Source organism: Pseudomonas sp. GL-R-19 (assembly GCF_019956375.1).
Taxonomy (GTDB): domain Bacteria; phylum Pseudomonadota; class Gammaproteobacteria; order Pseudomonadales; family Pseudomonadaceae; genus Aquipseudomonas.
The window spans coordinates 1-55008 of record NZ_JAHBDJ010000036.1; the positions used below are offsets into that span (position 1 = coordinate 1).

The window sequence follows — 55008 nt, forward strand, 5'->3', positions numbered from 1 at the left end:
GGGCATGACACGGCGACCATCATCAACGGCATGCTCAATGATCATTCGTTGAAGGTGGATACCGTGTGAGCTGAAAGCCTGAATGGAAAAACCCGCCATTCCTGTGTAAGGGATGGCGGGTTTTTTATAGCACGAGATAAAGAGGAGTCTCCGACCAACGGTCACAAAACCTGTAATTTCTGACAGTAGTCAGTCCTCAGTAACTGCCTTTAAATCGAGTCAACGATCAGTCAAGTCGAGTTTTCAATTTCCTCTGCACTGCGCTTCGAACAGACGCCGGATCACTCTGGATTGGGCGTTGGGTCGCTACGTGGGCTAAATGCCCGATACTGAAAGGAGCTTTGAAATGACCATCCTAGAAAAGCTGTCCGCCAAAGAGCAAAGACTGCTCAGTTACAGGAAAAAACCACGTAGCGTTCCTCTGGAGGATTTGAAACCACCCTCACTGGAAACGATCCTGTTGCTGCCAGAAAAGGCCGATGACCCGGGTAATCAACTTCACTCCAGAGATCAAGGTCTTGAGATGAAGTTGACGCTCTCACGGTTTCCGACATCAAACTATCCGGACAAATCAGATATCACCGTACAAGCACTGTTCAATGACGATCCGGTTGGGAACGAGCTGAGTGGGACTACGCCGCTGGATGACGCGTGGTTCGAGCAAACACTGACGGTACCAGCAGGAAAAACGGCCACTGAGGGCGAGCACAGGGTGCAATATCGGATCAAGTATCGGCTGAACGAAGACGATTCGTTGCCGCTGATCATCCGGGTAGACAAGACTCCTCCCTCTCCTGCCACCCAGGCCATCGTTCCTGACAGGATCAAAACCGAGGGCATTACTGCGGAGTACTTTGACGAGGAAGGCGTCGACTATGTGCTGGTGGGTTATCTAGCGACCTACCCAGTTGCAAAAATCGGAGATGTCGTTGAGTTCATGGTCAAGGAAGTCGGGAAACCGGACGATCAGGCAACGCTCATCGAGCGCATTGAGCGACTGGACCTTGCGGTTCCATTGAGCACGCAAAAACTGACCAAATCCTTGATCGGGATTGAGCAAGGAGAAATCGAGTTATTTGTTTACGTGACCGATCGCAAGGGAAACAAAAGCCTTGCTTCACCGAAGCTGAAAGTTGATGTGTCACTTTTCCCTGCACCGGCCGGGGAATCGGAGACCGTTCCACTGCATGATGATGACAACATCATTTTGTTCGAGGATGCACGTGATCCAGTGCGCGCCATTCTCAACTATACGAACTTCAAGGACAAAGATCAGTGGCGGTTGGTCGTTGATCAGCAAACGCCAGCACTGGAACCTGATGTTGATGCTGTTCCGTTCTCCCATGCATTTACTTACCGCTATCTTTACAATGGTAACGATGGTCCGAAGGATGTTGATTTTGAATGGCAAGTAAGGCGCGGCAATAAGCTTTACCCCGAGACACCTCATAGCCGGAAGCTGAAAATCGACCTGAGAAAGCCTGGAGAACAACCCGATCCGGATAACCCCGGTAATCCTGGCTCGCCTGATCCAAAACTGCCGCTGATAACAGTACAGGGTGTAGATAGATCACGACCAAATTACCTGATCAAAGTGGACGGAGAAATAGGCGCGATCGCTTTCGTAAAAATCTATAAAGGACACAAGAAAGACGATGTCGCACAGCTTATTTATCACGGAGTTGAAGTAGAAGACGCCGATGGTGGCATTGTCAGGCTGGATGGCAGCGAAACCGACGATACGGTTCTGCAATTCAGGATCCCCGGCGCTTATATAGCGGGCAGTGGAAACAATAAGAAAACACGTGTCGAGTACATAGTCAGTCATGATCAAAATACCACGGTGGCACGGTCGAACACGCAACATGTCGAGGTATATGTAAACGAGATTCCCATGCCGCAGCCTGACTTTGCCATTACTGGCGATGCTGGCGATGGTCCGGAATTGTATTGCGGGTCGTTAAAGCACAATGCAGATTTGGGCACGATGGCCGTTGAAGTCAAGTTCCCGGCAAAAGCAGATCTGGCAAATACAAAAATTACCTTTCATGTCCAGGGGTACGAAAACACCAACGATGGAAATGGCAATGCGCCGGGGCTGGTGATACCCGAGGCTGCGGACTCCGTGGAAAAAGAGCCGACTGCGGCCGAGGCCTCGGCAGGTTTTAGTGTGTTTTTCGCTTATCACGTCTTCGAAAAAATCAAGAACGGTTGGTGTGAGGTCAGTTGCACTGCCGTTCAGCAGGGCTATATCACACCGTCCGGCCCTAGGTTGTTCCGGGTGGGCATGGAGCGTCCGGGTGGCGATTTCTGCTCTATTCCATGATTGTAAAAAACAAGAGGCGCTTCGGCGCCTCTTGTTTTTCATGACGTTATTCGCTGTGTTGAAAACCAGTTCAGAGGAGGAGATTTTTCAAATGCGATTGGAGATTAATCCTACATTTTTTTGTAGGAAGTGACGCTATCTTGCGGCCCCTTCACAGTCCTCCAGTCGGTTTTTTTCGGTGAGGACGGATTGATCAACAGGACATGAGCATGACAACTGACAACGTAACGGTACGCCCACCTTTTATTTCAGCTTCCAACGGAATGCTGGCATTAGTGCCGGCGTTTTTTTTGATGAGCTCCTCAGCGTTCGCTGCCGTGCTCGTCGACAACGGATCCACTCTGGATATCGATTCGACTGTTGAATCCAACAGCTATTCGGTGAGAAACAACAGCACGCTGAACATGACCGATGCGACAACCCGAAGCGTTACTGTCCAGACCGGTTCGACCTTGAACATCAATGGCGCGACCGTCACCGGCAACCCGGGTCAGGCGGGGATAACCATCAACACCAGCCGCGCAACCATTGACCGGGCGACGGTCAGCAGTGACAACATTGCATTGCTGGTCAATCGCACGCCACAAGGAACGTCTGGCTCGACAGTGACCGCGGCCAACAGCGTATTCAGTGGTGGTCTCGCCGGTGCCGCGGTGACAGGTTTCAGTACCCTCGCACTGATCAACTCCGAAGTTACCGGAACAGACGCAGACAGCTTTGGCCTGATCGTGGCGGGTGGCTCCGTCAACGCATCTGCCAAAACGAGTATCAACGGTGAAGCCGCAGGTGTGCGATTTGAAACCGATCCACCCGTGGGCACTGCGTCGCTGGTGCTGGACGACTCGAGCGTCGTGGGCCGCAACGGGCCGGCGATTCAAGTGGACGACGGTGTCGACGCCAGTATCGAAGTGTTGAACGGCTCCACATTGACCGGCGGTAACGGCAATCTGCTGGAAGTGCTGGGCGCCTCCACGGCCGCCATGAGAGTGGCTGGCAGCGTCTTGCAAGGCAACGTGCAAGTCACCGACAACAGCACCGCCAACCTGACGTTCGATCGAGGTCAGATGACCGGCGATGTAGTGGTCGAAGACGGTTCGACCGCCAATGTCACCCTGCAAAACGGCTCGCAGTTCACCGGTCGCCTGGATAACGTCACGGGCGTCACGCTCAGTCAATCGAACTGGACCATGACCGGTAATGACACCATTGGCACCCTGACCATGGATCGTGGCGTGGTTGACTTCGGTGATGCCGCGGGCGCATTCCGTCAACTGAACATTGGCACCCTCGAGGGCAGTGGCACGTTTGCCATGAAGGGCGATTTTGCGACCGGAACCGGTGATTTTCTCAATGTGACCGGCGCAGCCAATGGTCAATTCGGGCTGGACGTCGCGGCTTCGGGCACGGATGTGGTGGCCACGCAACAACTGGCACTGGTGCGCACCGCCAGCGGCGATGCGCAGTTTTCGCTGATCGGCGACCGCGTGGATCTGGGCACCTGGTCCTACGATCTGGCGAGTGCCGTCGATGGCAATGGCGGAACAGAGTGGTTCCTCGACCCCACCACGAAAACGGTCAGCCCCGGTGCCCAGACGGCGTTGGCGCTGTTCCGCACCGCCACGACCATTTCCTATGGCGAGCTGAAATCACTGGAAAACCGCATGGGCGATTTGCAATCGGACGGCAATTTGCATGGCGTTTGGGTACGGCCCTACGGCAACAAATACAACGTCGGCGAGGGGGCGGGCGTGGCCTATCAACAGCGGCAACAGGGCGTTTCCCTGGGCGCCGATACACGCCTGGGCAACGGTCCCTGGAGTGTCGGGGTGCTGGCCGGTTACAGCCAGTCGGACATTAATCTCAAAGGCGGAAGCAGCGCAACGGTCGATAGTTTTTACGCCGGTCCATACGTTGGCTGGCAGGATCCGGATAGCGACATCTACGTCGATGGCGCGCTGAAGTTCAACCATTTCCGCAACGACTCGAAAGTCCGTTTGAGCGACGGAACCCGCGCCAAAGGCGATTACAGCAACTCGGCTGTCAGCGCACTGGTGGAAGTCGGCCGCAACATCCGGCTGGCGGATGACTGGCGGGTCAAACCTTCCGCCCAGTTGTCGGCGGCGGTCATCGAGGGCGCGAGTTATGACCTCGACAATGGCATGGACGCCGACGGCGACCGGACGCGTTCATTGCGTGCCAAGTTGGGTGTCGCTGCCGGTCGTGACTTCAACATCGCCGGCGGCACCGTCGTGCAGCCATACGGGCGTGTCGCGATGGTTCATGAGTTTGCCAACAACGACAACGTGCATGTCAACGGCAACGAGCTCAACAGCGATTTGTCGGGTAGCGGTTTTGAAGTGGGTGGTGGCGTGTCGGTTTCCATGGCGTCCAATGTACGGGTGAGTGCAGACCTCGACTACGGTAAGGGGGAAAATTACGAGCAGCCATGGTCGGCGACACTGGGGGTGAGTTACGGATTTTAATGGCTTGGTGTAGGGGAACGAAAAAAACCGCGTTAAGCGGTTTTTTTCGTTTGGCTGGTTCTACTGATAAAAAGCCTGTGGAGTAATCAGGTAACTACCCTGATCGTTTAGTGGTATACCCGCCTTTGAGGAATAGGCTGGCCGTTGGAGTCATTGACGCTTTCAATGACGGGTTTGAGGTCCTACTCCTCGATGGTAATCGTCCACGGATTGGACTCGGCATTGTCACCATAGTCTGCGATTGCAATAAATTTATAAGTGATTCCGTTGTCCAGGTTCTGAACAAGTTTGACCCATCTACCCTTATCGTCGGTCGGTTCCGGCTTCGAGTCGGTGACATCATTGATCTGTAGCTTGATCTGCGCTGACGGGGCCGCATCACCCCTGACAATTACAAAGTTGTATGGGGTGCTACCGTTGTCCGCGATCAGGCCGTCCGAATCGTACACGCGGGTATTGCGCGGCCTGATGATGGATTCCACGTTGAAGGTGCGCGGTTGCGTGGAGATTTCGCCATCGCCATACAGCGCCTCGACGGTCAGGCTGTAGGAATCCAGTGTCACATCCAATTCAATTTCCCATAACCCGTTGTCATCCTGGGCGGTCGCCGTTGCGCCGTCGATTCGCGCATTGTTATTGCGCAGTTGCACCTCTTCGCCAGGCCTGGCATAGCCACTGACGGTCACCTTGTCCTCGTAGGTCGTGCCACCATTGACGATTGTTCCCTTGGAGTCTTTGACGTCATCCAGGCTCAACTCGACGTCCTGCGCCACGATAAACGTGTACGCAGGGTCGGTCACTTCGCTGGGTGCCCGGGCGGTAAGGCGGTAGGTATTGGGCGTCACATCGATAACGATCTGCCAGGCGCCATCGACCCCGGCGGTTGCGGTGGCACCGTCGATCAGGGCTCCGTCATTGAGCAACTGGACTTCCTCACCCGGGCGAGCGAACCCATTGACCGTCACTTTGTCCTCAAAGGTTGTGCCACCATCAGGGATCAGACCCTTGGAATCGGCGACCTCATCAAGACTCAAAGCCCCATCAACTACGACCTTGAAGGCGAACACACCGGATTCTTTGTCATTGGCTGCCTTGATCTTGATGCTGTAATCGCCAGCCGTGAGTCCAACAAGGGTGAGATTGAACACCCCTACATCATCCACAGTGACTTTCTGGTCTGTGGGTGTGTCGCCGTTGAACGCTTCGACTTCCATATTGGGAGGTGCGTAGCCGGAGAATTCCAGTGAGTCGCCGTTGTAGGTATCGCCATTTTCAATCTGGCCATCCTTGCCAATGACTGTGTCGATGATCGGCGTCTCGGTCGCCAGAACGAAAATGTACTGTGAGGAGAAGTCTTGAGGCGGGTCTCTTTCGATAGCATTAAGGCTGTAACGCTTGAATCCCTGTTGAAAGTCGATTTTTTTCGTCCAAGATCCTGTACTACCGCTGGTCACATTATTGATAACGTTAAAGCGATCGCGAATATTGAGCGCACTATTAGCGCCGGCGGTACCCTTCAAATCCAGGACCGAGTCAAAAGTTATGCTGTTTTTACCAACGGGAATACCGCTGCTATCCAGGATTTGATCGAAGGTTACTGTCGCGGTTGTTTCACTCTGTGCGTCTGGCGAGAGTATCGGGGTATTTGGTGGCTTAGCGGTCATGATGATGACTCCGAGTGTTGAAAGGTGAGGGTGCCGGAGTGATTTAAAACCTGCTCTGATTGCTTGCCTACTGTCATAAATAACAGGTTTAAGTCGGTTTCCGATCAATGGTAGAGGTTGTATTGGCAGTGGGGATGTCTGGCTACATTGGCTTTGGCGGACCGATCAACCGCCCCTTCGCGCCGATGAACCGCCGCTTGTCGGTCTGTTCGTCGATGCTGCGAATGTACGCCCCATCGATTTTCAGGTAAGCCAAGTCCAGTTGAAGTTGGTGGCGTTACAAGGATGGAAGGTGTTGTCTTATTGCGATTTATTCTAATTTAACTGGTATTTTTGACAGTAGCGCTTATATGCATGTTTTTTTAGAGTGGTGTTTCTTCTTTGAATACATTGCTTTTTAAGAGGTGGCATCATGACGGCGACAACAGCTTTATCGGGAACTCAAAGTTCTCCTTGGGAACAGGCAAGTTTTTTCATGAATGGCGAGCAAGTGTCGTGGAGCTCGCCGGGTATCGGACTTCGTCGTGGGCAGTCAAATGAATTAATAGTCAAAGCGCCCTGGCTGAACGGAACTCAAATCAATCTGGGATTGGTGAATGACAACGGACTGGTCATCGGCGCCGAGCCTGCCTTCGGTGATTGGGTGTCGGTAAAGGACGGTGAGGCAAGTTGGAGACTGACGCCGGAGAATTTAAGCGGGCGTGTCAGGCTGGTGTTCTTGACCCGGGAGTTTGATCAGGTTCATGAGTTTCCGTGTTGGGTACTGTCGGCCAACTTGTCCGATGAAGGGTACGCTACATTGGGCGGCACCCTTATACCAATACCTGTAGGCCCGAAAGAGTTTTGGCCGGGTGTAGGCAAACACCTCAATTTTCGAGCTAACCCTGGGAGCCCCATTGCAGGCTTTCCACTGATGCTGAACTTTACATTCAAAGAAACCGGGTTACCCCACCCGCTGACCAGCAGCCCCCCCATATTGACCGAAACCACTGATCATCAATGGTATCTGACCGGCATAGCGGACACTAGAGAGATAGAGTTCAATCTCGTCATAACGGGTCAAGGGATGACGCCGATTGAGGCATCGGATTGCATCAGGCGCTCCTCAAACCTTTTGGACTACGCCACGATCAAGCTCAATGGAGTGGCTGTTCCTGCTGACGGAGCACGGTTCAAGGGCGGTGTATCAGAAACACTGAGTGTTGTTGCTAAACCGGGCAGCCCATCACTGGATTCAATGTATCTATCCTGGGAAAAAGGCGGTGGAAATCTTAATGGAAATTACTTTAAGAGCGATCCTGCCTTCAATTTTCCAACCGGCGGTATGACTTGGAATATAACCTGCCCTGCCCAACCGCGTGGTGAGTTTGCGTTGAAGATTGGAAGAGTTTTTGGTTCCACAAAGACCAGCTTTCGTTGTTTTCTGGAGCCAGAAACCATGTAGTTGACGCGTTTTGGGATGGCTCCGTTGATAGGGTCATCCCCAAATACTTCACATCGGCTGCGGCGATCCGATCAAGCGCCCCGTTACGCCAAACACCCCCAGCGCCCTGATCACCTCCAACTCCCCTTGGGTTTCTACTTGCTCCGCAATCAACGGCAAATCGATGCTGTTGGTCGTCCGGTAAACCGCCTCGATGAACAGCCGCTTGTCAGGCTGCTCGTCGATGTTGCGAATGTACGCCCCATCGATTTTCAGGTACGCCAAACCCAATTGGGTGAGATTGCCGATCTGGCTGAAGCGCCCACCAAAGTGTTGCAGGCCGATTCGATAACCGGTACTCAGCAGGCTGTGGCTCAAACGCTGCAGTTCAACGGGGGACGGCAGTTGGCGTTCATCGATTTCCAGGGTCAGTAGCGGCGCCAGGTCCGGAAGTGAGTCGAGCAGGTCGAGGATCGTTCGCCATTGCTCCGGGTCGCGCAGGGTGCTGCCGGACAGACTCAGTGCCAAGGGTCTGCGGTTGACCACCAGTTCGTCCAGCGTGGCTTCGAGCATTGCCAGGTCGAACCGTACTGACCAGCCGAGACGCTCGATCCACGGCAGGAAGTGCCCGGCGGCAATCGCCTCGCCCTGTGGGTCGAGCAGGCGTGCGAGCACTTTGTGATGCAGCACCTGGCGGGTGTCGGCGCATTGCACGACGGGCTGGAAGTACAGCTGCATTTTGCCTTCGCTCAAGGCATCGTCGATCCAGGTGCGCCAGTCGTGCTGGGAGTGATTTGGCGCGGTGTCGCGGTGACTCAAATGCACCCAGGGGCGCTCGGGATGCTGCCGGGACTCGGTCAGAGCCTGGTCAAGGCGCAGGAGTACAGTGCTGATCGGCTCACCGGGGCGATAGGCGACAACGCCCAGATGGGCGACGGGCATGCAATCGCTGGCGCCGGTCAGGCGCAGGTTCTCCAGGCTAATGCTGACATCGGAGGCCAGGCGTGCGGCATTTTCAGCGTCCAGACCCGGTGTCAGCAAGCTGAATTCACCGCCACGATTGCGTGCCGCCAGCCAGGTGCGACGCTCCGGCAACTGAGTCAGGCGCTTGAGCAACTCGCCCACGGCACTGATCAGCGCATCAGTCCGTTGACCGCCCAGGCGCTGGTTGAGGCCGTTCAGGTCGTTGATCCGCAACATCAACAGATGGCCATCGCGGCTCTGTTCACACACGCGCAAATGGTCGGCCAGTTGTTCGTCGAGCAGGCGCCGGTTGGCCAGGCCGGTGAGGCTGTCCAGACAGGATTCGGCCCGCAGTTTTTCGCTGCGTGCGGCTTCTTCGGCGAACAGCGCCTTGAGCTTCTCGACCATCTGGTTCATCGCCAGCACCACCCGTTTCAACTCCGGTGTGCGCGGCAGTTTCGGCAGGCTGAGAAACTCGCGTTTGCTGATGGCTTCAGCCTGTCGGACCATGCTGTCGAGTGGGCGCAATTGCCGGCGCAGCATCCATCCTCCAATCACCGCACTGAACAGCCCGCACAACAGCAACCAGATCAGGCTGCCGAGGGTGCTGTCCCAGAGCCTGGCCAGGGCAAATTGCGGATTGCTCAGCACTTCGACCCGTGCCAGCTGTTCCCAACCGCGCATGATCAAGGCGTCCCCTCCTTCCGGGCGCAGGTCGACCAGGCTGACGAACCAGTCAGGCGTACTGTCGATTTTCGTCGGTGCACTGCGCTCCACCAGGGTTTGCTGATCCTTGAGCCTGATGACGCGGATGCTTCTGAAGTAGCCACTGTCGAAAATCGAGCTGACCATCAGCTCCATCATGGCCGGATCATCGACCTGTGCGGTCAGTGACAGCCCCAGCGCAGTGGCTGCGTCCTGGGCGTGGGCGCGCAGTTGACTGAGGGTTTGCTCGCGGGAGCTTTCCAGGCTGGCAAAAAAACTACCGCTGAAACCCACCAACAGGAACAGGCAGATGGCCAGGAACAGCTGTTTACGCAGTGTCATGCATCGCTCCTTGCCATGGTGGTCAGCCGTCCCCGATGTCGAAGCCTTCGGCCTGCATCTTTTTCAACACGTCCTGCCAGCGCGACAGCTTTTTCGGGTCGCTGTTACGCTGGCCGCCGTTCTTGCCCGGCAGGTACAGGCCTTCGGCATTGAAGGCGTACACCGGTAGCAGGTCTTTGCGTTGGGACGCGGGGCGGATATCGCCGATCAGGTTGTCCAGTACCAGCGGGTCGGTCGCGGGGGTGCTGTAGAACGTCAGCACCATATGCGCCTGGTTCTGGCTCAGGGCCTTGACGTAGGTGATGCGCAGTTTTTCGCTGGGAATGCCGAGTCGGCGCAGGCTGAAGTATTTCGCCAGTGCATAGTCTTCGCAGTCGGCGGCGCCCTTGATCAGGGCTTCGACGGGGGTGGCCCAATAATCGGTCTGTTGCCAGATGCGCGTGTCGTCCTGAAAGTTCAGCTGCTGATTGAAGAAGCGGTTCACCGCGCTGAGTTGCTCAGGTTCGGGCGCGCTGCGTGTGCTCTGCAGCATTTGACTCCACGCTTCGATCCGGCCTCGCGCCGGTCTCGGCGGGCCGTAGCGTTGTACAACGGTTTGCAGAATCCGTGAAAAATCCCAGTCGGCCCGGACCCCGTTGAATGCAGTCAGTAGCAAACCAGCCAGCAGCATCCAGCCGCCGAGCCGAAGTCGGAGCGCTGGCCATCCTGGACTACGCAGACTGCGGGCCATGTCTGGCTGCTCGAGTGTAGGTTTGTGGAGTTTAGGTGGAGTTTTTGCGGGGGGAGGGCAGGTCGTCGGTCGAAGGGCGCTCAATGAGCTTTTTGTGGCGAGGGTCCCGGGAGACCTCAGGATTTGCGCAGGGTTTTCTGCTTGAGGATGTAGAAGGTCACCAGCACCGCACTGGTCAACATGAACCCCCGTGCCCAGGGCAGCGGCACCAGGTAGCAGGAGAACAGGATGCTCGCCCACATCAGGCCAATGGCGTAGACCTTGCCCCTGAGCGGAATGCCGTTGCCATCAAGGTAGTCGCGAATCCACGGGCCGAGCCGTGGATGCTCAACCAGCCACCGATAGAAGCGCGGCGAACTGCGGGCAAAGCAGGCGGCCGCCAGCAGCAGGAAAGGGGTGGTGGGCAATACCGGCAGGAAAATCCCGATCACCCCCAGCGCCACGCTCAGCCAGCCGATGGCCAGCAGCACGTAGCGCAACATCAGGGGGCGGTTGCCTATGGGGTTGTCCATAGGCGCAACCTTAGTGGTGACGGGGCTTGAGAATCGCCGGTTTTTCGTCTGGAGCGTTGCACAGCAGGTACAGTGCGGTCAGGGCTTCCGGGATCTGCACGATCATGTCGTCCATCAGGTTGGCATCTTTGGCGATGTCTTCGAACTCCGGCTGCTCGTCGAACAGACCCGAGCCGACCATGATCGGCAGCAGCATTTCGCTGACTTCGTCTTCGGCGCTTTCGAACCAGGCCGCTTCGCGCAGGAACACGCCTTCCATGAAGCCGATGCACCAGCCGCGCAGGTCGGAATCATCCGGGTCGTCGCCCAGGTCGAGGTCGCACGGCAGTTCGAACTCTTCATCGGAGGCCAGTTGGCGAGCGATGTGGGCCTTGAGACCAATCAGGGTGGCTTCGATCTCTTCGCGCTGGGCTTCGCTGCTGTAGTGCGGCTCCTCGGCGAAGAGGGCATCGATCCACTCACGATCAGGAACGACTTCGGAACAGATCGACAGCGCGGTGAGGTAGCCGTGGGCGGCCACGTAGTCCAGCGCCTCGTCATGCAGTTCATCGGCGTCGAGGAAGACTTGCAGGCGGGTTAGTTGCTCAGCGAAGGACATTAAAGGACTACCTTGGGGAATGTTCGATGCGGGAATTCTAGGCCTTCTTGAGCGCTTGGGCCAGCCGCACGGCATATTTGCCCATGGTCCCTTCCCGTAGGAGCTGCCGAAGGCTGCGATCTTTTGATTTTTCTTTTTAAAGACAAGATCAAAAGATCGCAGCCTTCGGCAGCTCCTACCGGGTCAGGTTTGACTTATCAGCGGTGCCCTCTGCCGGACGGGGCTCGGGTATACTCGCGCGTTTTGTGATGCCCTGCTGGCTTCACGGCTGAGATGTGAAGCGTCATGCAATGCGCACTTACGATTTGTCGGTGCAGCGTCGCGGGTTCTGAACCAGCCTTGCAGGGATGTTTCGGTGATTTTTGGAGTTTCTATGCTCGAACAGGCTCAACGCGTCCTCAAGGACATCTTCGGCTACGACAGTTTCCGTGGTCGCCAGGGTGCAATCATTGAGCGCGTGGCCAGCGGCGGCGATGCCCTGGTCCTGATGCCTACCGGGGGCGGCAAATCCCTGTGCTTCCAGGTTCCGGCACTGTTGCGCGAAGGCTTGGCGGTGGTGGTCTCGCCGCTGATCGCACTGATGGACGATCAGGTCGCCACCCTCGAAGAGCTGGGCGTGGCCGCCGCCGCGTTGAACTCCACCCTCAGCGCGGAGCAGCAGCGCGACCTCGCCGCCCGCATCCGCCGTGGTGAAGTGAAAATGCTCTATCTGGCACCGGAACGTCTGGTCCAGCCGCGCATGCTGTCATTTCTGCAGGGGCTGAACATCGCTTTGTTCGCCATCGACGAAGCACACTGCGTGTCGCAATGGGGCCACGATTTCCGTCCGGAATACCTGCAACTGGGCCAGTTGGCGCAAATGTTCCCCGACGTGCCGCGCATCGCCCTGACCGCCACGGCCGACAAGCGCACCCGGGAAGAAATCGTCACCCGTTTGCATTTGCAGAATGCCGAGCGCTTTCTGTCGAGTTTCGACCGGCCGAACATCTTTTATCGCATCGTGCCCAAGGAACAGCCGCGCAAACAGTTGCTGGCGTTCCTCGCCGAGCGGCGCAGCGATGCAGGCATTGTCTATTGCCTTTCACGCAAGAAAGTCGATGAAGTAGCGGTGTTCCTCAGTGAACAAGGCTTCCCGGCACTGCCGTACCACGCCGGCCTGCCCAATGACACGCGGGCCCACCACCAGAAACGCTTCCTCAATGAGGAAGGCCTGATCATGGTCGCCACCGTGGCGTTCGGCATGGGCATCGACAAGCCCAACGTGCGTTTTGTCGCGCATCTCGATTTGCCGAAATCCCTCGAAGCCTACTATCAGGAAACCGGTCGTGGCGGCCGTGACGGCCTGCCGGCGGATGCCTGGATGGCCTACGGCCTGCAAGACGTGGTGATGCTCAAGCAGATGCTGCAGAACTCCGAAGGCGACGAGCGCCACAAGCGCCTGGAGCAGCACAAGCTCGACGCCATGCTCTCGCTCTGCGAAGAAACCCGCTGCCGTCGGCAAACGCTGCTGGCCTACTTCGACGAAGACATGCCCGAGCCTTGCGGTCATTGCGACAACTGCGTCGACGGCGTGCAGACCTGGGATGCCACCGAGCCTGCGCGCCAGGCGCTGTCGGCGATCTACCGCACCGGTCAGCGCTACGGGGTCGGGCACCTGGTGGATGTACTGCTCGGCAAGGACAACGAAAAGGTCCGCAACTTCGGCCATCAGCATCTGTCGGTGTTTGGTGTCGGCAAGGCGAGGGCCGAAGGCGAGTGGCGCTCCCTGTTCCGCCAACTGGTGGCTCGCGGTCTGGCCGATGTCGACCATGAGGGCTATGGCGGTCTGCGTCTGAGCGATACGTGTCGGCCGCTACTCAAGGGTGAAGTGACCCTGGAGCTGCGCCGCGACCTCAAGGCGCAAACCGCGGCGAAAAGCAGCAAGAGCCAGGCGAGCCAACTGGTCCGCGGCGAGGAGCGCGAAAAGTGGGAAGCCTTGCGCGCCTTGCGGCGCAAGCTCGCCGAAGAACATGGCGTGCCGCCGTACGTCATCTTCCCCGATTCGACCTTGCTGGAAATGCTGCGCAGCCAGCCGGCCTCGCTGGCGGAAATGGCCACGGTCAGCGGCGTCGGCGCGCGTAAGCTGGAGCGCTATGGCGAGGCCTTCCTCGAGGTGCTTGGCGGCCAGGTCGAGGCACCGAAAGCGGTGGCCGACGTGCGTCACGAACTGATCACGCTGGCGCGGGCCGGGATGACGCCGGTACAGATCGCCGGTCAGTTGCAGTGCTCGGAAAAGAACGTCTACACCATGCTGGCCGAAGCGATCGGCAAGCAGCAGTTGTCGTTGGAACAGGCGCTGGATCTGCCCGAAGACCTGATGGGTGAAGTGCAGGACGCCTTCCTCGACGGGGAGGGCGAGTTGCCGCCGGTTTCCGAGATCGCTGCGCTGTTCGTGGGCCGGGTACCGGAAGGGGTCTTGTACTGCGTTCGGGCTGCCTTGCAGTCGGAGTTCGAGATTTGAGACATCCTGTTGCTGATTTAACGATTCACTACAGATCAAGCCTTGCCTCCAGTCGAGGCTCATGCTTAGCTGACTAATAATTAGTTTTTATTTATTTCAGTCTAATCTTGAGTGTTTTATGCCGTTAACCGATCAACACCGCTTTGGCATGCAATTGGCCCAGATGTCCCGCGGCTGGCGTGCCGAACTGGACCGCCGACTGGCGGGCATGGGCTTGTCCCAGGCGCGCTGGCTGGTGCTGCTGCACCTGGCACGTTTCGATGAAGCACCGACTCAGCGAGAACTGGCACAAAGCGTCGGCGTCGAAGGCCCGACCCTGGCCCGTTTACTCGACAGCCTGGAAAGCCAGGGCCTGGTGCAACGCCAGTCCGTGCTGGAAGACCGTCGGGCAAAGAAAATCGTGCTCTGCGCGCCGGCGCGTCCCCTGATCGAACAAATTGAAACCATTGCCACGCAATTGCGTCACGAACTGTTCGAAGGCGTCGATGAAGCGGACTTGAAGGTGTGCATGCGGGTTCACGGGCACATCCTGGGCAACCTTGAAAAATCTTGAGGCATAACCGAACGCCAGGTTTTTGAGAGACCGCATTGGGCAGACTATAAGAACTACTCGGCAATATCGTGTTCGTAACGGATGTACGAACGCGTACGGGTAGTTTCTGTAGATCTCAAGGATGCTCATGCTCAAATGTTGGCGATTGGTTTTACGCGGTGGTTTTCAGTGGTTGCTGGCTGGGGCCGCTGTCACTTATTCGGCATGGGCGCCCGCGCTGGGCCTGGGTGAAATCACCCTGCATTCGGCGCTGAATCAACCGCTGCGTGCCGATATCGCACTGGTGGATGCGGCTGGCCTGGAGGAGCACGAACTGTCGGTGAGCCTGGCAACGGCAGACGAGTTCAGCCGTGCCGGGGTCGACCGGGCATTTTTCCTCAACAACCTGACGTTCACCCCGGTCCTGCGCGGTAATCGCAGCGTGATCCAGGTGACCTCCGGCAAACCGGTCAGTGAACCGTTCCTGAATTTCCTCGTGCAGCTCAATCAGCCTAATGGGCGATTGCTGCGTGAGTACACGGTACTGATCGATCCGCCGGGTGCGCCAGGGGTTGTTCCCGCAGCCGATGAACCGGTTTTCCGGTCCCCAGCGTCCGCATTCCCCCGTGTCCAACCGGGCATGGCGCCGTCACCCGTGACAAAGACGACGCCAGAACCGGACGTCGCCGTGGTTGATCCCGCTGTCGAACAACTGGCCGCCAGCACCCTGCTAAACCACCAGTTGCAAACCACTGTCGATGAGCTCAACAAGAAGCTTCAAGGCCAGGATGAGCTGATCGCTGGCCAGAAAAAACAGTTGGCCGAACTGCAAACCCAACTGGCGGAACTCGAGAAGGTAAAGGCGCAACCCGTTGCTTCCGACGCAGTGGCGCCAGCCCCCGCTATTGCCGAAAACCCCGGGATTGGCTGGCTACCGATTGCCGGTATGTCGGCACTTATGGCATTGCTGGCGCTGGGCTGGTTTGTTCGCCGTCAGCAGCATCGAGCCACAACATCAGAGGCTCTGCCGTCGCAGCGTGAACCGCTGGCTGAGCTCTCTACCGAGCCAGTGATGTGGCCCCCCGTCATGCAACCGTCTACTGTGCTTCGCGACGGGGTGCCGGCCAACGATAAGCTTGAACGGGTCGATAGCCGTCATTCCATCCCGGTCGCTGTCGCGGTGGCGGTGGTTGCGGATTTGGCGATGTCTGGCGAATCCGCCGCTGACGATGAGTACCGGCTCAACCTGGAGGAGCTGTCCATGGTGTCGAGTTGGGACGTGATCGACCCAAACGGGAACCAGCAGTCGGCTGCTCTGACCATGATCGAGCCTGGGTTCGAATTGGAGGCGCAACCCGCTTCGCCGTCTCGGCAGCCTCCGGTCGGGCTATCATAGCGGCGTCGTCAAACTCTGGAGTCACGTCCCATCATGACCGTCAGCAAACCGGAAATCGTCATCACCTATTGCACGCAATGCCAGTGGCTGTTGCGTGCGGCCTGGCTGGCCCAGGAGCTGCTCAGCACCTTTGGTGATGACCTGGGCAAAGTCTCCCTGGTGCCGGGCACTGGCGGGGTCTTTCATATTTACTGTGACGCCGTGCAGATCTGGGAGCGTAAGGCGGACGGTGGCTTTCCTGAGGCCAAAGTGCTCAAGCAGCGGGTCCGTGACCAGATCGACCCGGACCGCGACCTGGGGCACAACGACCGCACTCAGTGAGACGCAGCCTCGGCTGTGACGGCTTTCTTGCTTGTGCCAGTCGAGAACCTGCTGGACACCACAATCGCCACAATGATCAGCGCGCCCCCCAGCAACATGCGCAGGGTCGGGTTTTCGTTGAACAGCAACCAAGCGACGGTGATGCCGTAGACCGGCTCCAGGGCGAACACCACGGCGGCGGTGCGTGCCTTGATCACCGCGAGGCTGGCGACGAACAGGCTGTGGGCGACACCGGTACAGAACACACCGAGCAGGCCGATCCACAGCCAGTCGATGGCACGCACTTCGCTCAATTGAGGCGCCGCCACCGGCAGCAGGCACAGGGCAACCACCACGTTCTGGCACAGCGCTGCCTGCACGGGCGGGACGCGCCCGGAGCTGGCACGGTTGGTCAGCGACAACAGGGCGAACAACAACCCGGAAGCCACGGCCCACAGCAGACCGGTGGTGGCGCCGCTGGCCAGGTCAAAATCAGGCGTGACCAGCACCAGCCCGACACTCACCAGCAGCACCAGCACGATCTCATTGGTGCGAATGCGCTCGCGGAAGATCAGCCCTTCGAGGATCACGGTAAAGGCCGGGAAACTGGCGAAGCCGAGCGTCGCAATCGCCACGCCTGCGACTTTCACCGCAATGAAGAAACTCACCCAGTGCCCGGCCAGCAACAAGCCGCTGAGCAGCAGTCGACGCCAGTCCACGGCCTCGAGTTTCTGCCAGCGCGTCTGGCTGGCGAACCGTGCAAAAAACGCCAGCGCAAGCACGGCAAAAGCGGCGCGGCCGAAAACGATGATCACCGGTGACGCGGCGGCCAGTTTGCCGAACACGCCGGTCAGACCGAACATCAATGCGCCGATATGCAGGGCGCCAAGGGCGGTACGGGGAGTCATTGAAATCCTTAACAGTAAAATCATGTAGGAGCCTTCGGCAGCTCCTACATTGAACCGTGCGGCCCCGCTGTGTCTGTCGGCAGACTAGCGTTTTTTGTCGCCAGCCTCGCGCCGCAATTTCCCGGGCGATGCCCCGAACTCGCGCAATACCGCCGCCGCAAAGGCACTCTGGGAGCTGTAGCCGACTCGGCTGGCAATCTCGCCGATGGGCAGCGCCGAGTTGCGCAGCAAGCCCACCGCTATGTGCAGGCGTCGGCTGCGGATGTAGTCCATCGGCGTCTGCCCGCATTCGGCCACGAACCGCGCATGTAAACGGGCACTGGAAAGGCCTGCCACCCGGGCCAGATCGGCCACTTGCAGCGGGTACGCCGCGTACTGATCGATGTGCGCGTTCAGCGCGGCATAGGGCAGGCGCCGGCCGCCGACGGCCTCGGGCCTGGCGCTGTTGAGACTGGCCAGTAGCAGCACCGCGCCTTGTTGTGCAATCAGCGGATCATCGACCGGACTGCTCGCCAGCCAACTGACCAATTGGCTTTGCCCGGCATCCAGTGACAGTCGGCCGGCGTTGTCGAGCAAGCGTCGGCTGGACTCGGCGTGATCGCCCAACGACTGGACAACCCATTGTTCGCCGGGCACGTCCAGCACCAGGCAGCGGCTGCCATTGGGGCTGCCACACGCATGATGTGCGCCCGACGGTATCACCACGAAACTCTGCTGCACCACCTGGCTGCCACGACCGTCCACCTCGAAATTCAGCGCGCCCGAAAGCCCGAACACCAATTGCGCGTGGTCATGGCTGTGGACGATCAGGTCATGGCTGTATTGGCGAAGCGTGAGGATCGGTCTCATCGCAGGTCTCCCGGTTCAGGGCGTCAGTCTACACCGAGCGGACCTGCAAGCGCTGTCACAGGACTGACTTGACGCTGTCATGGACGATTAACCGGGCCGGGGCAGACTTGGCAAAACTTGCCAGAGGGTTGCCCATGACCAGCGCCGAGCTCGCCAAACCCACCCGTAAGCAACGCGTACGGACTTTATGGATTTCCGACGTGCATTTGGGCACCCGGGATTGCCAGGCGGAACACCTGTCGCAGTTTCTCAAGAGTTACCACGCGGACAGAATCTACCTGGTCGGCGACATCATCGACGGCTGGAAGCTGCGCGGCGGTATGTACTGGCCACAAGCGCATACCAATGTGATCCGGCGCCTGTTGACCATGAGCAAGCGTGGCACCGAGGTGATCTACGTCACCGGCAACCACGACGAATTCCTGCGCCGCTATTCGAAGCTGATTCTGGGCAATATCCAGTTGGTGGACGAAGCCGTGCATGTCACCGCCGACGGCCGGCATCTGCTGGTGATCCATGGCGACCAGTTCGATGTGATCACCCGTTACCATCGCTGGCTGGCCTTTCTCGGTGACTCGGCCTACGAATTCACTCTGACCCTCAACCGCTGGCTCAATCATTGGCGCGCGCGATATGGCTACGGCTACTGGTCACTGTCGGCCTACCTCAAGCACAAGGTGAAAACCGCGGTCAGCTTCATCAGCGACTTCGAAGAAGCCATCGCCCATGAGTGCGTCAAACGCGAGCTGCACGGCGTGGTGTGCGGGCACATTCACCATGCCGAGATTCGCAAGGTCGGCGAAGTGGACTACCTCAATTGCGGCGACTGGGTGGAGTCGTGCACGGCGCTGATCGAGCATTGGGATGGTTCGATCGAGTTGTATCGCCTGGCGGATGCCCAGGCGCGCGAGGCGCAGTTGAAGACGGCCAGGGTCACCGAGTTGGCCTGAAAGTCACTGTGCCTGTGTGGGCCTCATCGCGAGCAGGCTCGCTCCTACAGTAGATTTTTGCTGAATACAGAATCTGCTCGCGCCGCAAAACCCTGTAGGAGCGAGCTTGCTCGCGATGGACCGCGAAGCGGTCCCGCTGGATCTGTCAGACCGGCGCGTGCTCTTCCATCGCCGCCTTGTAGATCGAACTCCTGGGGTGCGCAAACAACCGCTCCATCATCGGTTCGAAAAAGCTCAATGGCAGCGTGTCGTACGCCGGGTCAAACGCCGCTGCATCGTACCTGGCACAGAACTCGACGGTCGCCTGGTACTGCGGATGCTCCTGGAATTGTTCACGCAGATGCCGATCCATGCCCAGGTGATGGAAGAAGTAGTAACCCTGGAAAATCCCGTGCTTTTCCACCATCCACAAGTTCTCGGCGCTGACGAACGGCTTGAGAATCGCCGCCGCGATATCCGGGTGATTGTAGGAGCCCAGGGTGTCGCCGATGTCATGGAGCAGGGCACAGACCACGTACTCTTCGTCGCGACCATCGCGCCAGGCGCGGGTGGCGGTTTGCAGGGAGTGGGTCAGGCGGTCCACCGGGAACCCGCCGAAATCACCCTCCAGCAGCTCCAAGTGCGTCACAATCCTTGTTGGTAATTGTCGCGCGTAGGCACTGAAGTCCGCAGCGATGATCGCCCAGTCTTCCTGCGTACCGTCCTTCATGTGGGTGAAGCGGGCATTGGCATTCATAGGCAACTCTCTTGTGACGGATGTCAGCTAGAACGGAACGCGTCCCAGAACCATGTCCCGGTACATGACAAAATCGCCGAGCAGGCTATAAAAGGGGTGTTGGAACGTTGCCGGGCGGTTCTTCTCGAAGAAGAAATGCCCGACCCAGGCAAAGCTGTAACCCGCCACAGGCATGGCCCACAACAGCATCCATGCGCCGCGACCAATGGTCAGCGTCAGAATCAAGATAACCAGGGTCGTGCCGATAAAGTGTAAACGGCGGCAGGTACTGTTGCTGTGCTCACTGAGGTAGTAAGGATAGAACTCTGCGAAGCTGTTGAATCGTTTGACGTTTTCCACGACAGCGATCTCTGTGGTTATTTTTCCTGCTACAAGTTGTTCTGCGGGTAGCTTATTTGAGTCTAGAGTGATCAATGGCATCAGCCAGTGACAATAGGCGCCACTTTAGTATCCTTCGGTCAAGAGCCGTAGCATTCGGCCACCATGTAAGAAAACGCCATGAGCGAACGAACGACTTCTGCAAGCTGGGCGATGGGGATTGTCAAAGCGCTGGAGATGGACGGCCTGGATTGCCGGGTTCTGTTCAAGCAGCTGGGGCTCGACTACGCAGCACTGGATGATCCGGACGCACGCTTCCCGCAAGACTCCATGACACGGCTGTGGCAGCGTGCGGTCGAGCTGTCCGGCAATCCGGCCATCGGCCTGAACATGGGCAAGGTGGTGCGACCGGCGCAGTTTCATGTGGCCGGTTACGCCTTGATGTCCAGCCAGACTCTCGCCGAAGGCTTTCAGCGTCTGGTGCGCTATCAGCGCATCATCGCCGAAAGTGCCGACCTGAGTTTCAAGCTGCTGGAAGAAGGCTATGCGCTGATTCTGGCGGTACATGGCGACCATCTGCCGCCGACCCGGCAAAGCGCTGAAGCTTCACTGGCCTGTGCCTTGGCGCTGTGCGGCTGGTTGACCGGGCGTACGTTGCAACCACGCAAAGTGTTGCTGCAAGGCGCCGAGCCGGTCAACCTTGAACCCTATAAACAAGCCTTCCACGCGCCGCTGCTGTTCAACGCGCCTTACGATGCGCTGATTTTCGAACGCGCGGACATGGAGGCGCCACTGCCGACGGCCAACGAGGCGATGGCCTTGCTGCATGACCGCTTTGCTGGCGAGTACCTGACGCGCTTTTCCGAAAACCGCGTGACCCACCAGGCGCGGCAGGTGTTGTGTCGCCTGTTGCCCCAGGGCGAGCCCAAGCGCGACACCGTGGCGCAGACGCTGCATCTGTCCCAGCGCACCTTGCAACGGCGTTTGCAGGAAGAGGGCACGAGTTTTCAGGTGCTGCTGGACGATACCCGGCGTGAACTGGCCGAGCAGTACCTGGCGCAACCGAGCATGACCTTGCTGGAAATCGCCTACTTGCTGGGTTTCGCCGATCCGAGCAACTTCTTCCGCGCGTTCCGCCGCTGGTTCGATGCCACACCCGGCGAGTACCGGATGCGGCTGATGCAAATATCTGAAGCGGTCAATGACGCCAAAATGCCGGAATACACAGCACAAACACCGTAATGATCTCCAGTCGGCCCAGCAGCATGCCGAACGACAGAATCCACTTGGCGGCATCCGGCAGGGTGGCGAAGTTGCCTGCCGGGCCGATGGTTTCGCCGAGCCCCGGGCCGACACCGGACACGGTACTGGCCGCGCCGGTGAGGGCAGTCATCCAGTCCACGCCGAGCAGCGACAGCAGCAGCGCAATCACGCAGATGGTGATTGCGAAGAAAAACGAAAAGGTCAGGATCGAACGCACGATTTCTTCGTCAAGGCGGTGACCGTTGTACTTCTGCTTGATTACCGCCCGCGGGTGAATCAGTTGGTTAAGGTTGGCCTTGAGCAGGATATAGGCCACCTGGAAGCGGAAAATCTTGATACCGCCCGCGGTCGAGCCGGAGCAACCGCCGACAAACCCCAGATAGAAGAACAGCATCAGCGAGAAATTGCCCCACAGGCTGTAGTCCCCCAGTGCGAAACCGGTCGTCGTCACCACCGACGTCACGTTCAGCGCCACATGCCGCAGTGCTTCCAGCCAATGCAGTTGGGTAGTCCACCAATACCAGGTGCCGAGCACCAGCCAGGTCACCAGCAGCATGCCGAGCAGGCCTTGAACCTGTTCATCCTTGATCAGCGCCCGACGGTTACCACGCAACATGGCGACATACAGGGTGAACGGCAGGGCACCGAGAATCATGATGACGATCGCGACCCAATGCACCGCAGGCTCCGGCCACTTGGCCAAGGACTGGTCGGAGGTGGAGAAGCCGCCGGTGGAAATCGCCGACATCGCGTGGTTGACCGCATCGAACGGGCTCATTCCGGCCCACCAGAACGCCAGGCTGCCGACAATGGTAATGCCGACGTACGCTGCCACGATCAGGCGCGCCACCATGTGCGAGCGAGGCATGACTTTTTCCGAGCGGTCCGACGATTCGGTCTGGAACAGCCGCATGCCACCGATACGCAAGAGCGGCAGGATCGCCACCGCCATGCCGATGAAGCCGATGCCGCCGAGCCAGTGCAGCAACGAGCGCCACATCAGGATGCCGGGGGACATGCTGTCCAGGCCGCTGAGTACGGTTGCGCCGGTGGCGGTGATGCCGGACATGCTTTCGAAGAATGAATCGGTGTAACTGATGTGCTGGGTCAGCAGGAACGGCAGCGCGGCAAAGATGCACACCACCAGCCAGCTGCTGACGGTCAGCAGGTACATGTCCCGGGGGCGCAGGTGAATGTGCTCGGGGCGCCCAGGAATCACCAGCGCCAAACCGGCGACAAAGGTGATCATGCTGGCCCAGAGGAAAGACGGCAGGTCGCTGGTGCGGTCGAAAATGACCAGCGTGGCCATGGGCACGACCATGGAGATCGCCAGCGTGATCAGGAAGATGCCGATGATGAAACCAATGATCCGTAAGGTCGGCAACGCCATGAGGTCCGCTCGGCTGATAGTGGAAAGGGCGCCATTCTACCCGCGAGGCAGGGCATGTAAACCGGCACTGCTGCCGCAGTTGCCGCTAGAATAGCCGCACAAATTTTTCAGGAGGTAGCCGATGCAGGCTCTCGACGCTTTGCTCAACCGTGTTTCCGTTCCACGACTGATTGACCCTGCACCCACTGCCGAGCAGCGCGAAGTGCTGTTTGGCGCCGCCATGCGCGCCCCGGATCACGGTCACTTGCAGCCGTGGCGCTTCCTGACGGTGGAAGGCGCGGCGCGCGAGCAAATGGGCGAGTTGCTGGCCGAAGCGGCGAAACTTTCGGACAGCGAAGTCAGCGAAGCGGCCATCGACAAGGCGCGCAATGGTCCGCTGCGGGCACCGCTGGTGGTAGTGGTGATTGCGCGGTTGCAGGATCACGTCAAGTATCCGAAGTCCGAGCAGTTGCTGGCCGCGGGCTGTGCGGCCCACGGGATTTTGCTCGCGGCGTATGCGCAGGGCATTGGTGCGGTGTGGCGTACCGGTGACCTGGCTTACTCGCCGCATGTGGCCAAGGGGCTTGGCTTGACGGAGGGGGAACAGGTGATTGCTTTCCTGTACCTTGGCACGCCGCAGAAAGAACCGCGAGTGGCCGAGAAGGTCGATCTGACCGAGTTTGTCAGCGCCTGGCCGGGTAAAGCCTGAAAATCAACAGATCGCAGCCTCATCACTACTTTAAGGCTGAACGACAGCCCCCGGCACCAACGGCAATTCCAGGCTGGCAATGAACCCGCCCTCCGGGTGATTGGCCAGCACCAGGCTGCCACCATGGCGCTCCGCCGCACGGCGGGCGATGGCCAGGCCCAGGCCGTGTCCAGCCGCGGTCTGCCCCGGTGCCCGATAGAACGGCTCACCGAGCTGGCTCAAGTATTCGGCACTGACCCCGGGCCCGTGATCGCGCACGGTCACGACGATTCGCTCACCCTGGCGCAGCGCCTGCATTTCGATCGGCAGGCCACCCACCGGATTGAAGCGCTGGGCGTTGCGCAGCAAGTTGTCGACGGCCCGTTCGATCATGGTCGGCCAGCCCTTCAGATTCAGTTGCGACTCGGCTTCAAGGTGGACGAGCTGCTCGGGTGAACCGAGTTGCGCATCCTTTTGCAGGGTATAAAGCAAGGCGTTCAGATCCACCTCTTCCGCACCGGCGTTATCGGAGTCGACCCGCGCCAGCACCAGGATTTCGCTGATCAGCGCCTCCAGTCGGTCGCACTCACGGATCAGGCGCGGCCAGAGCTGCTCCCGTTCTTGCGCAGTGGCCCGTTCGGCCAGCGCCAGTGCGATACGCAGGCGGGCGAGGGGCGAACGCAGTTCGTGGGACACATCCCGCAGCAGTTGCCGCTGACTGCCAATCAGGCTTTGCAGGCGTGCGCCCATGCGGTTGAAGTCGTTGGCCAGCACGCCGAATTCATCGCGGCGGTTAGCCAGTTTCACCAGGCTGTTTTGTTGATAGGTGGTTTGGCCAAGGTCATGCACCGCGCCACGCAGACGGCTGAGCGGGCGGGTGATGGAAAAGGTCACCAGCAGGCTGAACAGGGTCAGCACCACCAGGGCGATCCCCAGCGCACTGAGTGGCCAGAGCAGGCTCTCGCGGTGCCAGGCGTCCAGTTCCGGGTGCGGAATGCGGTAGATGAACAGGTAGGTGTCACCGGTTTTTTCGCTGGTGAACTCATCGGTCAGACGCCGCCATGGCAAGCGCCGGTCATTATCGTTCTGTCGCGCCTCAAAGGCTGCCGCACGTCTCGGGAAGGTGCCGCGCACCACAGGGTCACCACTTTCGTTGAGCACCTGAACGTCGATGTGATACTGGCGTTTGCGTTGCTGGAGAATGTCCTGGGCGGCGTCTTCGCCCTGGCTTTCGTAGGTTTGCGTCCACTCTTCGGCCAGTGTGTTGAGTCCCGGATGGCGGCTGAGAATCCAGGCGTCCTGGTTGAGCATGTGCCCGAGCAGGATGGAGAGCCCGGCAACCAGTGCGATGGCCAGCCAGAAGCTGGCCAGAATACGCCAGAACAATGAACGCACGGAAAATCCTCAAGCAAACACAAAACTCTATGTAGGAGCGAGCTTGCTCGCGATGGACGTCAACGATAACGCGCGGCATCAGGCAGCACGTGTTGTCTATTCGTTTTTCGCGAGCAAGCTCGCTCCTACAGTAAAAACATCAGACCCAACGGTGTTTAGCCATTGGGTCCGGGGTTAGCGCATTATTGCGCCTTTTGCGGTTGTTGCGCTTTCCAGGCTTTGAACTCGGCCCACTCGGCGCGGCGTTCGGCCTGTTTTTTCTGGATCTCGTCGAATTTTTTCTGTTGATCCGGCTTCAGCAAGACGCGCACGTCCGCTTCAGCTTTCTTGTGGTTAGCGGCCATCTCGTCTTTCATGGCTTTCTGGTCGGCTGGCGAGAGTTTCTCCAGGTACTTCTCGACCAGTTGCTTACGCTCGTGCATCTGCTCGCCCATGATCTTGCGGATCTGCTCGCGCTGTTCGCGGCTCAGGTCCAGTTCACTGTACGGGCCTTTGCCGTGCATGCCGTGCATCTGACCGCCGTGGCGCGAACCGTCCATCGGCCCATCCATCGGGCCGGTGCCTTCAGGCATGGCCATGGCCATGGTCGGCAGGGCAGCTGCGAACATCAGAGCGATAAGAGTCTTGCGCATGGTGTATCTCCTTGTCTCGTTCCCGGTACGTTCCGGATGAGTGCAGATTACGCAGATCAAGGTCAGCGGCGGTCAGCGGAGGGTAAAGCTTTGGTAAACATGATTTTCGGCTGACCCGACAAAACTTCCGATTCCCCTACATGGACCGCATGTCGTCAGCAAGAGGCGGGCGCGTTGGGATCAGAGGCTGTAGTAGTAGCCGCGGCTGCGCAGGGCGACGATGCGCGGTCGGCCATCGGGGTGCGGGCCGATTTTCTTGCGCAGGTTGCTGACGTGCATGTCCAGGCTGCGGTCGTACAGGGTCAGCTTGCGACCGAGAGCGATTTGCGCCAGTTCCTGTTTGTCCAGGGGCTCGCCGGGTTGCTTGAGCAGGGCTTCCAGCAGGCGGCTTTCGGAGACGGTGAGGGTGAACTCTTGCTCGTCGATGCTGACCACGCCGCGCACCGGGCTGAAACACAGGTCGCCCAGTTCCATCTGGCTGGACACCGCTGCCGGGTGGCTACGACGCAGCACAGCGCGCAGGCGGGCGGTCAGTTCCCGTGGATCGCAGGGTTTGGCCAGGTAATCATCGGCGCCGAGTTCCAGGCCGAGGATACGGTCAAGGGGCTCGCCCCGGGCCGAGAGCATCAGCACCGGCAGATCCGGGTGATCGCTGCGCAACTGCTTGAGCAGTTCCAGGCCGCTGCCATCGGGCAACATCACATCCAGCACCACGGCCGCCGGGGCGGTTTCGGCCAGTGCACGACGCGCGCTCTGGCCGTCGTGACAGGCACGTACCTGAAACCCTTCCTGGCTCAGCCAACTGCTCAGGAGCTCGCACAGTTCCTGGTCATCATCAATAAGTAACAGCTCGCTCATGACTCACTCAATTTAGCCATTGTCGACGTTTTCGACTTGCTCCACTGGCGAAGATACCGCAGAGCAGAGCCAATAGCGCTACCCCGGCGCCAATGACAAACCATTGTTGCTGGTCGGTCAGCAGGCGTGGCAGCGGACTGCTGGCCTGGGCTTCCTTGAGTTGCAGCTTCAAGCGCTGGTTCTCCTGGCGCAACCGGGCCAGCAACGGGCCTTCGCGTTCGCCATCGGCAGTTTGCAATTGTTTGTTCAGATCTTCCCGTTGCCGTTCGCTTTCTTTCAAGCGTTGTTGCAACTCGGTGATCTGGCCGCCGGCGCTCAAGGAAAGCGGCGTCGAATTGCCACTCTCGACACTTTCCTCACCGTGGGCGGGCGCCCCGATCGACAACGTGACCAACATCAGACACAACGGACCTTTGCGCATCGCGACTCCTGATTCCAATACGGGCATTGGGCAGGTTATCGGCCGGCAAACGAGAATAATGAGCGATTGAGAGCGCGATGAACCGACAAGGTTCATCGCGTGGGGGTAATTGCGAGAAGAACGTTACGGCAGGACTTGCTTGAACGGCTTGACCAGAACGTTGGCGTAGACGCCTGCGGCGATGTACGGATCGGCGTCGGCCCAGGCCTGGGCGGCGCTCAGGGAATCGAATTCGGCGACGATCAGGCTGCCAGTGAAACCCGCCGCGCCCGGATCATTGCTGTCGACCGCCGGATTTGGGCCGGCCAGAACGATGCGGCCTTCGCCCTTGAGTACTTGCAGGCGCTCGAGGTGTGCAGGCCGTGCGGCCAGGCGGGCTTCCAGGGAGTTGGCGACGTCTGTGGCAATGATTGCGTAAAGCATGTCAGTCCTCGGTTTTTGGCGTAGTGGTATCGGCATCGTGCAGATGGCGGGACAGGTAGATGCCCTGGCCGACCAGGAACAGCAAAGTCATGCCCAGGCTGCCGAAGACCTTGAAGTCGACCCAGTAGCTCTGGAAGGTGAACGCGACAAACAGGTTGGCGGCACCGCAAAACAGGAAGAAGGCGATCCAGGCAATGTTCAGGCGCGTCCAGACCGGCTCCGGCAAGGTCAGCGCGTGGCCCATGATGCGCTTGATCAGCAGGCTGTCACCGACGAAGTGGCTGCCGATGAACGCCAGGGCGAACAGCCAGTTGACCACCGGGGCTTTCCACTTCAGGAACGTCTCGCTGTGGAAGGCGAGCGTGAGGCTGCCGAAGACCAGGCAGGCGATCAGGGTCAGCCACTGGCTCTTCTCCAGCTTGCGCTGCTTGATGAACAGTGTGCCGTAGACTACCAGGGAACTGACGATCAGCATCGCGGTGGCGCTGTAAATACCGCCTACAGTGAGCTCATGACCGGCGATGTCGACGACCCGTGGGTCGATTTTGAACACGATGAAAAACAGCAGGAGCGGGATGAAATCGATGAATTGTTTCACAGTGGCAGCCAGAAGCAGGATGTGGCGGCATAATAACAAACATATGGGCGCGCGATAGCGCCAGCTGATTTGAGGTTACAAAGCCCTGTGAATGTTGATTTGCACTGCCATAGCACGGCCTCCGATGGCGCCCTGGCGCCTGCGGTTCTGGTGGCGCGGGCGTTCGAGAAAGGCGTGCGAGTCCTGGCCCTGACCGATCACGACACCCTTGAAGGCCTTGACGAGGCCCGCCACGCGGCCACCGCGCTGGGGATGCAACTGGTCAATGGCGTCGAATTGTCCTGCACCTGGGGCGGCGCGACCATTCATGTATTGGGCTACGGTTTTGATGTGAACGCCGCGCCGTTGGTCGAGGCGATCGCCAGATTGCATGATGGCCGCTGGCTGCGCTCCGAGGAAATCAGCCGCAAACTGGCGCTCAAAGGTATGCCGGGGGCGCTGGAAGGCGCCCGCCAGATCCAGCAGGAGCTGGGCGACAGCGGTAACGCGCCGGCCCGCCCGCATTTCGCCGACTGGATGGTGCGTGAAGGTTTCGTCAAGGATCGCGCCGAGGCGTTCCGTAAATGGCTGGGTGCCGGCAAACTGGGCGACGTCAAGCAACACTGGCCGACCCTGGAGGAAACCGTCGAAACCCTGCGCGCAGCCAAAGCCTGGGTGAGCCTGGCACACCCCTGGCACTACGAATTCACCCGAAGCAAGCGTCGCCGCCTGATTGCCGACTATATTCAAGCAGGGGGCCACGCCATCGAAGTGGTCAATGGTTACCAGCCTGCCGAGCAAGTGGGCAGCCTGGCCATTCTGGCCCGCGAGTTCGGTCTGCTGGTCAGCGCCGGCAGTGATTTTCATGGCCCTGGAGGCTGGTCGGAGATCGGTGAATACCGGCCACTTCCGGAGGATCTGCCACCACTATGGTGTCGATTCAAACATGACCCAGTTATTGCCGCCGTCTGAACAGGTAGAGAATGTGAGTCAATTTTTCCAGATTCATCCGGAAAACCCGCAAGCGCGCCTGATCAAACAGGCAGTCGAGATCATCCGCAAGGGCGGGGTGGTGATTTATCCCACAGACTCTTCCTACGCCATTGGTTGCCAGATCGGCGACAAAGTGGCTGTGGAGCGTGTGCGACGTTTGCGCGGGCTGGACGAAAAGCACAACTTTGCGCTGATTTGCTGCGATCTGTCGCAATTGGGGCTGTTTGCCAAGATCGACACCGGCACTTTCCGCTTGCTCAAGGCCCACTTGCCGGGGCCGTACACGTTCATTCTCAACGCCACCCGCGAAGTACCGCGACTGTTGTTGCACCCGAAGAAGCGCACCATCGGCCTGCGGGTGCCGAGCCATCCGATTGCCCTGGCACTGCTGGAGCAGCTCGGCGAGCCGTTGATGAGCGTGAGTCTGATCATGCCCGGTGAAACCGACCCTATGTTTGATCCCTATGAAATGCGCCAGCTGCTCGAACACCAGGTCGATCTGATCATCGACGGTGGCTTCGGCGGGATCAAGGCGTCCACCGTGATCAACCTCGCCGACGGCGAGCCGGAAGTCATCCGTGTTGGCTGCGGCGACCCTGCGCCGTTCATGGTCGAGGCCTAGATGTCCGCAGTAGAACCCGTCGACAGTCAGGCCGGTGCCCAGCAGGAACTGCCTTTCGCCATGGTCTATGGTCAGGCGGTCATGGAAATGCCGCTGGACCTGTACATCCCGCCGGATGCCCTCGAGGTCTTCCTCGAAGCCTTCGAAGGGCCCCTCGACCTGCTGCTGTACCTGATCCGCAAACAGAACATCAACATTCTCGACATCCCGGTGGCGGAAATCACCCGCCAGTACATGGGCTACGTAGAGTTGATGCAGTCGGTGCGCCTGGAGCTGGCCGCCGAGTACCTGGTGATGGCTGCGATGCTGGCCGAAATCAAGTCGCGGATGTTGTTGCCACGGGCCGAAACCGTTGAAGACGAAGAGGACGACCCTCGCGCCGAACTGATCCGCCGCTTGCAGGAATACGAGCGTTTCAAGGCCGCCGCCGAAGGCATCGATGGCCTGAGCCGCGTCGGTCGTGACGTGGTGGTGCCCAAGCTTGACGCTCCAGAGGCCCGGGCGCGCAAGCTGCTACCAGACGTGCGTCTGTCCGAGTTGCTGCTGTCGATGGCCGAGGTGTTGCGCCGTGGCGACATGTTCGAAAGCCATCAGGTCAGCCGCGAGGCGCTGTCGACCCGTGAACGCATGAGCGATGTGCTGGAACGGCTCAAGGGCGGCGGTTTCGTGCCGTTTGTCGAGCTGTTCACCGCTGAAGAAGGGCGCCTGGGGGTAGTGGTGACCTTTATGGCGATCCTTGAATTGGTCAAGGAATCCTTGGTCGAGCTGGTGCAGAATGAGCCATTTGCCGCGATCCACGTGCGAGCGCGAGCCGAATAACGAGTCGAAACATGAACCTGACTGAACCCCGTGATCTGGCACCCTTGCTCGAAGCCTTTCTGTTGGCTTCGGGAAAGCCGCAATCTCTGGAAAACCTTTTCGAACTCTTCGAAGAAGGCGAGCGCCCGGAGCCGCCGGTGTTCAAGAAGGCCCTGGCGATTCTGGCCAAGTCCTGTGATGGCCGTGCCTTTGAACTGAAGGAAGTGGCCTCGGGGTATCGCCTGCAGATTCGCGAGAAATTTGCGCCTTGGGTCGGGCGTCTGTGGGAAGAGCGCCCGCAGCGTTACTCCCGTGCCATGCTGGAAACCATGGCCCTGATCGCCTATCGCCAGCCGATCACCCGTGGCGAAATCGAAGACGTGCGGGGCGTGGCAGTCAACAGCAACATCGTCAAGACGTTGATGGAGCGCGAGTGGATCCGCATCGTCGGCTACCGTGACGTGCCTGGCAAACCGGCGATGTTCGCGACCACCAAGGCGTTCCTCGATCACTTCAACCTGAAAAACCTCGACGATCTGCCGCCGCTGGCGGAACTGCGCGAGCTGGAACCGGATCCGGTGCTCGATTTCGATGACGCGCCCGTACCTGCCGGGTTGCAAGCGTTGGCCGACGCCAGCGCCGAGCCGGAAGAGCCGAAGGAAGAAACCAGTTTCCACACGCTGTTGCTGGAGCTGGACAGCATGGAGGAGGGGCTCAAGACCGACTTCGACGACCTGCTGCGTGATGGGGCGCCGCCCGAGTTCGATCCGCAACAGTCGGTTTTCGAACCAGAAGTCGAAGCGGCACAGTCTGAGCCGGACATTGAGCCGGAGCAAGAAGACGACATCCTCGGCGTTGCCGAAGCCCGGGAAAAGCTTTTGGCTGCTGTAGCTGCGCTCGAACAGACGAAACCCGAGCCGGAGCTTTCGGACGAAGAAGCCGAAGCCCAAGCCCTGGCCGAGGCCATCGAGGCCGAACGTCGTCAATTCGAGGACTGATGCGATTCCCTGTAGGAGCGAGCCTGCTCGCGATGGCGTTGGCACATCCGGCATAGATGTGGCCGATCTGACGCTTTCGCGAGCAGGCTCGCTCCTACAGGGAGTTGTGTATACAGAAAGCTGCGAACCACCGGCCGGCGGAAAAACAAATAACCCTGCATTGATCAGCTAGTCTCTGATGCGCAAACGCCCTCATGCGCGTATGATTCGCGACCCTTCGGCGATCCCTTCGCCCAAGTACCCAGTTTTCAGACCACACCGGGAGGTGCCCAGATGAGTATCAAAGACCAGCAAGACGACCAGCCAATTGGCCCAGCAGGCGAAAAACTGCAGAAAGTCCTCGCCCGTATCGGCGTTGGCTCGCGCCGTGACGTGGAAGCCTGGATCAGTCACGGCCGCATCAAGGTCAACGGCAAAGACGCCACCCTTGGTCAGCGTGTCGACATGCACGACGCCATCACCATCGATGGCAAGGTGATCAAGCGTGAAGAGGCCGCCGAGTCGGTCCGCCGCGTGATCATGTACAACAAACCCGACGGCGAAATCTGCACCCGTGTCGACCCTGAAGGTCGTCCGACGGTGTTCGACAAGCTGCCGCGTCCGAAAGAAGGGCGCTGGATCAACATCGGCCGTCTCGACATCAATACCACCGGTTTGCTGATGTTCACCACCGACGGTGAACTGGCCAACCGTTTGATGCACCCGTCCTACGAGATGGACCGCGAGTACGCCGTGCGTGTACGCGGTGAAGTCGATGACGAGATGATCGAGCGCCTGAAGGCTGGCGTTGTTCTTGAAGATGGCCCGGCCAAGTTCACCGACATCAAGCAGGCGCCAGGTGGCGAAGGTTTCAACCACTGGTACCACTGCGTGGTAATGGAAGGTCGTAACCGTGAAGTGCGTCGCCTGTGGGAATCCCAGGGCCTGGTGGTCAGCCGTCTGAAGCGCGTGCGTTTCGGCCCGGTGTTCCTCAACTCCGACCTGCCGATGGGTCGCTGGCGTGAAATGAGCCAGTACGAAGTCGACATTCTCAGCGCCGAAGTTGGCCTGACGCCGGTAGCCATGCCGCAACTCAACGCCAAGAGCAAGGACAAGCTCGACCGGATGCAGCGCAAGTCGTCGCGGCCGATGGCCAGGACCGAGCGCGTGCGCACCCTGCGTCCAGCGAGTGGCGGACCTGCTGCCCCGCGTGAAAACCGCGAGCCGCAGATTGAAGGCGAGCGTCCAGGCCGCAAGCCAGCCGCCCGTCAGGACGGCGAGCGCAGCGAGCGCGGTCCACGCACGCCGCGTCCGGCCAATGGCCGTAGCGAGCGTGGCGAAGGTCGTGGTACGCCGGTGGCCGATCGTCCGGTCGACACCAAGCGCCCGGCCAAGCCTGCGCCGAAGCGCCCGGGGATCAAGCTGGTCGACGGTGACACGCCATCGGGCAAGCGCCGTGGCGCACCAGCCGGTTCCGGCCAGCGTCCGGGCTTTGGTCGTCGCAAGCCGGAATAATCGGCTGAGCGCTTCATAAAAAACGCCAATCCTTCGGGTTGGCGTTTTTTTTTGCCTGGCTTTATGTCTGTGTTGTTCTTGAGGCCGCATTCGCGAGCAGGCTCGCTCCCACAGGAGATCGGGCTGTTTTCGCAAAATGCGTTCCCTTGTGGGAGCGAGCCTGCTCGCGAAAGCGCCAGTCGCCGCACCGGAATGTCCGAAGTGGAAAGCCAGAATTACGCATCGTAAAGAAAACATGACGAAATCCACAGGTTAGCCCCGTGAAATCGCCTCTTCTCGAATACTGTAAGAAAATTCTTACGCGTCATTACCTTACATCCTTCTCCCAGCGCTCTAGCCCGCTTGTTTCATCACTCCAGTCAGGGTGTCATGCGTGCCATGCCTGTCGTGCAGGTGCATAACAAAAAGGAGGCGCAATGAACGCCGTATTCCATCTCCATCTCTCTGCGAGGGGCGGTTTTCCTGCCTTTCCCGTCGATGATCCGCAAGGGTCTGACCCCTTTTTTGCAGCCGCCCGAGCCTCTCGGGGCGGACACAGGCAATCCCGGCCATAGACACGCTTGTCCAGCGGGTCTGGCAGCAGGGGGTTACAGGTGTACAATGCGCCGCGTTTTACCTGTGACCTCCTGCGCACCTGCGCAAACCTCAAGGCTATCCGCCTTGTTCACTCCGCCGCGTCACGAGCGTGTCGGGTTCGATTTCGTCGCAGATAAAAACAAACAGGTGACGCATGACCGTTGTAAATACGCTGAACTCCTGGTGCCTGCGCTGGGGTTTGATCGGTGCCGCTTAACGCCTTTCTTGAGCAGCAACGTCTACTGAACATCATCAAACCTTGCGTGAGACCCTTTTCATGAGTGGACAAAACCCGCAATCAGGCGAGCTGAAACGCGGCCTGAAAAATCGCCACATTCAATTGATCGCCCTCGGTGGCGCGATCGGTACCGGCTTGTTCCTCGGCTCGGCCGGGGTACTGAAATCCGCCGGTCCGTCGATGATCCTCGGCTATGCCATCTGCGGCTTCATCGCCTTCATGATCATGCGCCAACTGGGCGAAATGATCGTCGAAGATCCGGTGGCCGGTTCCTTCAGCCACTTCGCGCACAAGTACTGGGGCGGCTTTGCCGGCTTCCTGTCGGGCTGGAACTGCTGGATTCTGTACATTCTGGTGGGCATGTCCGAGCTGACGGCTGTCGGCAAGTACATCCACTACTGGGCCCCGGACATCCCGACCTGGGCTTCTGCAGCTGCCTTCTTCGTGCTGATCAACGCCATCAACCTGGCCAACGTCAAGGTGTTTGGCGAGGCCGAGTTCTGGTTCGCGATCATCAAGGTCGTGGCGATCGTCGGCATGATTGCCCTGGGCAGCTACCTGCTGGTAAGCGGCAATGGCGGCCCGCAGGCCGCGGTCAGCAACCTGTGGTCCCACGGTGGCTTCTTCCCGAACGGTGTCAGCGGACTGGTGATGGCCATGGCTTTCATCATGTTTTCCTTCGGTGGCCTGGAAATGCTCGGTTTCACCGCTGCCGAAGCCGACAAGCCGAAAACCGTGATCCCGAAAGCCATCAACCAGGTGATCTACCGGATCCTGATTTTCTACATCGGTGCGCTGGTGATCCTGCTGTCGTTGACGCCGTGGGACAGTTTGCTGACCACCCTGAACGCCTCTGGTGATTCCTATAGCGGCAGTCCGTTCGTGCAAGTGTTCTCGATGCTGGGCAGCAACACCGCCGCGCACATCCTCAACTTCGTGGTCCTGACCGCTGCGTTGTCGGTGTACAACAGCGGCACCTACTGCAACAGCCGCATGCTGCTGGGCATGGCCGAGCAGGGCGATGCGCCGAAAGCATTGGCGAAGATCGACAAGCGCGGCGTGCCGGTGCGTTCGATCCTGGCCTCGGCCGCCGTGACGCTGATCGCGGTGCTGCTGAACTACCTGATTCCGCAAAACGCGCTGGAACTGCTGATGTCGCTGGTCGTGGCCACCCTGGTGATCAACTGGGCGATGATCAGCTACTCGCACTTCAAGTTCCGCCAGCACATGAACAAGACCAAACAAACACCGCTGTTCAAGGCCCTGTGGTACCCGTACGGGAACTACATCTGCCTGGCGTTCGTGGTGTTCGTCCTTGGCGTGATGCTGTTGATTCCGGGGATCCAGACATCGGTGTATGCGATTCCAGTATGGCTGGTGTTCATGTGGGTCTGCTACGGCATCAAGAACAAGCGCAGTGCGCAGCGTGCACTGCAGGCCGCAGTGGAGTAACTCCGCGCAGAAACACATCCCCTTGTAGGAGCGAGCCTGCTCGCGATGGTGGTGGGTCAGCAAAGGTTATGTTGACTGATACGGCCTCATCGCGAGCAGGCTCGCTCCTACAGGGGTCGCATTCCTCCAATCGTTTCGCGGTATCCTGCACGCTCTGAATGCGGACGCTTTCCCATGCTGGTCATTTCCAACAACGTGCATCTGCCGGATGCCGAGATCGAGTTGACGGCCATTCGCGCCCAGGGCGCCGGTGGGCAGAACGTCAACAAAGTCTCCAGTGCCGTGCACCTGCGCTTCGACATTCCGGCGTCGTCCTTGCCCGAGTTCTACAAGGAGCGGCTACTGGCGCTGCGTGACAGCCGCATCACCAGCGACGGTGTGTTGATCATCAAGGCTCAGCAATACCGGACGCAGGAGCAGAATCGTGCGGATGCTATGGAGCGTTTGATCGAACTGATCCAGAGCGCCACCAAGGTCGAGAAAAAGCGTCGTCCGACCAAGCCGACCCTCGGCTCGAAGACTCGTCGGCTCGAATCCAAATCCAAGCGCGGCAACATCAAGGCCGGGCGCGGCAAGGTCGACTTCTAGCGGGCGTCCCGCGCTTCGCGTTGCTTTGGTGCCTGCCGGTACAGGTAAAGGCTCAGTATCAAGCCGCTCACCGCGGCGAAGGCAGCGAACAGGAAGATCGAAGCGAACCCGAACCCGGCCGCAATGGCGCCGGCGAGCGGCCCGGTGATCCCCAGCGACAAGTCGATGAACAGCGAATAGGCGCCGACGGCTGCGCCACGGCTGGAGGCCGGGACCAGGTTGACCGCTTCCACCCCCAGCGCCGGAAACACCAGCGAAAAGCCGAAGCCGCTCAACGCCGCACCCGCCAGTGCCCAGTGCGCATCCGGTGCCAGCCACAGCAACAACAACCCGAGGGTTTCCACTGACAGGCAGGCAATGGCCACGCGAAAGCCGCCGAGGCGGTTGATCAGGTTGCCGAACAGCAAGCGTGCACCGATAAAGCTGGCACCGAACAGGCTCAGGCACAGTACCGCGTTATCCCAGTGTTGCGTGGCGTAATACAGGGTGATGAAGGTGGCGATGGTGCCGAAACCAATGGAGCCCAGGGCCAGTCCGCAGCCGTGGAGGAAGACCCGCCCGAGCACGTGCATGAACGGCAGGCGTTCACCGGCAACGATCGGCGCGGCGGCTTTCGGCCAGGCCAGCAGCAGGCCGAGCACGGCCAGCAACACAATGCTCACGCCCATGCTCCACAAGCCCAGTCGATGGACGAGCAACACACCCAAAGGCGCGCCGACGGCCAATGCGCCATAGCTGGCGATACCGTTCCACGAGATGACCTTGGCCGTATTTGCCGCGCCGACCCGGCCAATGCCCCAGCCAATCGAGCCCGAGCCCACCAGGCTTTCCGCGCTGCCGAGCACCAGGCGGCCGATCAGCAGGCTGAACAGGCTCAAGGCCGGCAGGCTCTGGGTCCAGGCCGAGATCAACATGAACACACCACTCAGGCCGCATCCGGCCAGGCCATACATCACGGCCAGTTTGCTGCCCTTGTTGTCGATGATCTTCCCGGCATAGGGGCGGCTGAGCAGGGTGGCCAGGTATTGCACGCTGATCACCAGGCCCGCGATCACCGCGCCGAACCCCAGGTCGCTGTGGACGTAACCGGGCAATACGGCCAGGGGGATGCCGATGTTCAGGTAGCCGATGAAGGTGAAAAGGACGATGGAAACGACTTGCAGCGTGACCGCCAGGGGGCGCTGGTTTTCAGGCATGGGTAAAGGTCCACGGTAAAGCAGGATAGATAGGCTGCTTATGATAGCGGCGTGGACGCTCGCAGGTTGTGAAAAAGTAAAACTATTTGCCGGGCGCTGTCATTCAGGTTTGACGGGGGCGACCAGCTGCGTTGTGACCAGGGCGGCCAGCGCATTTTCCTGGGTGCCGAAGCGGGCGAGCAAGGCGGCTTGTTTCTCGGGAGAGAGGCGATTCCAGATCTCGATCATTTTCTCGGCGGTGCCGATCAGGACGCTGGCCTGCGCTTCGCTGAATTCATCGGTCATGGATAGAGTTCTCGTTTCAGGCAGTGTGGAAAGCGCATGTTAGCGCTTTCCACACGGTCTGTACGGCGGGTGTTTCAGTCTTCTCTGTCAGCCTGGCGGCGGTCAGTGGCTTCTTTCGGCTGGGGCTGTTGGGCTCCGGCTTGCTGCGTGGTCGTCTGCTCAGGTTCGTGCAGGCTTGGGAAGGGGAGATTAGGAATCTCGTGCATGGTCGCGCTCCTCGCTAAGTCTGTTGATAGATCTGGTAGATCCGCGCTTTAAAAAAAGCCTGGGCAGGATACCGCACTGAAAATGACAAACGGACTTTTATATCCATTTGTTTCGACGGATGGGGTTGTATAGACAAATCTATGTAGGAGCGAGCTTGCTCGCGATGGTGTGTCAGGCAATGTTGATGTCGACTGAAATACCATCGCGAGCAAGCTCGCTCCTACAGGGGGGCAGGGTTACTTGCAGACGCTGGCAATCGCCTCGGCCAGCAGATCCAGGCGTGTGGCATCAATCCCCGCCACGTTGGCCCGGCCCGAGCTGACCATGTACACGCTGTGGTTGTCCCGCAGGTTCTTCACTTGTTCCGGCGACAGGCCGGTGTAGGAGAACATCCCGCGTTGCACGCCAATGTGCGCAAAGCGCTCGCGCAAACCGTGAGGCTCCAGCGCCTCCACCAGACCGCTGCGCAGTTGGGCGATACGCAGGCGCATGCCTTCCACTTCGTCAGCCCAGAGGTTTTTCAGCTCCGGGTCGCCGAGGATGGTCGCGACCACGGCCGCACCGTGATCCGGCGGTGTCGACCACAGGTTGCGGGCGATGTTGGCCAGCTGGCTGCGGATGTCGGTGAGCTTGTCGGCGGTTTTCGCGCAGACAATCAGCGCGCCGGTGCGGTCGCGGTACAGGCCGAAGTTCTTCGAGCAGGAACTGGTGATCAGCAGCTCCGGCAACTCGGCGGCGAACAGCCGGGTCGACCAGGCATCCTGTTCCAGGCCATCGCCGAATCCTTGATACGCGAAGTCGATCAGTGGCAGCAGTTCGCGCTTGCGTACTACTTCCAGCACCCGCTGCCAGTCATCCTGGGACAGGTCGAAACCGGTCGGGTTATGGCAGCAGGCGTGCAGCAACACCACGTCACCCTTGGGCGCTTCATTGAGCGCCGCCAGCATGCCGTCGACGTCGAGACGGTTGTCACTGCCCACGTACGGGTAGTGGCTGACCTTGACCTTGGCTGTCGCAAAAATCGTTTCGTGGATCGGCCAGGTCGGGTTGCTCAACCACACGCCACGGCCCGGCAGGCATTGGGCGATGAAGTCAGCGCTCAGGCGCAGCGCACCCGTGCCACCCGGTGTCTGGGTGGCGCCGGCGCGTTGTGCGTTGATCAGCTTCGAGTCGGCACCCAGCACCAGCTCATTGATGGCCTTGCCGAACGCGGGCTCGCCGTGGCCACCGATGTAGGTCTTGGTGGACTGGCGATCCACCAGGCGCTGCTCGGCAAGCTTCACCGACTCGAGAATCGGCGTCAGGCCCTGGGCGTCTTTGTAGACACCCACGCCCAAATCGAACTTGCGCGGGTTCGGGTCCTGCGCGTAGGCCTCCATCAGGCCGAGGATCGGGTCGCCAGGCACTCGACCGATGGCGTCGAAGTGCATTACTTGCGCCCCTCAGCGTCCTTCGCCACTTCGTCAGTGCGCGCGGCCATGATGAAGTCGTTGCGGTGCAGGCCCTTGATCGAGTGGCTCCACCAGGTCACGGTGACTTTGCCCCACTCGGTCAGCAGGCCTGGGTGGTGGCCTTCGGCCTCGGAGATTTCACCAACGGCGTTGGTAAAGGCCAGTGCATGATTGAAGTTCTTGAACAGGAAGACTTTTTCCAGTTGCATGATGCCGTCGCGTACTTCGATGTTCCAGTCCGGGATCTGCTTGATCAGGATCGGCAGTTCTTCATCGCTGACTTGTGGGGCGTCGGCGCGGCAGGCTTCGCAATGGGCTTGAGTTAATGCGGTCATGATGTGTTCCTGAAATCGAATGTTGGGAAATCGGCCCTCAGTGCTACCACGCTAATCCAAAGCGATGGTTTCTGACAGGCTCACTTGATTCTAAAAGCGGCGGATCACGCGGCTTTTGGTTTTGGCGGAAACTTCGGTGCGTGCAGACCCATCTGCATCGCTTGCTTGACCATGCCCATGATGTCTTCGTGAGCGAGGTCGAACAGACGCTTGAGATTTGGCAACGCGAAGTACAGTGGTTGCAAGATGTCGATGCGGTAAGGCGTGCGCATGCATTCCAGCGGATCGAACGCCTGATGCTCAGGCTCGTCCGACAGGCAATACACGGTCTCTTTCGGTGAAGACAGAATGCCGCCGCCGTAGATGCGTTGGCCTTGCGGGGTGTCGACCAGGCCGAATTCGATGGTCATCCAGTACAGGCGCGCCAGGTACACGCGCTCTTCCTTGGAAGCCTTGAGGCCGAGTTTGCCATAGGTGTGGGTGAATTCGGCGAACCACGGGTTGGTCAGCAGCGGGCAGTGACCGAAGATCTCGTGGAAAATGTCCGGCTCTTGCAGGTAATCCAGTTCTTCGCGGGTACGAATAAAGGTCGCCACCGGGAACTGCTTGCTGGCCAGCAATTCGAAAAAGGTCTGGAAGGGAATCAGTGCCGGAACCCGGGCAACCTGCCAGCCGGTGGTTTCACCGAGGACCTTGTTGATTTCACCGAGTTGAGGAATGCGGTCGTGGGGCAGACCGAGTTTTTCGATACCGTCCAGGTACTCCTGGCACGCACGCCCTTCGATCACCTTCAGTTGACGAGTGATCAGCGTGTTCCACACCGCGTGTTCTTCGGCGGGGTAGTCGATAAAACCTTGCGCATCGGGCTCGCGAGCCACGTATTGCGTCTGCTTCATGCTGCTCTCCTGCTAAGGGATTTCGTTCTTGTTATGTACTGCTATGGACTTAGAAATACTCCATGAATTGCACCGTTGCAGCAGGTGCCCGGCGTCGTGCGTAGGAAAAATCCTCAATAATCGTAAAGTTTTCGTTACGTATTGGCCGTCTGTGCATAAATGTTGAGATTGGCGGGTGGGAAAAGCCCTCCACCTGTCACATAATCTTGACGACTATCTGCGCGCCTCAGCAGAAATTATCACTGCGCACCTTACTCACCGTTTTTTCAGGCCTTTCATATGCGTATCAAAGTCCATTGCCAGAACCGCATCGGCATCCTGCGCGACATTCTCAATCTGCTGGTGGAGTACGGGATCAACGTGGCCCGCGGTGAGGTGGGTGGTGAGCATGGCAACGCCATCTACCTGCATTGCCCGAACCTGATCAACATTCAGTTCCAGGCCTTGCGTCCGAAATTCGAAGCGATTGCCGGGGTTTTCGGCGTCAAGCGTGTAGGGCTGATGCCCAGCGAGCGTCGGCACATGGAACTCAATGCATTGCTCGGTGCGCTGGAGTTTCCGGTGCTGTCGATCGACATGGGCGGCTCCATCGTCGCGGCCAACCGTGCGGCGGCGCAGTTGCTCGGGGTGCGGGTCGACGAGGTGCCGGGGATTCCCCTGTCGCGGTACGCCGAGGATTTCGATTTGCCGGAACTGGTGCGCGCCAACAAGTCGCGGATCAATGGGCTGCGGGTCAAGGTCAAGGGTGATGTGTTCCTGGCCGACATTGCGCCGCTGCAATCGGAGCATGACGACAGTGAAGCCATGGCCGGCGCGGTGCTGACGCTGCATCGCGCCGACCGGGTGGGCGAGCGCATCTACAACGTGCGCAAGCAGGAATTGCGCGGCTTCGACAGCATCTTCCAAAGTTCGAAAGTCATGGCCGCCGTGGTGCGCGAAGCCCGGCGCATGGCGCCACTCGATGCACCGCTGTTGATCGAAGGCGAAACCGGCACCGGCAAAGAATTGTTGGCGCGGGCCTGCCATCTGGCCAGTCCTCGTGGGCAGTCGCCATTGATGGCGCTCAATTGCGCCGGTTTGCCGGAGTCCATGGCCGAGACGGAATTGTTCGGTTACGGCCCGGGTGCCTTTGAAGGGGCGCGAGCCGAGGGCAAGCTCGGGCTGCTGGAACTGACGGCGGGCGGTACGCTGTTTCTCGATGGCGTCGGGGAAATGAGCCCGCGCTTGCAGGTGAAACTGCTGCGTTTCCTGCAGGACGGTTGCTTCCGTCGGGTAGGCAGCGATGAAGAGGTCTACCTCGACGTACGAGTGATCTGCGCGACCCAGGTCGACCTTTCCGAGCTGTGCGCTCGCGGTGAGTTCCGCCAGGATCTCTATCACCGCTTGAATGTGTTGTCGCTGCACATCCCGCCGCTGCGCGAATGCCTCGACGGCTTGACGCCGCTGGTGGAGCACTTCCTCGATCAGGCCAGTCGGCAGATCGGCTGCCCGCTGCCCAAACTGGTCCCGGCGGCCATGGAGCGGCTCAGTCACTACCATTGGCCGGGTAACGTGCGGCAGCTGGAGAACGTACTGTTCCAGGCGGTTTCCTTGTGCGATGGCGGCACGGTCAAGGCCGAGCACATTCGCCTGCCGGATTATGGTGTGCGTCAGCCCCTTGGTGATTTTTCGCTGGAGGGCGGGCTGGACGAGATCGTCGGGCGTTTCGAGAAGGCGGTGCTGGAGCGGCTGTATTCGGAGCATCCAAGCAGTCGGCAACTGGGCAAGCGGCTCGGGGTTTCGCACACCACCATTGCCAACAAGTTGCGTGAGTATGAGGTGGGCAAGGACAACAGCATTTAAGATCAAAAGATCGCAGCCTGCGGCAGCTCCTACACCGACCGAGTACACCCGCGACATTGCGGCGTACGCATAAACCGTAGGAGCTGCCGCAGGCTGCGATCTTTTGATCCGTTGCCGCGAAGCGGCATGACACCGCCGGTTTTTCGTCTCTGACACAATCCCCCATTCCCCCGTACATCCCCTCAAGTCCTTTGTTTGCCGGGCCTGGCGCCGCCAAAAACAAGTTGGTCTGCAAATTGCTTATGGCTCAGCAGTACAGCAGTGGACGGCAAACGTCCGGCAGGCAGAGGAAAGAGTGTGGACAAGTACCTTTATGTGGCAATGACCGGCGCCAGCCAGAATGCACTGGCGCAAAAGGCTCATGCCAACAACCTCGCGAACATCTCCACCAACGGCTTCCAGAAAGACCTGGAACAGGCCCGTTCGATGCCGGTGTTCGGTGACAGCTTTCCGGCGCGTGCGTTTGCCATGACCGAACGCCCGGCCACCGATTTCTCCCCTGGCTCGCTGGTGGAAACCGGCCGCGACCTCGACGTTGCCGTGCAAGGCAGCGGCTGGATTGCCGTACAGACTCCCGATGGCGCTGAAAGCTACGTGCGCACCGGCAGCCTGAACGTTGACGCCCTTGGCGTGCTGCGCGCCGGCAACGGCATGCCGGTCATGGGCAATGGCGGGCCGATTGCCGTGCCGCCGGAGCAGCAGATCGAAGTCGGCGAGGACGGCACCATCAGCATCCGTGCGATGGGCGAAGGTCCCCGGGTGATGGCTGAAGTCGACCGCATCAAGCTGGTCAATCCGGACCTCAAGAACATGACCAAAGGCCTGGATGGTTCGATCCACACCAAGGACGGCAAGCCGGCGCAGGCCGATGCCGGCGTCAAGCTGGTGTCCGGGTTCCTCGAGTCGAGCAACGTCAATGCCGTGGAAGAGATGACCTCGGTACTGGCCTTGTCCAAGCAGTTCGAGCTGCACATCAAGATGATGAACACCGCCAAAGACGATGACCAGGCCATGGCTCGGGTCTTGCAGATCAGCTAATTACCAGAACGTCGCGCCGTAAAACAGGCGCACGAGGAGAATCGAATGCTTCCGGCTCTATGGGTTGCCAAGACAGGCCTGTCCGCCCAGGACACCAACCTGACCACCATTTCCAACAACCTGGCCAACGTGTCGACCACGGGTTTCAAACGTGACCGCGCCGAGTTCCAGGACCTGCTCTACCAGATCAAGCGTCAGCCAGGCGCCCAGTCGACCCAGGACAGCGAACTGCCGACGGGTCTGCAACTGGGTACCGGTGTGCGCATCGTCGGCACCCAGAAAAACTTCACCGCCGGCAGCCTGCAAACCACCGAACAGCCACTGGACATGGCCATCGACGGTCGCGGTTTCTTCCAGATCCTGCAACCGGACGGCACCACGTCCTACACCCGTGACGGTACGTTCCACCTGGACTCCAATGGCCAGATCGTCAACGCCAGCGGTTTTGCCCTGGAGCCGGCGATTGTCATTCCAAACGACGCGCAAACCTTCACGGTCGGTCGCGACGGCACTGTGTCCATCACCGTTGCCGGCAACCCGGCTGCCCAGGTGATCGGAAACCTGCAAACTGCCGACTTCATCAACCCGGCCGGCCTGCAGGCAGTGGGCAACAACCTGTTCCTGGAAACCGCCGCCAGTGGCGCGCCGCAAGTCGGTACACCGGGCCTGAACGGTTTCGGCACCACGCTGCAGAACACCCTGGAAACGTCCAACGTCAGCACCGTTGAGGAGATGGTCAACATGATCACCACCCAACGCGCCTACGAGATGAACTCCAAGGTGATCTCCACCGCCGACCAGATGCTCTCGTTCGTAACGCAGAATCTGTAATCAAGTCTATGGGGTGGCCATGAGGCTGCCTGCAACACCGTGAGGTAGGGTCATGCATCGCTATGTATCTGTTCTGGCACTGAGTGGGATCACCGCGCTCGCAGGTTGCGTGCCTGCGACGCCCAAGCCCAATGACCCGTACTACGCTCCGGTGTTGCCGCGCACGCCCTTGCCGGCGGCGGCGAACAACGGCTCGATCTATCAGGCCGGTTTCGAACAGAACCTCTACAGCGACCGCAAGGCGTTCCGGATCGGTGACATCATCACCATCACCCTGAACGAAAGGACCCAGGCCAGCAAAAACGCCAACTCGCAAATTGGCAAGAACAGCAAGGCCAGCATCGGCCTGACCTCGCTGTTCGGCTCCACCCCCAACACCAACAATCCGTTCGGCAGTGGTGACCTGAGCCTGGACGCCAGCTATGAAGGCGACCGCGCGACCAAGGGCGACAGCAAGGCGGCGCAGGGCAACACCCTGACCGGCTCGATCACGGTGACCGTCGCCGATGTGTTGCCCAACGGCATCATCGCGGTACGCGGCGAGAAGTGGATGACCCTTAACACCGGCGATGAGCTGGTACGGATTGCCGGTCTGGTGCGTGCCGATGACATCTCCACCGACAACACTGTGTCGTCGACCCGTGTCGCCGATGCGCGCATCACCTACTCGGGCACCGGTTCGTTTGCCGATGCGAGTCAGCCAGGCTGGTTCGACCGTTTTTTCCTCAGCCCGCTGTTCCCTTTCTAGGTGGTCAGTTTGAATCTTAAACACCTGATGGTGGCCGCCCTGATGCTGTCCGCTGCCTTCAATGCTCATGCCGAGCGCCTGAAGGACATCGCCAGCATTTCCGGCGTGCGTTCCAACCAATTGATCGGTTACGGCCTGGTGGTCGGGCTTAACGGCACCGGCGACCAGACGACGCAAACCCCGTTCACCCTGCAGACCTTCAACAACATGCTCTCGCAGTTCGGCATCAAGGTGCCGCCGGGTTCGGGCAACGTGCAGTTGAAGAACGTCGCGGCGGTGTCGATCAGTGCCGATTTGCCGGCGTTCGCCAAGCCGGGTCAGCAGGTCGACATCACCGTTTCGTCCATCGGTAACTCCAAGAGCCTGCGCGGTGGCACCTTGCTGCTGACACCGCTCAAGGGTATTGACGGCAACGTCTATGCGGTGGCCCAGGGCAACCTGGTGGTGGGTGGTTTCGATGCGGAAGGGCGAGACGGCTCGAAGATCACCGTCAACGTTCCGTCGGCCGGTCGGATCCCCGGTGGCGCCTCGGTGGAGCGCGCGGTGCCGAGCGGTTTCAACCAGGGCAACAGCCTGACGTTGAACCTCAACCGTTCCGACTTCACCACCGCCAAGCGCGTCGTCGACAAGATCAACGACATGCTCGGCCCTGGCGTGGCCCAGGCCATCGACGGCGGTTCGATTCGCGTCACCGCGCCGCTCGATCCGAGCCAGCGCGTCGACTACCTGTCGATCCTGGAAAATCTCGAAATCGATCCGGGCCAGGCGGTGGCGAAAGTCATCATCAACTCCCGTACCGGCACCATCGTGATCGGCCAGAACGTCAAGGTATCCCCGGCCGCCGTCACCCACGGCAGCCTGACCGTGACCATCACCGAAGACCCGATCGTCAGCCAGCCCGGTCCGCTGTCCAATGGCACGACGGCGGTGGTGCCGCGTTCGAAAGTCAACGCCCAGCAGGAAGCCAAGCCGATGTTCAAGTTCGGCCCGGGCACCACCCTCGACGAGATCGTGCGGGCGGTGAATCAGGTCGGCGCGGCACCGGGTGACCTGATGGCGATCCTCGAAGCACTGAAGCAGGCCGGCGCCTTGCAAGCCGACCTGATCGTGATCTGAGGACGGCCATCGTGGATATGCGCAAGAGCGGTCTGGTCAGCAGCAGCGATTCGGGCTCCTATTCGGACCTCAATCGCCTGAATCAGCTCAAGGTCGGCGACAAGAACAGCGATGGCAACATGCGCAAGGTGGCGCAGGAGTTCGAATCGCTGTTCCTCGGTGAGATGCTCAAGTCGATGCGCTCGGCCACTGAAGCATTGGGCCAGGACAACCCGATGAACACCCCGGCGGCCAAGCAGTACCAGGAAATGTACGACCAGCAACTGGCGGTTTCCATGTCCCGCGAGGGTGGTGGTATTGGTCTGGCTGACGTGCTGATGCGCCAGATGTCGAAGAACAAGCCATTGGCGCCGGGGGAGGCGGCGGCTGCGTCGCTGGCCAAGCAAGAGGCTGCCAAGGCGGCTGTGCAAACACCGGTGGCGGCAGGCACGGTCGCGCTCAATGGTCCGCTGTCGCGGGTCAATGGCCAGCGTCCGTTGTGGGCTTCACGTTCAGTCCATACGCCGCAAGAGGTGGGTGATGGAGCTCATCGCAATGACATGGCGCTGATCAATCAGCGACGCCTGGCATTGCCGCCAAAGCTGGCTGATCGGTTGTTGGCCGGGCTGGTGCCTTCGGTGACGACCACGGCTATGACGACCAACAAAACTCAATTGCCAGAGCGCACAACGACTACCGGTTCGGGACCGTTGTACAACGGCGACTGGCTGGCGAACGCACAGCAATCCTCCGCGGGCGGCATGCAGATTTACGGTCGCGCCATGGCGCAGATTCCTCTGGCACCACCGAAGAAAGCCTTCAGTTCCGCCGACCAGTTCGTCAACACCATGTTGCCGATGGCCAAGGAAGCGGCGGCCCGGATCGGTGTCGATCCACGTTACCTGGTGGCCCAGGCGGCCCTGGAAACCGGTTGGGGCAAGTCGGTCATGCGCCAGCAGGATGGCAGCAGCAGCCACAACCTGTTCGGCATCAAGACCGGCAACAGGTGGCAGGGCAATTCGGCGCGGGCGATCACCAGCGAATTCAGAAACGGGCAGATGGTCAAGGAGACGGCCGAGTTCCGCTCCTACGACTCCTACAAGGACAGTTTCCATGACCTTGTGACTTTGCTGCAGACCAATAATCGCTATCAAGATGTCGTGAAGTCGGCCGATAACCCAGAACAGTTTGTACGCGAGTTGCAGAAGGCCGGTTACGCAACCGACCCGGACTACGCAAGCAAGATTTCGCAGATAGCCAGGCAGATGACGAGTTACCAGAACTACGCTGCGGCGGGCGTTTCCACCACGCCTTTATAGGCACAAGGTATAAGGTCTGAATCATGAGTTTGCTCAATATCGGGATGTCGGGGCTGAGTGCTGGCCATAACTCGTTGGTGACGACCGGCAACAACATTGCCAACGTCGACACCGCCGGGTACTCGCGCCAGCAGTCTGTGCAGAGCACCAAAGGCTCGATTCAGTACGGCAACGTGTTCATCGGCACCGGCACGACGCTGGCCGATGTGCGTCGCGTGTATAACTCCTATCTCGATTCGCAGTTGCGTACCGCCACCTCGCTCGACAGCGAAGCTACGTCGTACAACGCCCAGGCCACTCCGCTGGACGCCACGCTTTCCGATTCCAACACCGGGCTGACCGGTGTGCTGCAAAAATTCTTCACGTCGATGCAAGGCGTTTCGACCTCGGCCACCGACGACACGTCCCGCCAGTCGGTGCTGACCGGCGCCCAGGCCCTGTCCGCTCGCTTCAATTCGATTGCCAAGCAGTTGAACGATCAGAACACCAACCTGAACGGCAGCCTGGGCGACATGGCGGATCAGGTGAACAAGTTGTCCACCACGATTGCCACGCTCAACCAGAAGATTTCCGAGCTCTCCACCGGCACCAACCAGCCAAACGACCTGCTGGACTCGCGCAACGAAGCCGTGCGCCAACTGTCCGAACTGGTCGGTACCCAAGTGGTCGAGCGTGGCAACAGCTACGACGTCTACATCGGCAGCGGTCAGCCACTGGTGGTCGGCAACACCACCAATACGCTGCAAACCGTGCCGAGCCAGGGCGATCCATCGCGCATGGCGCTGCAGCTCAACCGTGGCTCCAGCACCATCGACGTGACCTCGGTGGTCAGCGGCGGTGAGATCGGTGGTCTGCTGACTTACCGCAAGGAAGTGCTCGACCCTTCGCTCAATGAGCTGGGGCGCGTGGCGTTGGTGGTGGCCGACCAGATCAACAGCCAGCAGGCGCAAGGCATCGACAAGAACGGTGATTTCGGCGCGGCGATCTTCAACAACATCAACAGTGCCGCACTGGTCAGCCAGCGCAGCATTGCGGCGGCGGGCAACAGTGCCGGCTCCGGCAACCTGGATGTCACCATCAAGGATACCGGCAAGCTGACCACCAGCGACTATCAGGTGGCGTTCACCAGCGCCACCAACTACACCGTCAAGCGCTCGGACGGCACCGACATGGGCGCGTTCAGCACCACGACGACGCCCGCTCCGGTGATCGATGGCTTCAGCCTGAACCTCAACGGCGGTGCGCTGAGCGCCGGCGATTCGTTCAAGGTGACACCGACCCGTGGCGCGGCGGCGAGTATCCAGACCGTGCTCACCGACCCGAAAAAAATCGCGGCCGCAGCACCCTTGACCGGCGTGACCAGTGCCAACAACATCGGCACCTACACCCAGCCGACGCTGACCAGCACCCTCGACATCTACAACCCGGCGGCCCAGGCAGAAATGCAGACCGCGCTCAAGAACTCGACGCCGGTCAAGCTGGTGTTCGGTGCGGCCAGCGGCGGTAGCCAGAGCTACAACATGGTCGACGCCAAGGGCAACTCGATCGGCACCGGCACCATCGTTCCCGGCCAGAGCAACACCCTGAACCTGAAAGTGGGCATGGTCGATGCCAGCGGTGCGCCGGTCATGGACACCAGCGTCACCCCGGCCGTGCAAAAGACCTTCACCGTGCAGACCACGGTCGGCGCCACGCCCGCCAGCGGCGAAAGCTTCACCATCAACCTGACCGGCGCGGCGTCTTCGGACAACCGCAACGCTCAGGCGCTGGTCGGACTGCAAACCAGACAGACTGTAGACACCGGCACGGCGAGCAAGGGCATCAGCCTGACCGATGCCTACAACAAGCTGGTGACCAACGTCGGCGCCAAGGCTGCCCAGGGCAAGTCCGACAGCGAGGCCACCACGGCGATCCTGGATAACGCCAAAGGGGCGCGGGATTCGAACTCCGGGGTCGACCTGGATGAAGAAACCGGCAACCTGGTCAAGTACCAGCAGTACTACACCGCGTCTTCGCAGATCATCAAGGCTGCGCAGGAAATTTTCACCACGCTGATCAACAGCCTTTAAGGAGTCGTAATTCATGCGCATTTCCACCGCCCAGTATTACGAAATCACCGCTGCCAACTACCAGCGCAACTTCAACAAGGCCATCGCCACCAGCAACGAAATCAGCAGCCAGATCCGCGTAAACACTGCCGCCGATGATCCGATCGGTGCCGGTCGTTTGCTGCAACTGGGTCAGCAGAGCGCGATGCTTGGTCAGTACGGCACCAACATCAACACCACCAAGAGTGCGTTGAGCCTGCAGGAAACGACGCTCGACTCCATCGGTACCGCTTTGCAGCGCGCCAAGGAACTGGCCCTCGCCGCCAGCAATGGCATTGCCACCGACGCGGACCGCAAGGCCTATGCGTCGGAGCTGGGCCAGATCCAGCAACAAGTGCTGGGCCTGATGAACGCCAGGGATGCCAACGGCAACTACGTGTTCTCCGGTTCGAAAACCGACACCGCGCCTTACTCGCAGAACTCGGACGGCACCTACAGCTATAACGGTGACCAGACCACTATCGACCTTGGCATTGGCGATGGCATGACGGTCGGGACCAACACCACTGGCTGGGATGCGTTCCAGCAGACCATCAATACCAGTCGCACTCAGACCACCATGACCGCTCCGGCGGTGGATGACGGTCGCGTGGTGCTGTCCAACGGCACGGTCGGCACCAGTTCCACCTACAACGCGAAATTCACTGGCGGCCAGCCGTACACCGTCAGTTTCCTCAGCAGCACCCAGTTGAAGATCACCGACTCGCTGGGCAACGACGTGACCGCCGAAGCCAGTCAGAACGGCCTGATCAGTAACTCCAATGGCGCCAACCAGACGGTCAGTTTCCGTGGCGTCGACCTGAAGTTGAACATCAACCTCAAAACCGGTGATACCAACCCGGATGCGGTGATCGCCGGTCACAGCTTCAACCTGTCTTCCACGTCGGACACCTTCAACACCTCGCGCAGCGCCGGTAACGCGTCGACCGCGGTCGTCACCGGCTCCAGCGTGAGCAACCCGACGGATTACACCAACGCCTTCCCGTCGGGCGGGGCGATCCTCAAGTTCACCAGCGCCACCGATTTCGACCTGTATGCCGCGCCGATCACTGCCGACAGCAAGCCGGTGTCGTCGGGCACCGTGGCGGGCGGCAACGCCACTGCGGCGGGCGTAACGTTCGCCCTGGGCGGCGGCACCCCGGCGTCCGGCGACCAGTTCGTGATTCAGTCCAACAACCATCAGACCCAGAACGTGCTCGACACCCTGGGCCAGATGATTACCGCGCTGAACACGCCGATCGACGGCGACCCGGTGGCCAAGCAGAAGTTACTGGGGGCCATGGAGTCGGGAATGGGCAACATCGACAGTGCGGCCAACCAGATCGGCTCAGCCATCACCACGATCGGTGCCCGCGGTCAGGCACTGGATAACCAGGCCGCGACCAACGAGAGCCTGACCCTGGCGAACAGCGCCAGCCAGAAGTCGATTCGCGATTCGGACCCGGCCGAAGTCATGACTCGCCTGACCTTGCAGCAGACCATGTTGCAGGCGGCGCAGCTGGCGTTCAGCAAGATTTCCCAGCTGGGCCTGTTCAACAAGATCTGACGGTGGTCGGGCGCGCAGGTGCCCGATAGCCTTGCCCCTTCAGTATTTATCGTCTTTTTTGCGGTAACAAAGGGCTCGCTTTTCAGGGCGGGCTCGCGCCGCCTGTGAGCCCGCCGTGAATTCACTTCCGCTTGTCAGCCTGGTCATTCCCGCCTTCAATCCACGCTTTTTCGGTCGAGCCTTGCACACGGCTGTGAACCAGAGCTACGGCAATCTGGAGATCATCGTTTGCGATGACAGTCGCGGTCACGAGATCGAAGACTTCGTGGCTTCGCTGGTCGAGCAGGGCGCGACCGTGCGCTATGTGCGTAACCCGCGCACCCTGGGGCTGGTGGGTAACCTGCAGGCCTGCCTGGAGCAGGCGCAGGGCGAGTACATCAAGTTTCTGTGTGATGACGACCAGCTGTTCTCGGCCTGCATCGAGCGTCAGGCCCAGGTGCTGATCGACTGCGCTGACGTCAATCTGGTCGTGGCCCAGCGCCTACTCTGGGACGCCGACGATATGCCACTGCCGTCGCGCCTGGAAAACACTCCGTTGTCCCCGGTGGGCGGAGTGTTCAAGGGCGAGGACCTGCTGGCGATCTTCGAAAACTTCCCGGTCAACATCCTCGGCGGCTTCAGCAACGCGATGTTCCGGCGGGCTGACGTGCTCGAACTGTTCCCGGCACTGACGCAGCCCGGCCATTGCTTCGTCGCGACCCTCGATTTTGCCTTGTACGTCTGCCTGATGCGGCGCGGCAATCTGGCGGTGTCCAATCATGTGCTCGGCGTCGAGCGCCTGTACCCCGAGCGGCTGAGCGGCCAGCAGTCGATGAAGGACGCGGCCGAAACCGAGCGGCAGTGGCTGTCGCAGATGCTCAAGGCCCGTGGCGGCGAATCTGCGCCGGCCCAGGGTTGGGTGCGCTATGTGCCTCTGAGCAAAGTGGACGAGTCACCGCGGGTTTGGGAAGAGTTGCCGCTGAGCAGGACCCTGGGCACCAAGCAGACCACCCAGGACTGGCATGTCGGCATCGCCAGTGTCAGTTTCGCGCAACTGTATGCCCAGTGGCTGGCGTGCCGCACGCTCACCGACGGTCAGCGCGAGTTGCTGGCGGATACATTGGAGGCATGGCCAACCCGGCCCAAAATCGTTCCGGTCATCATCGACGAGCAAGGCAGCCGTTCGGCGCTGGAGCTCACCCTGCAATCGCTGGCGGATCAGGATTACGCCCCTGAATTGACGCTGGTGCTGTCGGCATCGTGCACAGAGGCTGTGCTGGATGAACGTGTGTTCCGCTTGCCATTGCAGGACGACTGGCAGCAGCAGATCAACGCCCTGTTGCCGCAACTGGAAGGCATTGGCTGGTTCTATCTGTTGCGCGCCGGTGATCGTCTGGTGGCGCCGGCCTTGCTGGTCATGGCTGAACGCATTGCGTTGTCGCGCACGCTGACTTGCCTGTACAGCGACGAAGGTGGCTTGCATCAGGGTGAGTCGGCCGAACCTGCATTCAAGCCAGACTTCAACCTGGACCTGATGCGCAGTTATCCCTACGTGGGGCGAGCGCTGGCGTTCGAGCGCGAGCAATTCCTGGCGTTGGGCGGGTTCGATTCGGTGTACGGCGAACTGGCGCCTCACGATGTGTTGTGGCGAATGGTCGAGAGCGGCGGTACGCACGTGGTCGGGCACATTTCAGAGGTGCTGCTGGAGTCGGCGTTCGACCTGGCCAAATGGCTGTCGCTGCCGCAAGTGATGGACACCAATCCGCGGTTGCTCGAGGCGCACTTGCAGCGCCTGGGTGTCGCCCACGACATTCGCCAGGGCAGCTCGGCGCTGCTCAATCGAGTCGACTATCAGCATGCTGATCGGCCACTGGTGTCGATCGTAATCGTCAGCAAGGACCAGACCCTGGCATTGCAACGTTGTGTCGAGAGTCTGCTGGAGAAAACGGCCTACGGCGAATACGAGTTACTGTTGGTGGACAACGGCAGCGAGGGCGCCGAGGCGCTCGACTGGTTCGCCGGCATGGCGCAATTGGGCAGCGAGCGGATCCGGGTGCTGCGCTGCAAGTTGCAGGGAAATGCGGCGGCGGTGCGCAATTTCGCCGCGCAGCAGGCCGCTGGCGACTACGTCCTGATGCTCAATCCCTATACGGTGATCACCCAGGGCGAATGGCTGGGCGAGCTGCTCAATCATGCGCAACGTCCGGAAGTCGGCGTGGTCGGGGCCAAACTGTTCAACCCGGATGGCCGCGTGCTGCATGCCGGCCTGATACTCGGATTGCAAGGGCCGGCCGGCGTGCCGTTCCATGGTGAGTCGCTGCAGGCGGCGGGGTACATGTACCGCTTGCAGGTCGCACACAATTTCAGTGCCGTCGGCGGCGATTGCCTGATGGTGCGCAAGTCTGTCTTTGATGCAGTCGGTGGCCTGGATGAGCAGGGCCTGGCGCAGTCCCTCAATGAGGTGGATCTGTGTTTGCGCGTCGGCCAGGAAGGTTATCTGGTGGTCTGGACGCCTCACGCGCAACTGGCGTTGGGTGCGCAGCCGGCGATGCTCGCGCAAGAAGGTGACCAGGCTCGAAGCGAGCAGGAGCAGGAAGTTTTCTATAAGCGCTGGCTGCCGATCGTGGCCCGTGATCCGGCCTACAACGCTAACCTGGCGCTGCAGGGTTTGGGCGGGGCGAGCTTCAGTCTCGAGCCCGGCCTGCGATCCGGTTGGAGCCCGTTTTCCAGGGCGCAGCTGCCGAAGATTCTCGCGTTGCCGGTCAACGCATCTGCCATCGGCCACTACCGGGTCACTCAGCCGCTGATCGAACTGGAAGCCGCCGGCAGGGCGCACGGGCGCATTCATTACAACCTGCCGACCATCATCGAAGTCGAGCGTCATTCGCCTGACGTGATCATCCTGCAGGGGCGCTATTCCGAAGGTCCGATCAACGAAATCCCGAGCCTGCAAAAATACTCCAGCGCGCGCCGCATCTATGAGCTGGATGACTTCGTGATCAACGTCCCGCACCGCAATGCGCATATCCGCAATATGCCGGGCAAGGATGAAATGGAAAAACTGGTGCGGCGCGCCATCGGCATGTGCGATCGCGTGGTGGTCTCCACCGAGCCGCTGGGTAATGCGCTGTCGGAAATGCATCACGACATTCGCGTGGTGCCCAACATGTTGGCCTCGCACTTGTGGACTGATCTGCGCAGCCAGCGCCGCACCTCGAAAAAGCCTCGGGTGGGTTGGGGCGGCGGCACCAGCCACCACGGTGACCTGGCGGTGATCGCCGATGTGGTCCGCGAGCTGGCCAATGAAGTCGACTGGGTGTTCTTCGGTATGTGCCCGGACGAATTGCGCCCGTACATGCATGAGTTTCACGGGGTGATCGGGCTGGATGTCTACCCGGCCAAACTGGCCAGCCTGAACCTGGATCTGGCATTGGCGCCGTTGGAGTTCCACATCTTCAACGACTGCAAGAGCAACCTGCGCCTGCTGGAGTATGGCGCTTGCGGTTACCCGGTGATCTGCACCGAAACCCAAGCCTATCGCGGCTACCTGCCGTGCACCCGGATCAAGACCAACTCCACGGATGAATGGCTGCAAGCGATCCGCATGCACCTGGCCGATCCGGACGCCAGCTATCGCATGGGCGATGAGTTGCGCGAGATCGTGCTGCGTGACTACGTGCTGCGCGGCGACAACCTGCGCTACTGGGAAAATGGCTGGCTGGCGGACTGATCCTTCAGGCTGTTCTGCGCAAAGGCAGGCGACGTCAAGTCGCCTGCCTTTTTTTTGCTTGGACCGGTTTAGGCATGTCCATCCTGTGGGAGCTGGCCCGCCAGCGAAGGTCGCCAACGATAACGCGGAAAGCCTGAATAAACGCAGTCCCCTGTAGGAGCTGGCTTGCCAGCGATGGTCGCGAACGATAACGCGGGTAACATGGATAAACGCAGCGCACTCGACTCCATCGCCAGCAAGCCGGCTCCTACAGCCTGGACTGCCCCCAAAATGTTGGACGGTCTACTGCCACATGCCCACGGATTGAGTCCTGTACTCCACAGGGCTCAGTCCACCGAGCTTTGATTTGATCCGGTCATGATTGTAGTAACTGATGTACTCGTCCAGCCCTACATTCAGCTCTTCCAGATTTTCGAAGCGTTTGAGGTAGAAAAACTCGGACTTCAGGGTGCCAAAGAAGCTCTCCATCGCCGCATTGTCGAGGCAGTTTCCCTTACGTGACATGCTCTGCTTTATGCCGCGTTGCTTCAGTGCATGCTGATAGCGAGGTTGCTGATACTGCCAGCCCTGGTCGGAGTGAAGCAGCAGATGAATCGGTCCTCGCAGGCGCTCGAAGGCCTTTTCCAGCATTCCGGTCACCAAGGCAAAGCACGGTCGCGGGGCCGTTTCATAGGCGATGATCTCACCGTTGTACAAATCCATTACCGGCGACAGATAGAGCTTCTTTGATCCGACCTTGAACTCGGTGACGTCAGTTACCCACTTCTGATTGGGCCGTTGCG

49 protein-coding genes are annotated in these 55008 nt (G+C 59.9%); 26 read left to right on the forward strand and 23 right to left on the reverse strand.

All coding sequences use genetic code 11. The features are described 5' to 3' along the window. The first annotated feature begins 346 nt into the window (after window positions 1–346). Together KGA83_RS19055 and KGA83_RS19060 are read left to right on the forward strand one after the other, a co-directional pair. Window positions 347–2326: a hypothetical protein gene (locus KGA83_RS19055; RefSeq protein ID WP_223530525.1), complete on the forward strand. Its 1980-nt coding sequence runs from the start codon at window positions 347–349 to the stop codon at window positions 2324–2326. Window positions 2327–2619: 293 nt separating this feature from the next. Further along, on the forward strand, window positions 2620–4809 hold the full coding sequence (locus KGA83_RS19060; protein ID WP_223530526.1) for an autotransporter outer membrane beta-barrel domain-containing protein: 2190 nt from the start codon (window positions 2620–2622) through the stop codon (window positions 4807–4809). A gap of 182 nt (window positions 4810–4991) precedes the next feature. Here KGA83_RS19060 and KGA83_RS19065 read toward each other — a convergent pair whose 3' ends face one another. Continuing rightward, complete coding sequence (locus KGA83_RS19065; protein ID WP_223530527.1) at window positions 4992–6473, reverse strand: carboxypeptidase regulatory-like domain-containing protein; 1482 nt, start codon at window positions 6471–6473, stop codon at window positions 4992–4994. Window positions 6474–6885: 412 nt separating this feature from the next. On the opposite strand from KGA83_RS19065, the gene KGA83_RS19070 reads away from it, so the two are divergent. Continuing rightward, window positions 6886–7917: a hypothetical protein gene (locus tag KGA83_RS19070; RefSeq protein ID WP_146176404.1), complete on the forward strand. Its 1032-nt coding sequence runs from the start codon at window positions 6886–6888 to the stop codon at window positions 7915–7917. A gap of 48 nt (window positions 7918–7965) precedes the next feature. Here KGA83_RS19070 and lapD read toward each other — a convergent pair whose 3' ends face one another. The 4 genes from lapD to KGA83_RS19090 all read right to left on the reverse strand — a co-directional run bounded on the left by lapD (window position 7966) and on the right by KGA83_RS19090 (window position 11746). Next, entirely contained in the window at window positions 7966–9906 is a 1941-nt protein-coding gene (gene lapD, locus KGA83_RS19075) for a cyclic di-GMP receptor LapD (RefSeq protein WP_108218579.1), read from the reverse strand. Window positions 9907–9928: 22 nt separating this feature from the next. Beyond that, a complete protein-coding gene (gene lapG, locus KGA83_RS19080) occupies window positions 9929–10636 on the reverse strand; it encodes a cysteine protease LapG (protein WP_108218580.1) in 708 nt (235 codons plus the stop codon). A gap of 116 nt (window positions 10637–10752) precedes the next feature. Beyond that, window positions 10753–11148, reverse strand: coding sequence for a YbaN family protein (locus tag KGA83_RS19085; protein ID WP_223530529.1), 396 nt, complete (start codon window positions 11146–11148; stop codon window positions 10753–10755). 10 nt (window positions 11149–11158) lie between these two features. Next, complete coding sequence (locus tag KGA83_RS19090) at window positions 11159–11746, reverse strand: YecA family protein (RefSeq protein ID WP_108218582.1); 588 nt, start codon at window positions 11744–11746, stop codon at window positions 11159–11161. 373 nt (window positions 11747–12119) lie between these two features. On the opposite strand from KGA83_RS19090, the gene recQ reads away from it, so the two are divergent. From recQ to KGA83_RS19110, 4 genes are all read left to right on the forward strand, one after another. After that, window positions 12120–14246, forward strand: coding sequence for a DNA helicase RecQ (gene recQ / locus KGA83_RS19095; protein WP_223530531.1), 2127 nt, complete (start codon window positions 12120–12122; stop codon window positions 14244–14246). 118 nt (window positions 14247–14364) lie between these two features. After that, window positions 14365–14799 carry a MarR family transcriptional regulator gene (locus KGA83_RS19100; protein ID WP_108218584.1) on the forward strand — a complete coding sequence of 145 codons (435 nt, stop codon included), beginning with the start codon at window positions 14365–14367 and terminating at the stop codon, window positions 14797–14799. A gap of 127 nt (window positions 14800–14926) precedes the next feature. After that, the gene (locus tag KGA83_RS29955; protein WP_317850594.1) at window positions 14927–16174 is read left to right on the forward strand and encodes a hypothetical protein; all 1248 of its coding nucleotides are present in this window, start codon (window positions 14927–14929) and stop codon (window positions 16172–16174) included. Window positions 16175–16207: 33 nt separating this feature from the next. Then, complete coding sequence (locus tag KGA83_RS19110) at window positions 16208–16495, forward strand: SelT/SelW/SelH family protein (protein WP_108218586.1); 288 nt, start codon at window positions 16208–16210, stop codon at window positions 16493–16495. Here KGA83_RS19110 and KGA83_RS19115 read toward each other — a convergent pair. Further along, window positions 16489–17382: a DMT family transporter gene (locus KGA83_RS19115; protein WP_108218587.1), complete on the reverse strand. Its 894-nt coding sequence runs from the start codon at window positions 17380–17382 to the stop codon at window positions 16489–16491. The two genes, KGA83_RS19110 and KGA83_RS19115, sit on opposite strands and share 7 nt — an antisense overlap. A gap of 84 nt (window positions 17383–17466) precedes the next feature. Then, window positions 17467–18231, reverse strand: a complete 765-nt coding sequence (locus KGA83_RS19120) for a helix-turn-helix transcriptional regulator (protein WP_108218588.1) — start codon at window positions 18229–18231, stop codon at window positions 17467–17469. 134 nt (window positions 18232–18365) lie between these two features. Here KGA83_RS19120 and KGA83_RS19125 point away from each other — a divergent pair, with 134 nt between their 5' ends. Next, window positions 18366–19181, forward strand: coding sequence for a UDP-2,3-diacylglucosamine diphosphatase (locus KGA83_RS19125; RefSeq protein WP_108218589.1), 816 nt, complete (start codon window positions 18366–18368; stop codon window positions 19179–19181). A gap of 145 nt (window positions 19182–19326) precedes the next feature. On the opposite strand, the gene KGA83_RS19130 is transcribed toward KGA83_RS19125, so the two are convergent. Beyond that, a complete protein-coding gene (locus KGA83_RS19130) occupies window positions 19327–19917 on the reverse strand; it encodes an HD domain-containing protein (RefSeq protein ID WP_108218590.1) in 591 nt (196 codons plus the stop codon). Between the two features lie 27 nt (window positions 19918–19944). Continuing rightward, window positions 19945–20256, reverse strand: a complete 312-nt coding sequence (locus KGA83_RS19135; RefSeq protein WP_108218591.1) for a DUF962 domain-containing protein — start codon at window positions 20254–20256, stop codon at window positions 19945–19947. A 159-nt stretch (window positions 20257–20415) separates the two neighbouring features. Here KGA83_RS19135 and KGA83_RS19140 point away from each other — a divergent pair, with 159 nt between their 5' ends. Next, window positions 20416–21477 carry an AraC family transcriptional regulator gene (locus KGA83_RS19140; RefSeq protein ID WP_108218592.1) on the forward strand — a complete coding sequence of 354 codons (1062 nt, stop codon included), beginning with the start codon at window positions 20416–20418 and terminating at the stop codon, window positions 21475–21477. Here KGA83_RS19140 and KGA83_RS19145 read toward each other — a convergent pair. Further along, window positions 21434–22888, reverse strand: a complete 1455-nt coding sequence (locus KGA83_RS19145; protein ID WP_108218593.1) for a TrkH family potassium uptake protein — start codon at window positions 22886–22888, stop codon at window positions 21434–21436. The genes KGA83_RS19140 and KGA83_RS19145 overlap by 44 nt on opposite strands. A 121-nt stretch (window positions 22889–23009) precedes the next feature. Between KGA83_RS19145 and KGA83_RS19150 the strand changes: the two genes are divergently transcribed. After that, a complete protein-coding gene (locus KGA83_RS19150) occupies window positions 23010–23576 on the forward strand; it encodes an NAD(P)H nitroreductase (RefSeq protein WP_108218594.1) in 567 nt (188 codons plus the stop codon). 30 nt (window positions 23577–23606) lie between these two features. Here KGA83_RS19150 and KGA83_RS29860 read toward each other — a convergent pair whose 3' ends face one another. The 6 genes from KGA83_RS29860 to KGA83_RS19190 all read right to left on the reverse strand — a co-directional run bounded on the left by KGA83_RS29860 (window position 23607) and on the right by KGA83_RS19190 (window position 27882). Beyond that, complete coding sequence (locus KGA83_RS29860) at window positions 23607–24950, reverse strand: HAMP domain-containing sensor histidine kinase (protein ID WP_317850595.1); 1344 nt, start codon at window positions 24948–24950, stop codon at window positions 23607–23609. Window positions 24951–25132: 182 nt separating this feature from the next. Continuing rightward, window positions 25133–25582, reverse strand: a complete 450-nt coding sequence (locus KGA83_RS19170) for an LTXXQ domain protein (protein ID WP_223530532.1) — start codon at window positions 25580–25582, stop codon at window positions 25133–25135. Between the two features lie 180 nt (window positions 25583–25762). After that, window positions 25763–26440: a response regulator transcription factor gene (locus tag KGA83_RS19175; protein WP_007984138.1), complete on the reverse strand. Its 678-nt coding sequence runs from the start codon at window positions 26438–26440 to the stop codon at window positions 25763–25765. Between the two features lie 7 nt (window positions 26441–26447). After that, the gene (locus tag KGA83_RS19180) at window positions 26448–26861 is read right to left on the reverse strand and encodes a translation initiation factor 2 (RefSeq protein ID WP_108218597.1); all 414 of its coding nucleotides are present in this window, start codon (window positions 26859–26861) and stop codon (window positions 26448–26450) included. Window positions 26862–26984: 123 nt separating this feature from the next. Further along, entirely contained in the window at window positions 26985–27284 is a 300-nt protein-coding gene (locus tag KGA83_RS19185) for a YciI family protein (RefSeq protein WP_108218598.1), read from the reverse strand. Window position 27285: 1 nt separating this feature from the next. Then, window positions 27286–27882 (reverse strand): septation protein A, encoded by a 597-nt coding sequence (locus tag KGA83_RS19190; protein WP_102699472.1) that lies wholly within the window; start codon window positions 27880–27882, stop codon window positions 27286–27288. Window positions 27883–27969: 87 nt separating this feature from the next. Between KGA83_RS19190 and KGA83_RS19195 the strand changes: the two genes are divergently transcribed. The 7 genes from KGA83_RS19195 to arfB all read left to right on the forward strand — a co-directional run bounded on the left by KGA83_RS19195 (window position 27970) and on the right by arfB (window position 35620). Then, a complete protein-coding gene (locus KGA83_RS19195) occupies window positions 27970–28833 on the forward strand; it encodes a PHP domain-containing protein (RefSeq protein WP_108218599.1) in 864 nt (287 codons plus the stop codon). A gap of 13 nt (window positions 28834–28846) precedes the next feature. Next, complete coding sequence (locus tag KGA83_RS19200; RefSeq protein WP_108218704.1) at window positions 28847–29476, forward strand: L-threonylcarbamoyladenylate synthase; 630 nt, start codon at window positions 28847–28849, stop codon at window positions 29474–29476. Between the two features lie 60 nt (window positions 29477–29536). Further along, window positions 29537–30295: a segregation and condensation protein A gene (locus tag KGA83_RS19205; protein ID WP_173862173.1), complete on the forward strand. Its 759-nt coding sequence runs from the start codon at window positions 29537–29539 to the stop codon at window positions 30293–30295. Between the two features lie 11 nt (window positions 30296–30306). Continuing rightward, a complete protein-coding gene (gene scpB, locus KGA83_RS19210) occupies window positions 30307–31272 on the forward strand; it encodes an SMC-Scp complex subunit ScpB (protein ID WP_223530533.1) in 966 nt (321 codons plus the stop codon). 273 nt (window positions 31273–31545) lie between these two features. Next, window positions 31546–32766 carry a 23S rRNA pseudouridine(2605) synthase RluB gene (rluB, locus tag KGA83_RS19215; RefSeq protein WP_108218601.1) on the forward strand — a complete coding sequence of 407 codons (1221 nt, stop codon included), beginning with the start codon at window positions 31546–31548 and terminating at the stop codon, window positions 32764–32766. A gap of 853 nt (window positions 32767–33619) precedes the next feature. After that, the gene (locus KGA83_RS19220; RefSeq protein WP_108218602.1) at window positions 33620–35032 is read left to right on the forward strand and encodes an amino acid permease; all 1413 of its coding nucleotides are present in this window, start codon (window positions 33620–33622) and stop codon (window positions 35030–35032) included. A 174-nt stretch (window positions 35033–35206) separates the two neighbouring features. Next, window positions 35207–35620, forward strand: a complete 414-nt coding sequence (gene arfB / locus KGA83_RS19225; protein WP_223530534.1) for an alternative ribosome rescue aminoacyl-tRNA hydrolase ArfB — start codon at window positions 35207–35209, stop codon at window positions 35618–35620. Here arfB and KGA83_RS19230 read toward each other — a convergent pair. The 6 genes from KGA83_RS19230 to phhA all read right to left on the reverse strand — a co-directional run bounded on the left by KGA83_RS19230 (window position 35617) and on the right by phhA (window position 39990). Beyond that, window positions 35617–36816, reverse strand: a complete 1200-nt coding sequence (locus KGA83_RS19230) for an MFS transporter (RefSeq protein ID WP_223530535.1) — start codon at window positions 36814–36816, stop codon at window positions 35617–35619. The two genes, arfB and KGA83_RS19230, sit on opposite strands and share 4 nt — an antisense overlap. 99 nt (window positions 36817–36915) lie before the next feature. Continuing rightward, window positions 36916–37101 (reverse strand): hypothetical protein, encoded by a 186-nt coding sequence (locus KGA83_RS19235; protein ID WP_108218605.1) that lies wholly within the window; start codon window positions 37099–37101, stop codon window positions 36916–36918. Window positions 37102–37175: 74 nt separating this feature from the next. Next, window positions 37176–37307 (reverse strand): hypothetical protein, encoded by a 132-nt coding sequence (locus KGA83_RS29865; protein ID WP_256594983.1) that lies wholly within the window; start codon window positions 37305–37307, stop codon window positions 37176–37178. Window positions 37308–37544: 237 nt separating this feature from the next. After that, window positions 37545–38738, reverse strand: a complete 1194-nt coding sequence (locus KGA83_RS19240) for an amino acid aminotransferase (RefSeq protein WP_108218606.1) — start codon at window positions 38736–38738, stop codon at window positions 37545–37547. Then, window positions 38738–39094 carry a 4a-hydroxytetrahydrobiopterin dehydratase gene (locus tag KGA83_RS19245; protein WP_223530536.1) on the reverse strand — a complete coding sequence of 119 codons (357 nt, stop codon included), beginning with the start codon at window positions 39092–39094 and terminating at the stop codon, window positions 38738–38740. The genes KGA83_RS19240 and KGA83_RS19245 overlap by 1 nt, the downstream gene beginning before the upstream one ends. Window positions 39095–39198: 104 nt before the next feature. Then, a complete protein-coding gene (gene phhA / locus KGA83_RS19250) occupies window positions 39199–39990 on the reverse strand; it encodes a phenylalanine 4-monooxygenase (protein WP_108218607.1) in 792 nt (263 codons plus the stop codon). A gap of 279 nt (window positions 39991–40269) precedes the next feature. Between phhA and KGA83_RS19255 the strand changes: the two genes are divergently transcribed. The 9 genes from KGA83_RS19255 to KGA83_RS19295 all read left to right on the forward strand — a co-directional run bounded on the left by KGA83_RS19255 (window position 40270) and on the right by KGA83_RS19295 (window position 54226). After that, the gene (locus KGA83_RS19255; protein ID WP_108218608.1) at window positions 40270–41832 is read left to right on the forward strand and encodes a sigma-54-dependent transcriptional regulator; all 1563 of its coding nucleotides are present in this window, start codon (window positions 40270–40272) and stop codon (window positions 41830–41832) included. Between the two features lie 297 nt (window positions 41833–42129). Next, the gene (locus KGA83_RS19260; protein ID WP_059181392.1) at window positions 42130–42870 is read left to right on the forward strand and encodes a flagellar basal body rod protein FlgF; all 741 of its coding nucleotides are present in this window, start codon (window positions 42130–42132) and stop codon (window positions 42868–42870) included. 45 nt (window positions 42871–42915) lie between these two features. Beyond that, entirely contained in the window at window positions 42916–43701 is a 786-nt protein-coding gene (flgG, locus tag KGA83_RS19265; protein WP_108218609.1) for a flagellar basal-body rod protein FlgG, read from the forward strand. Between the two features lie 52 nt (window positions 43702–43753). Next, a complete protein-coding gene (gene flgH, locus KGA83_RS19270) occupies window positions 43754–44449 on the forward strand; it encodes a flagellar basal body L-ring protein FlgH (protein WP_108218610.1) in 696 nt (231 codons plus the stop codon). Window positions 44450–44476: 27 nt separating this feature from the next. After that, window positions 44477–45565 carry a flagellar basal body P-ring protein FlgI gene (locus tag KGA83_RS19275; protein WP_108218611.1) on the forward strand — a complete coding sequence of 363 codons (1089 nt, stop codon included), beginning with the start codon at window positions 44477–44479 and terminating at the stop codon, window positions 45563–45565. An 11-nt stretch (window positions 45566–45576) separates the two neighbouring features. Then, window positions 45577–46863 carry a flagellar assembly peptidoglycan hydrolase FlgJ gene (gene flgJ, locus KGA83_RS19280; protein ID WP_223530537.1) on the forward strand — a complete coding sequence of 429 codons (1287 nt, stop codon included), beginning with the start codon at window positions 45577–45579 and terminating at the stop codon, window positions 46861–46863. Window positions 46864–46886: 23 nt separating this feature from the next. Further along, the gene (gene flgK, locus KGA83_RS19285; protein ID WP_223530538.1) at window positions 46887–48932 is read left to right on the forward strand and encodes a flagellar hook-associated protein FlgK; all 2046 of its coding nucleotides are present in this window, start codon (window positions 46887–46889) and stop codon (window positions 48930–48932) included. A gap of 13 nt (window positions 48933–48945) precedes the next feature. Continuing rightward, on the forward strand, window positions 48946–50517 hold the full coding sequence (locus tag KGA83_RS19290) for a flagellar hook-associated protein 3 (protein WP_108218614.1): 1572 nt from the start codon (window positions 48946–48948) through the stop codon (window positions 50515–50517). A 115-nt stretch (window positions 50518–50632) separates the two neighbouring features. Continuing rightward, window positions 50633–54226, forward strand: a complete 3594-nt coding sequence (locus KGA83_RS19295; protein WP_223530539.1) for a glycosyltransferase — start codon at window positions 50633–50635, stop codon at window positions 54224–54226. 282 nt (window positions 54227–54508) lie between these two features. Here KGA83_RS19295 and KGA83_RS19300 read toward each other — a convergent pair. Beyond that, on the reverse strand, window positions 54509–55008 hold a 500-nt coding region (locus KGA83_RS19300; protein WP_223530541.1), incomplete at its 5' end, for an IS3 family transposase.

Excerpts from the sequence above, each read along its gene's own strand:
- KGA83_RS19290 (WP_108218614.1), top strand. The coding sequence starts at position 48,946 with ATGCGCATTTCCACCGCCCAGTATTACGAAATCACCGCTGCCAACTAC.
- KGA83_RS19110 (WP_108218586.1), top strand. The coding sequence starts at position 16,208 with ATGACCGTCAGCAAACCGGAAATCGTCATCACCTATTGCACGCAATGC.
- KGA83_RS19185 (WP_108218598.1), bottom strand. The coding sequence starts at position 27,284 with ATGCTTTACGCAATCATTGCCACAGACGTCGCCAACTCCCTGGAAGCC.
- KGA83_RS19130 (WP_108218590.1), bottom strand. The coding sequence starts at position 19,917 with ATGAATGCCAATGCCCGCTTCACCCACATGAAGGACGGTACGCAGGAA.
- KGA83_RS19125 (WP_108218589.1), top strand. The coding sequence starts at position 18,366 with ATGACCAGCGCCGAGCTCGCCAAACCCACCCGTAAGCAACGCGTACGG.
- KGA83_RS19205 (WP_173862173.1), top strand. The coding sequence starts at position 29,537 with ATGGTCTATGGTCAGGCGGTCATGGAAATGCCGCTGGACCTGTACATC.
- KGA83_RS19180 (WP_108218597.1), bottom strand. The coding sequence starts at position 26,861 with ATGCGCAAAGGTCCGTTGTGTCTGATGTTGGTCACGTTGTCGATCGGG.
- KGA83_RS19100 (WP_108218584.1), top strand. The coding sequence starts at position 14,365 with ATGCCGTTAACCGATCAACACCGCTTTGGCATGCAATTGGCCCAGATG.
- flgH (WP_108218610.1), top strand. The coding sequence starts at position 43,754 with ATGCATCGCTATGTATCTGTTCTGGCACTGAGTGGGATCACCGCGCTC.
- KGA83_RS29865 (WP_256594983.1), bottom strand. The coding sequence starts at position 37,307 with ATGCACGAGATTCCTAATCTCCCCTTCCCAAGCCTGCACGAACCTGAG.
- KGA83_RS19150 (WP_108218594.1), top strand. The coding sequence starts at position 23,010 with ATGCAGGCTCTCGACGCTTTGCTCAACCGTGTTTCCGTTCCACGACTG.
- rluB (WP_108218601.1), top strand. The coding sequence starts at position 31,546 with ATGAGTATCAAAGACCAGCAAGACGACCAGCCAATTGGCCCAGCAGGC.
- KGA83_RS19230 (WP_223530535.1), bottom strand. The coding sequence starts at position 36,816 with ATGCCTGAAAACCAGCGCCCCCTGGCGGTCACGCTGCAAGTCGTTTCC.
- KGA83_RS19070 (WP_146176404.1), top strand. The coding sequence starts at position 6,886 with ATGACGGCGACAACAGCTTTATCGGGAACTCAAAGTTCTCCTTGGGAA.
- KGA83_RS19055 (WP_223530525.1), top strand. The coding sequence starts at position 347 with ATGACCATCCTAGAAAAGCTGTCCGCCAAAGAGCAAAGACTGCTCAGT.
- KGA83_RS19240 (WP_108218606.1), bottom strand. The coding sequence starts at position 38,738 with ATGCACTTCGACGCCATCGGTCGAGTGCCTGGCGACCCGATCCTCGGC.
- flgK (WP_223530538.1), top strand. The coding sequence starts at position 46,887 with ATGAGTTTGCTCAATATCGGGATGTCGGGGCTGAGTGCTGGCCATAAC.
- KGA83_RS29955 (WP_317850594.1), top strand. The coding sequence starts at position 14,927 with ATGCTCAAATGTTGGCGATTGGTTTTACGCGGTGGTTTTCAGTGGTTG.
- KGA83_RS19220 (WP_108218602.1), top strand. The coding sequence starts at position 33,620 with ATGAGTGGACAAAACCCGCAATCAGGCGAGCTGAAACGCGGCCTGAAA.
- KGA83_RS19145 (WP_108218593.1), bottom strand. The coding sequence starts at position 22,888 with ATGGCGTTGCCGACCTTACGGATCATTGGTTTCATCATCGGCATCTTC.
- KGA83_RS19175 (WP_007984138.1), bottom strand. The coding sequence starts at position 26,440 with ATGAGCGAGCTGTTACTTATTGATGATGACCAGGAACTGTGCGAGCTC.
- KGA83_RS19115 (WP_108218587.1), bottom strand. The coding sequence starts at position 17,382 with ATGACTCCCCGTACCGCCCTTGGCGCCCTGCATATCGGCGCATTGATG.
- KGA83_RS19140 (WP_108218592.1), top strand. The coding sequence starts at position 20,416 with ATGAGCGAACGAACGACTTCTGCAAGCTGGGCGATGGGGATTGTCAAA.
- lapG (WP_108218580.1), bottom strand. The coding sequence starts at position 10,636 with ATGGCCCGCAGTCTGCGTAGTCCAGGATGGCCAGCGCTCCGACTTCGG.
- scpB (WP_223530533.1), top strand. The coding sequence starts at position 30,307 with ATGAACCTGACTGAACCCCGTGATCTGGCACCCTTGCTCGAAGCCTTT.
- KGA83_RS19090 (WP_108218582.1), bottom strand. The coding sequence starts at position 11,746 with ATGTCCTTCGCTGAGCAACTAACCCGCCTGCAAGTCTTCCTCGACGCC.
- KGA83_RS19275 (WP_108218611.1), top strand. The coding sequence starts at position 44,477 with ATGGTGGCCGCCCTGATGCTGTCCGCTGCCTTCAATGCTCATGCCGAG.
- KGA83_RS19235 (WP_108218605.1), bottom strand. The coding sequence starts at position 37,101 with ATGACCGATGAATTCAGCGAAGCGCAGGCCAGCGTCCTGATCGGCACC.
- KGA83_RS19120 (WP_108218588.1), bottom strand. The coding sequence starts at position 18,231 with ATGAGACCGATCCTCACGCTTCGCCAATACAGCCATGACCTGATCGTC.
- KGA83_RS19245 (WP_223530536.1), bottom strand. The coding sequence starts at position 39,094 with ATGACCGCATTAACTCAAGCCCATTGCGAAGCCTGCCGCGCCGACGCC.
- KGA83_RS19065 (WP_223530527.1), bottom strand. The coding sequence starts at position 6,473 with ATGACCGCTAAGCCACCAAATACCCCGATACTCTCGCCAGACGCACAG.
- flgG (WP_108218609.1), top strand. The coding sequence starts at position 42,916 with ATGCTTCCGGCTCTATGGGTTGCCAAGACAGGCCTGTCCGCCCAGGAC.
- KGA83_RS19170 (WP_223530532.1), bottom strand. The coding sequence starts at position 25,582 with ATGCGCAAGACTCTTATCGCTCTGATGTTCGCAGCTGCCCTGCCGACC.
- KGA83_RS19060 (WP_223530526.1), top strand. The coding sequence starts at position 2,620 with ATGAGCTCCTCAGCGTTCGCTGCCGTGCTCGTCGACAACGGATCCACT.
- KGA83_RS19255 (WP_108218608.1), top strand. The coding sequence starts at position 40,270 with ATGCGTATCAAAGTCCATTGCCAGAACCGCATCGGCATCCTGCGCGAC.
- KGA83_RS19085 (WP_223530529.1), bottom strand. The coding sequence starts at position 11,148 with ATGGACAACCCCATAGGCAACCGCCCCCTGATGTTGCGCTACGTGCTG.
- recQ (WP_223530531.1), top strand. The coding sequence starts at position 12,120 with ATGCTCGAACAGGCTCAACGCGTCCTCAAGGACATCTTCGGCTACGAC.
- arfB (WP_223530534.1), top strand. The coding sequence starts at position 35,207 with ATGCTGGTCATTTCCAACAACGTGCATCTGCCGGATGCCGAGATCGAG.
- phhA (WP_108218607.1), bottom strand. The coding sequence starts at position 39,990 with ATGAAGCAGACGCAATACGTGGCTCGCGAGCCCGATGCGCAAGGTTTT.
- lapD (WP_108218579.1), bottom strand. The coding sequence starts at position 9,906 with ATGACACTGCGTAAACAGCTGTTCCTGGCCATCTGCCTGTTCCTGTTG.